The organism is Bacillus sp. T33-2 (genome assembly GCF_002860205.1).
Lineage (GTDB): Bacteria > Bacillota > Bacilli > Bacillales > Cytobacillaceae > T33-2.
The window spans coordinates 1-56,741 of sequence record NZ_PGVB01000018.1 but is presented as its reverse complement, the minus strand read 5'-3'; the positions used below and the strand labels follow the sequence as shown (position 1 = coordinate 56,741).

At 42.2% G+C, this 56,741-nt stretch carries 60 protein-coding genes, 10 tRNA genes and 4 pseudogenes (1 of these 74 running past the window's edge); 18 read left to right on the top strand and 56 right to left on the bottom strand.

Annotated features, from left to right (window positions below; translation table 11 throughout):
* From CVD19_RS14120 to CVD19_RS14110, 3 genes are all read right to left on the bottom strand, one after another.
* A protein-coding gene (locus CVD19_RS14120; RefSeq protein WP_101582483.1) for a UDP-N-acetylmuramoyl-tripeptide--D-alanyl-D-alanine ligase crosses the window boundary here: on the bottom strand, nucleotides 1-936 show its 5' portion. 441 nt of this gene lie to the left of the window's left edge; only the first 936 of its 1,377 coding nucleotides appear in the window; its start codon is at nucleotides 934-936; its stop codon lies off the left edge, out of view.
* Nucleotides 937-1,025: 89 nt separating this feature from the next.
* Nucleotides 1,026-2,108 carry a D-alanine--D-alanine ligase gene (locus CVD19_RS14115; protein ID WP_101582482.1) on the bottom strand — a complete coding sequence of 361 codons (1,083 nt, stop codon included), beginning with the start codon at nucleotides 2,106-2,108 and terminating at the stop codon, nucleotides 1,026-1,028.
* A 197-nt stretch (nucleotides 2,109-2,305) separates the two neighbouring features.
* On the bottom strand, nucleotides 2,306-3,082 hold the full coding sequence (locus tag CVD19_RS14110) for a hypothetical protein (protein ID WP_101582481.1): 777 nt from the start codon (nucleotides 3,080-3,082) through the stop codon (nucleotides 2,306-2,308).
* Between the two features lie 417 nt (nucleotides 3,083-3,499).
* Between CVD19_RS14110 and mgtE the strand changes: the two genes are divergently transcribed.
* Both mgtE and CVD19_RS14095 read left to right on the top strand, forming a co-directional pair.
* Nucleotides 3,500-4,858, top strand: a complete 1,359-nt coding sequence (gene mgtE / locus CVD19_RS14100; protein ID WP_101582479.1) for a magnesium transporter — start codon at nucleotides 3,500-3,502, stop codon at nucleotides 4,856-4,858.
* A gap of 197 nt (nucleotides 4,859-5,055) precedes the next feature.
* Complete coding sequence (locus CVD19_RS14095; RefSeq protein ID WP_101582478.1) at nucleotides 5,056-6,225, top strand: FtsW/RodA/SpoVE family cell cycle protein; 1,170 nt, start codon at nucleotides 5,056-5,058, stop codon at nucleotides 6,223-6,225.
* Nucleotides 6,226-6,271: 46 nt separating this feature from the next.
* On the opposite strand, the gene CVD19_RS14090 is transcribed toward CVD19_RS14095, so the two are convergent.
* Together CVD19_RS14090 and CVD19_RS14085 are read right to left on the bottom strand one after the other, a co-directional pair.
* Entirely contained in the window at nucleotides 6,272-7,180 is a 909-nt protein-coding gene (locus CVD19_RS14090; RefSeq protein ID WP_257985143.1) for a diacylglycerol/lipid kinase family protein, read from the bottom strand.
* A 98-nt stretch (nucleotides 7,181-7,278) separates the two neighbouring features.
* A complete protein-coding gene (locus CVD19_RS14085) occupies nucleotides 7,279-8,697 on the bottom strand; it encodes a sucrose-specific PTS transporter subunit IIBC (protein ID WP_101582476.1) in 1,419 nt (472 codons plus the stop codon).
* A gap of 163 nt (nucleotides 8,698-8,860) precedes the next feature.
* Between CVD19_RS14085 and CVD19_RS14080 the strand changes: the two genes are divergently transcribed.
* Entirely contained in the window at nucleotides 8,861-9,700 is an 840-nt protein-coding gene (locus CVD19_RS14080) for a GNAT family N-acetyltransferase (protein ID WP_101582475.1), read from the top strand.
* Between the two features lie 588 nt (nucleotides 9,701-10,288).
* Nucleotides 10,289-10,441, top strand: a complete 153-nt coding sequence (locus tag CVD19_RS14075; RefSeq protein WP_101582474.1) for a YpzG family protein — start codon at nucleotides 10,289-10,291, stop codon at nucleotides 10,439-10,441.
* A gap of 93 nt (nucleotides 10,442-10,534) precedes the next feature.
* Here the strand turns inward: CVD19_RS14075 and CVD19_RS14070 are convergent, their stop codons facing one another.
* Nucleotides 10,535-11,062: an HD domain-containing protein gene (locus CVD19_RS14070; protein ID WP_101582473.1), complete on the bottom strand. Its 528-nt coding sequence runs from the start codon at nucleotides 11,060-11,062 to the stop codon at nucleotides 10,535-10,537.
* Between the two features lie 810 nt (nucleotides 11,063-11,872).
* Between CVD19_RS14070 and CVD19_RS14065 the strand changes: the two genes are divergently transcribed.
* Nucleotides 11,873-12,106, top strand: a complete 234-nt coding sequence (locus CVD19_RS14065; protein ID WP_101582472.1) for a helix-turn-helix domain-containing protein — start codon at nucleotides 11,873-11,875, stop codon at nucleotides 12,104-12,106.
* Between the two features lie 235 nt (nucleotides 12,107-12,341).
* On the opposite strand, the gene CVD19_RS14060 is transcribed toward CVD19_RS14065, so the two are convergent.
* Nucleotides 12,342-12,902 carry a thioredoxin family protein gene (locus CVD19_RS14060; protein ID WP_101582471.1) on the bottom strand — a complete coding sequence of 187 codons (561 nt, stop codon included), beginning with the start codon at nucleotides 12,900-12,902 and terminating at the stop codon, nucleotides 12,342-12,344.
* Nucleotides 12,903-13,330: 428 nt separating this feature from the next.
* Here CVD19_RS14060 and CVD19_RS14055 point away from each other — a divergent pair, with 428 nt between their 5' ends.
* The 3 genes from CVD19_RS14055 (at nucleotide 13,331) to CVD19_RS14045 (ending at nucleotide 15,784) form a co-directional block, all read left to right on the top strand.
* Entirely contained in the window at nucleotides 13,331-14,002 is a 672-nt protein-coding gene (locus CVD19_RS14055; RefSeq protein ID WP_257985142.1) for a DUF421 domain-containing protein, read from the top strand.
* A gap of 176 nt (nucleotides 14,003-14,178) precedes the next feature.
* Nucleotides 14,179-14,577 (top strand): DUF2512 family protein, encoded by a 399-nt coding sequence (locus CVD19_RS14050; RefSeq protein WP_101582470.1) that lies wholly within the window; start codon nucleotides 14,179-14,181, stop codon nucleotides 14,575-14,577.
* Nucleotides 14,578-14,947: 370 nt separating this feature from the next.
* Nucleotides 14,948-15,784 (top strand): STAS domain-containing protein, encoded by an 837-nt coding sequence (locus tag CVD19_RS14045; protein ID WP_101582469.1) that lies wholly within the window; start codon nucleotides 14,948-14,950, stop codon nucleotides 15,782-15,784.
* A 191-nt stretch (nucleotides 15,785-15,975) separates the two neighbouring features.
* Here CVD19_RS14045 and CVD19_RS14040 read toward each other — a convergent pair whose 3' ends face one another.
* Both CVD19_RS14040 and CVD19_RS14035 read right to left on the bottom strand, forming a co-directional pair.
* A complete protein-coding gene (locus CVD19_RS14040; protein WP_101582468.1) occupies nucleotides 15,976-16,518 on the bottom strand; it encodes an NADPH-dependent FMN reductase in 543 nt (180 codons plus the stop codon).
* A 174-nt stretch (nucleotides 16,519-16,692) separates the two neighbouring features.
* Nucleotides 16,693-17,313, bottom strand: a complete 621-nt coding sequence (locus tag CVD19_RS14035; RefSeq protein WP_101582467.1) for a superoxide dismutase — start codon at nucleotides 17,311-17,313, stop codon at nucleotides 16,693-16,695.
* 176 nt (nucleotides 17,314-17,489) lie between these two features.
* Between CVD19_RS14035 and CVD19_RS14030 the strand changes: the two genes are divergently transcribed.
* Entirely contained in the window at nucleotides 17,490-18,122 is a 633-nt protein-coding gene (locus CVD19_RS14030; protein ID WP_101582466.1) for a helix-turn-helix transcriptional regulator, read from the top strand.
* A 59-nt stretch (nucleotides 18,123-18,181) separates the two neighbouring features.
* Here CVD19_RS14030 and CVD19_RS14025 read toward each other — a convergent pair whose 3' ends face one another.
* The 6 genes from CVD19_RS14025 to CVD19_RS14000 all read right to left on the bottom strand — a co-directional run bounded on the left by CVD19_RS14025 (nucleotide 18,182) and on the right by CVD19_RS14000 (nucleotide 23,026).
* Nucleotides 18,182-18,748: an NADPH-dependent FMN reductase gene (locus tag CVD19_RS14025; RefSeq protein ID WP_101582465.1), complete on the bottom strand. Its 567-nt coding sequence runs from the start codon at nucleotides 18,746-18,748 to the stop codon at nucleotides 18,182-18,184.
* A 12-nt stretch (nucleotides 18,749-18,760) separates the two neighbouring features.
* Nucleotides 18,761-19,819, bottom strand: coding sequence for an LLM class flavin-dependent oxidoreductase (locus tag CVD19_RS14020; protein ID WP_101582464.1), 1,059 nt, complete (start codon nucleotides 19,817-19,819; stop codon nucleotides 18,761-18,763).
* A gap of 46 nt (nucleotides 19,820-19,865) precedes the next feature.
* Nucleotides 19,866-20,423, bottom strand: a complete 558-nt coding sequence (locus tag CVD19_RS14015) for an FAD-binding protein (protein ID WP_180953624.1) — start codon at nucleotides 20,421-20,423, stop codon at nucleotides 19,866-19,868.
* 148 nt (nucleotides 20,424-20,571) lie between these two features.
* A complete protein-coding gene (locus CVD19_RS14010) occupies nucleotides 20,572-21,069 on the bottom strand; it encodes a DUF1189 family protein (protein WP_101582462.1) in 498 nt (165 codons plus the stop codon).
* Nucleotides 21,070-21,084: 15 nt separating this feature from the next.
* On the bottom strand, nucleotides 21,085-21,330 hold the full coding sequence (locus CVD19_RS14005; protein ID WP_101582461.1) for a DUF1450 domain-containing protein: 246 nt from the start codon (nucleotides 21,328-21,330) through the stop codon (nucleotides 21,085-21,087).
* 658 nt (nucleotides 21,331-21,988) lie between these two features.
* Nucleotides 21,989-23,026, bottom strand: a complete 1,038-nt coding sequence (locus CVD19_RS14000) for a hypothetical protein (RefSeq protein ID WP_142383533.1) — start codon at nucleotides 23,024-23,026, stop codon at nucleotides 21,989-21,991.
* A gap of 340 nt (nucleotides 23,027-23,366) precedes the next feature.
* On the opposite strand from CVD19_RS14000, the pseudogene CVD19_RS13995 reads away from it, so the two are divergent.
* Nucleotides 23,367-23,757 (top strand): annotated as a pseudogene (locus CVD19_RS13995) (YibE/F family protein); the annotation flags it as partial.
* A 447-nt stretch (nucleotides 23,758-24,204) separates the two neighbouring features.
* On the opposite strand, the gene CVD19_RS13990 reads toward CVD19_RS13995, so the two are convergent.
* From CVD19_RS13990 to CVD19_RS25495, 14 genes and pseudogenes are all read right to left on the bottom strand, one after another.
* Entirely contained in the window at nucleotides 24,205-24,510 is a 306-nt protein-coding gene (locus CVD19_RS13990; protein ID WP_257985141.1) for a hypothetical protein, read from the bottom strand.
* 29 nt (nucleotides 24,511-24,539) lie between these two features.
* Nucleotides 24,540-25,112, bottom strand: a complete 573-nt coding sequence (locus CVD19_RS13985) for an HMA2 domain-containing protein (RefSeq protein WP_101582459.1) — start codon at nucleotides 25,110-25,112, stop codon at nucleotides 24,540-24,542.
* Entirely contained in the window at nucleotides 25,067-25,597 is a 531-nt protein-coding gene (locus tag CVD19_RS13980; RefSeq protein ID WP_180953623.1) for an HAD-IC family P-type ATPase, read from the bottom strand. The genes CVD19_RS13985 and CVD19_RS13980 overlap by 46 nt, the downstream gene beginning before the upstream one ends.
* Nucleotides 25,575-26,003, bottom strand: coding sequence for an HAD family hydrolase (locus CVD19_RS13975; RefSeq protein WP_101582457.1), 429 nt, complete (start codon nucleotides 26,001-26,003; stop codon nucleotides 25,575-25,577). Before CVD19_RS13975 ends, CVD19_RS13980 begins: the two co-directional genes overlap by 23 nt.
* A complete protein-coding gene (locus CVD19_RS13970) occupies nucleotides 26,000-27,202 on the bottom strand; it encodes an HAD-IC family P-type ATPase (protein WP_101582456.1) in 1,203 nt (400 codons plus the stop codon). Before CVD19_RS13970 ends, CVD19_RS13975 begins: the two co-directional genes overlap by 4 nt.
* A 3-nt stretch (nucleotides 27,203-27,205) precedes the next feature.
* Entirely contained in the window at nucleotides 27,206-27,730 is a 525-nt protein-coding gene (locus CVD19_RS13965; RefSeq protein ID WP_101582455.1) for an HMA2 domain-containing protein, read from the bottom strand.
* A gap of 12 nt (nucleotides 27,731-27,742) precedes the next feature.
* Nucleotides 27,743-28,054, bottom strand: a complete 312-nt coding sequence (locus CVD19_RS13960; protein ID WP_101582454.1) for an HMA2 domain-containing protein — start codon at nucleotides 28,052-28,054, stop codon at nucleotides 27,743-27,745.
* Between the two features lie 198 nt (nucleotides 28,055-28,252).
* Nucleotides 28,253-28,624 carry a metal-dependent transcriptional regulator gene (locus CVD19_RS13955; protein WP_101582453.1) on the bottom strand — a complete coding sequence of 124 codons (372 nt, stop codon included), beginning with the start codon at nucleotides 28,622-28,624 and terminating at the stop codon, nucleotides 28,253-28,255.
* A gap of 66 nt (nucleotides 28,625-28,690) precedes the next feature.
* Nucleotides 28,691-29,572: a metal ABC transporter permease gene (locus CVD19_RS13950; RefSeq protein ID WP_101582452.1), complete on the bottom strand. Its 882-nt coding sequence runs from the start codon at nucleotides 29,570-29,572 to the stop codon at nucleotides 28,691-28,693.
* Nucleotides 29,565-30,497 (bottom strand): metal ABC transporter permease, encoded by a 933-nt coding sequence (locus tag CVD19_RS13945; RefSeq protein ID WP_101582451.1) that lies wholly within the window; start codon nucleotides 30,495-30,497, stop codon nucleotides 29,565-29,567. The genes CVD19_RS13950 and CVD19_RS13945 overlap by 8 nt, the downstream gene beginning before the upstream one ends.
* Nucleotides 30,498-30,511: 14 nt before the next feature.
* Nucleotides 30,512-31,264, bottom strand: coding sequence for a metal ABC transporter ATP-binding protein (locus CVD19_RS13940; protein WP_101582450.1), 753 nt, complete (start codon nucleotides 31,262-31,264; stop codon nucleotides 30,512-30,514).
* A gap of 16 nt (nucleotides 31,265-31,280) precedes the next feature.
* A complete protein-coding gene (locus CVD19_RS13935; RefSeq protein WP_374702892.1) occupies nucleotides 31,281-32,219 on the bottom strand; it encodes a metal ABC transporter solute-binding protein, Zn/Mn family in 939 nt (312 codons plus the stop codon).
* A gap of 631 nt (nucleotides 32,220-32,850) precedes the next feature.
* Nucleotides 32,851-33,138, bottom strand: a complete 288-nt coding sequence (locus CVD19_RS25885; RefSeq protein WP_142383532.1) for a hypothetical protein — start codon at nucleotides 33,136-33,138, stop codon at nucleotides 32,851-32,853.
* 79 nt (nucleotides 33,139-33,217) lie between these two features.
* A pseudogene (locus tag CVD19_RS25495) lies at nucleotides 33,218-33,304 on the bottom strand (peroxiredoxin); the annotation flags it as partial.
* 518 nt (nucleotides 33,305-33,822) lie between these two features.
* Here CVD19_RS25495 and CVD19_RS13925 point away from each other — a divergent pair.
* The 5 genes and pseudogenes from CVD19_RS13925 to CVD19_RS13905 form a co-directional block, all read left to right on the top strand.
* Complete coding sequence (locus CVD19_RS13925) at nucleotides 33,823-34,146, top strand: ArsR/SmtB family transcription factor (RefSeq protein WP_101582449.1); 324 nt, start codon at nucleotides 33,823-33,825, stop codon at nucleotides 34,144-34,146.
* 276 nt (nucleotides 34,147-34,422) lie between these two features.
* Nucleotides 34,423-35,289, top strand: coding sequence for a permease (locus CVD19_RS13915; protein ID WP_101582447.1), 867 nt, complete (start codon nucleotides 34,423-34,425; stop codon nucleotides 35,287-35,289).
* A 26-nt stretch (nucleotides 35,290-35,315) separates the two neighbouring features.
* Entirely contained in the window at nucleotides 35,316-35,456 is a 141-nt protein-coding gene (locus CVD19_RS24765; protein WP_180953622.1) for a hypothetical protein, read from the top strand.
* On the top strand, nucleotides 35,456-35,791 hold the full coding sequence (locus tag CVD19_RS13910) for a hypothetical protein (RefSeq protein WP_101582446.1): 336 nt from the start codon (nucleotides 35,456-35,458) through the stop codon (nucleotides 35,789-35,791). The genes CVD19_RS24765 and CVD19_RS13910 overlap by 1 nt, the downstream gene beginning before the upstream one ends.
* 122 nt (nucleotides 35,792-35,913) lie before the next feature.
* Nucleotides 35,914-36,089 (top strand): annotated as a pseudogene (locus CVD19_RS13905) (transposase); the annotation flags it as partial.
* A 48-nt stretch (nucleotides 36,090-36,137) separates the two neighbouring features.
* Here CVD19_RS13905 and CVD19_RS13900 read toward each other — a convergent pair.
* From CVD19_RS13900 to CVD19_RS13865, 8 genes are all read right to left on the bottom strand, one after another.
* A complete protein-coding gene (locus CVD19_RS13900) occupies nucleotides 36,138-36,464 on the bottom strand; it encodes a YnfA family protein (RefSeq protein WP_101582445.1) in 327 nt (108 codons plus the stop codon).
* Between the two features lie 167 nt (nucleotides 36,465-36,631).
* A complete protein-coding gene (locus CVD19_RS13895; protein WP_257985140.1) occupies nucleotides 36,632-36,889 on the bottom strand; it encodes a glutaredoxin in 258 nt (85 codons plus the stop codon).
* Nucleotides 36,890-37,507: 618 nt separating this feature from the next.
* Nucleotides 37,508-37,936, bottom strand: coding sequence for a protein-tyrosine phosphatase family protein (locus CVD19_RS13890; protein ID WP_101582444.1), 429 nt, complete (start codon nucleotides 37,934-37,936; stop codon nucleotides 37,508-37,510).
* 18 nt (nucleotides 37,937-37,954) lie between these two features.
* On the bottom strand, nucleotides 37,955-39,724 hold the full coding sequence (gene arsA, locus CVD19_RS13885; RefSeq protein ID WP_101582443.1) for an arsenical pump-driving ATPase: 1,770 nt from the start codon (nucleotides 39,722-39,724) through the stop codon (nucleotides 37,955-37,957).
* Nucleotides 39,725-39,740: 16 nt separating this feature from the next.
* Nucleotides 39,741-40,106, bottom strand: a complete 366-nt coding sequence (gene arsD / locus CVD19_RS13880) for an arsenite efflux transporter metallochaperone ArsD (RefSeq protein WP_101582442.1) — start codon at nucleotides 40,104-40,106, stop codon at nucleotides 39,741-39,743.
* Between the two features lie 86 nt (nucleotides 40,107-40,192).
* Entirely contained in the window at nucleotides 40,193-40,612 is a 420-nt protein-coding gene (gene arsC / locus CVD19_RS13875; RefSeq protein WP_101582441.1) for an arsenate reductase (thioredoxin), read from the bottom strand.
* 27 nt (nucleotides 40,613-40,639) lie between these two features.
* Entirely contained in the window at nucleotides 40,640-41,938 is a 1,299-nt protein-coding gene (locus CVD19_RS13870; protein WP_101582440.1) for an arsenic transporter, read from the bottom strand.
* A 14-nt stretch (nucleotides 41,939-41,952) separates the two neighbouring features.
* On the bottom strand, nucleotides 41,953-42,297 hold the full coding sequence (locus CVD19_RS13865; RefSeq protein ID WP_101582439.1) for an ArsR/SmtB family transcription factor: 345 nt from the start codon (nucleotides 42,295-42,297) through the stop codon (nucleotides 41,953-41,955).
* 136 nt (nucleotides 42,298-42,433) lie between these two features.
* On the opposite strand from CVD19_RS13865, the pseudogene CVD19_RS13860 reads away from it, so the two are divergent.
* Nucleotides 42,434-43,649, top strand: a pseudogene (locus CVD19_RS13860) (IS256 family transposase).
* On the opposite strand, the gene CVD19_RS24760 reads toward CVD19_RS13860, so the two are convergent.
* Nucleotides 43,564-43,752 (bottom strand): hypothetical protein, encoded by a 189-nt coding sequence (locus CVD19_RS24760; RefSeq protein ID WP_180953627.1) that lies wholly within the window; start codon nucleotides 43,750-43,752, stop codon nucleotides 43,564-43,566. The pseudogene CVD19_RS13860 and the gene CVD19_RS24760 sit on opposite strands and share 86 nt — an antisense overlap.
* Before the next feature lie 196 nt (nucleotides 43,753-43,948).
* Nucleotides 43,949-44,668, bottom strand: coding sequence for a GNAT family N-acetyltransferase (locus tag CVD19_RS13850; protein ID WP_101582437.1), 720 nt, complete (start codon nucleotides 44,666-44,668; stop codon nucleotides 43,949-43,951).
* A 717-nt stretch (nucleotides 44,669-45,385) separates the two neighbouring features.
* Between CVD19_RS13850 and CVD19_RS13845 the strand changes: the two genes are divergently transcribed.
* A complete protein-coding gene (locus CVD19_RS13845) occupies nucleotides 45,386-46,258 on the top strand; it encodes an AraC family transcriptional regulator (protein WP_101582436.1) in 873 nt (290 codons plus the stop codon).
* A gap of 534 nt (nucleotides 46,259-46,792) precedes the next feature.
* Here the strand turns inward: CVD19_RS13845 and glmS are convergent.
* From glmS to sigW, 6 genes are all read right to left on the bottom strand, one after another.
* Nucleotides 46,793-48,595, bottom strand: coding sequence for a glutamine--fructose-6-phosphate transaminase (isomerizing) (gene glmS, locus CVD19_RS13840; RefSeq protein ID WP_101582435.1), 1,803 nt, complete (start codon nucleotides 48,593-48,595; stop codon nucleotides 46,793-46,795).
* A 489-nt stretch (nucleotides 48,596-49,084) separates the two neighbouring features.
* Complete coding sequence (gene glmM / locus CVD19_RS13830) at nucleotides 49,085-50,434, bottom strand: phosphoglucosamine mutase (protein ID WP_101582433.1); 1,350 nt, start codon at nucleotides 50,432-50,434, stop codon at nucleotides 49,085-49,087.
* 36 nt (nucleotides 50,435-50,470) lie between these two features.
* On the bottom strand, nucleotides 50,471-51,700 hold the full coding sequence (locus tag CVD19_RS13825) for a CdaR family protein (protein WP_101582432.1): 1,230 nt from the start codon (nucleotides 51,698-51,700) through the stop codon (nucleotides 50,471-50,473).
* Nucleotides 51,693-52,520, bottom strand: coding sequence for a diadenylate cyclase CdaA (cdaA, locus tag CVD19_RS13820; protein ID WP_101582431.1), 828 nt, complete (start codon nucleotides 52,518-52,520; stop codon nucleotides 51,693-51,695). Before cdaA ends, CVD19_RS13825 begins: the two co-directional genes overlap by 8 nt.
* A 174-nt stretch (nucleotides 52,521-52,694) precedes the next feature.
* Complete coding sequence (locus CVD19_RS13815) at nucleotides 52,695-53,339, bottom strand: anti-sigma factor family protein (RefSeq protein ID WP_101582430.1); 645 nt, start codon at nucleotides 53,337-53,339, stop codon at nucleotides 52,695-52,697.
* A 15-nt stretch (nucleotides 53,340-53,354) separates the two neighbouring features.
* Nucleotides 53,355-53,918: an RNA polymerase sigma factor SigW gene (sigW, locus tag CVD19_RS13810; protein WP_101582429.1), complete on the bottom strand. Its 564-nt coding sequence runs from the start codon at nucleotides 53,916-53,918 to the stop codon at nucleotides 53,355-53,357.
* 172 nt (nucleotides 53,919-54,090) lie between these two features.
* On the opposite strand from sigW, the gene CVD19_RS13805 reads away from it, so the two are divergent.
* Nucleotides 54,091-54,246: an aspartyl-phosphate phosphatase Spo0E family protein gene (locus tag CVD19_RS13805; RefSeq protein ID WP_101582428.1), complete on the top strand. Its 156-nt coding sequence runs from the start codon at nucleotides 54,091-54,093 to the stop codon at nucleotides 54,244-54,246.
* A 102-nt stretch (nucleotides 54,247-54,348) separates the two neighbouring features.
* Here CVD19_RS13805 and rocF read toward each other — a convergent pair whose 3' ends face one another.
* The 11 genes from rocF to CVD19_RS13750 all read right to left on the bottom strand — a co-directional run bounded on the left by rocF (nucleotide 54,349) and on the right by CVD19_RS13750 (nucleotide 56,666).
* Nucleotides 54,349-55,245 (bottom strand): arginase, encoded by an 897-nt coding sequence (gene rocF / locus CVD19_RS13800; protein ID WP_101582427.1) that lies wholly within the window; start codon nucleotides 55,243-55,245, stop codon nucleotides 54,349-54,351.
* Nucleotides 55,246-55,437: 192 nt separating this feature from the next.
* Nucleotides 55,438-55,513 (bottom strand) — tRNA-Ala (locus CVD19_RS13795).
* A gap of 10 nt (nucleotides 55,514-55,523) precedes the next feature.
* Nucleotides 55,524-55,598, bottom strand: a tRNA-Gly gene (locus tag CVD19_RS13790).
* A gap of 52 nt (nucleotides 55,599-55,650) precedes the next feature.
* Nucleotides 55,651-55,723 (bottom strand) — tRNA-Lys (locus CVD19_RS13785).
* A gap of 74 nt (nucleotides 55,724-55,797) precedes the next feature.
* Nucleotides 55,798-55,872: transfer RNA gene (locus CVD19_RS13780), tRNA-Gln, on the bottom strand.
* Nucleotides 55,873-55,932: 60 nt separating this feature from the next.
* Nucleotides 55,933-56,017, bottom strand: a tRNA-Tyr gene (locus CVD19_RS13775).
* Between the two features lie 46 nt (nucleotides 56,018-56,063).
* Nucleotides 56,064-56,139: transfer RNA gene (locus CVD19_RS13770), tRNA-Thr, on the bottom strand.
* Nucleotides 56,140-56,304: 165 nt separating this feature from the next.
* Nucleotides 56,305-56,380: transfer RNA gene (locus CVD19_RS13765), tRNA-Val, on the bottom strand.
* A gap of 4 nt (nucleotides 56,381-56,384) precedes the next feature.
* Nucleotides 56,385-56,459: transfer RNA gene (locus CVD19_RS13760), tRNA-Glu, on the bottom strand.
* Between the two features lie 17 nt (nucleotides 56,460-56,476).
* A tRNA-Thr gene (locus tag CVD19_RS13755) sits at nucleotides 56,477-56,549 on the bottom strand.
* Nucleotides 56,550-56,591: 42 nt separating this feature from the next.
* Nucleotides 56,592-56,666: transfer RNA gene (locus CVD19_RS13750), tRNA-Asn, on the bottom strand.
* Between the last annotated feature and the right edge of the window lie 75 nt (nucleotides 56,667-56,741).

Genomic DNA, 56,741 nt, shown 5'->3' with positions numbered 1-56,741 from the left:
GGAGAAGCCTTTGTCCATATCTTCGAGCGGGATTCCGAAAAACTCGGCAGCCAGCATGGCAGACAAAGCATTTAAAATATTATGTGTACCCAGGACAGGCAGGTGAAAAGGCTTGCTTGTCCGGTTTACAGTAAAGGTGTTGCCTTTGGAGTTCTGGATAATTTCAACAGGATATAAATCATTTGCAGCTGTTTTTCCAAACGTTTTGATCTGGGCTTTGCGACCAGCGTTTTCAAGCCGCCCGCGCAGCAAAGGCTCGTCACCATGGTAAATGATCAATCCATCATCCCTAAGCCCCTCGATGATCTCCAGTTTTGCATCCGCGATTGCTTCCCTTGAACCAAGGTCCAGCAAGTGAGATTCACCAATATTCGTAATGATCACAGCATCCGGACGTGCCAGCTTCGTCAAAAAGTCAATCTCCCCACGCCCGCTCATTCCCATTTCAAGCACAGCTATTTCTGTATTTTCTTTCAGCTGCAGGATTGTGAACGGCAAGCCGATTTGGTTGTTATAGTTGCCCTCTGTTTTTTGCACACTGTATTTGAGGGAGAGGAGACTCGCGGCCATATCCTTTGTTGTAGTTTTGCCATTGCTGCCGGTTATGCCGATGACCTTTATGTTTAATTGGCTTATGTAGCTTCTTGCCAATTCCTGCAGTGCTGTCAAGGTCTCCTCCACGACCAGCACCGGCAAGTGCAGCGGTGGGTTGGGCACATCCTTCTGCCACAGTGCTGCCGCCGCCCCTTTACTGAGGGCCTCCTCGACAAACCGGTGGCCATCGGCTTTTTCCCCCTTGAAAGGAACAAACAAGTTCCCAGGGACAATCTTCCGGGAATCGATTGAAACACCTGTTATTTGCACATTCCCGAACTTGGAAATGTCGTTTTCGATGTCAATCATCGCGGCAATGTCTTTTATTGATCTTTGAATCATGAGTTAAATCCTCCAGTCGACACGATAAACCTTTTCCATTTTGAAAAATAAGGAACACGGCGGGTTAAGTTGCCGTGTTTCTCATGTAGTTAAAATGTGTACTTGATTTTTCGCTTCTCGTTGTGCCTTTCGATTGCCAGATTGACCAGACGTTCGATTAGCTGCGGGTATTCGACACCAGTATGCTTCCAAAGCAGCGGGAACATGCTGAATGGGGTAAATCCGGGCATCGTGTTTACTTCATTGATCAACAGCTTTCCTTCACTGGTCAAGAAAAAGTCGGCCCTGGCCAGCCCCGAGCAGTCGAGCGCTTTATATGCCTCCACAGCCTGGTCTTTTAATGTTTTGTATTCGGCTTCGGTGATATCGGCCGGGATAATAAGGGCGGTATCACCGTCCTCGTATTTTGCTTTATAGTCATAGAAGTCTTTTTTCGGAACGATTTCCCCGGCCACTGAACATTCTGGTTCATCATTTCCGAGAACCCCAATTTCAATTTCCCGCGCGGTCACTCCTTGTTCAACGATGATTTTGCGGTCAAATTGAAACGCTTCATTAAATGCCGCTTCAAGTTCATTCCGGTTGGTGGCTTTACTGATTCCGACACTTGAACCAAGGTTGGCCGGTTTTACGAAGCAAGGGTAGCCCAGCTCAGCTTCAACTTTGCTGTACGCCTGTTCCATGTCTTTCTCCCATTCACTGCGGATAAACCAGGTGTAGCGGACCTGGTCAAGTCCTGCCTGGGCAAAAATATTTTTCATTATCACTTTATCCATGCCTGCAGCTGAAGCAAGTACTCCATTGCCGACATAGGGAAGGTTCAACAGCTCAAGCATGCCCTGTACAGTGCCATCTTCACCGTTGGGACCGTGAAGCAACGGGAAAATAACATCGAGTGCCTGCCCCTTTTCAGCAGATTCAGCCTGGAAAAGGGCAGGGGCGAGGGCAGTCGCGGACTGTTCACCCTGCCGGGAAAACTCCAGCATTTTTACATTTTCTGCCGGTCCGGTCAGTTGCGGCCCTTTCACCCATTCTCCCGCTTCAGTTATGTAAATAGGGTGTATTTCAAATTTTTCAAAATCCAGAGCCTTTGTCACAGCGAGCGCTGTTTGCATGGAAACCTGATGCTCTGCAGATTTGCCGCCGTAGAGCAGCCCGATTTTCGTCTTCATATATAGAACCTCCATTTTCTCAATCAATTTATTTTACCACTATCTAAAAAAAGAAAGGGAGAGGTATGATGTTGATTTCCCCAGAAACTTTTTGGCAATTGCAACCCTTAACAATACCCTTTTTTATATGTATGACACATCGGACCCAGTTGAAACCTGGCTGGACCGTCTTATTAAACTGAAATTTTCTCCTGCGTCTATTCGGCCGAAAGGATCCACTCTTTCAGTTTCTTATCAAAAACCAATTTTCCGTCACACCGGTTCTTTTTCGCCTGTTGGAACTCATCGTACATATCGTCCATATTCGAGAAATCGCCGATCACCCAGATCGGGATTTCGATTCTGCTCCTGTTTTGGGTAATATTTTTAAAGGAAAAAACTGCGCCTTCTTTTAAAGCTGCTGATAAAGATTTAAGGATTTCTTTGCCCACAGTTGGATAAGCCCTTTTCTTCTTTATGCCAAGCACCGTTTTTTCAGGTTTAAGCACACCCAGTTTCCCTGAAACCACATGGCCGAGCATCCGGTAAAAATCATTTAAATTGCGGTAGTACGTTTTATTGAACCATCCGTCATCATGGGCAAGGTACGCAAAACGGTTTCCAAGCTGATTATAAAATGGCAGTTTCAAATGGTGTTTAATATGGCCTAAATAGAGGATTTCAGCGATTTCCTGCCCTGTGAGCACATTCAGCCCTTCTGTTTCCTCGAAATCGATCCAGCAAAAATCGCCATAGCTATTTACATCCTCATCAATCAGTTTTCCGATCCTGTCCTCTGGAACAAACGAATGAAGTGTGTGCCTGTTAAATTCTCCTTCATCAAAGTTATGCTTTAATAGTAATAAGTGATTCAATGAATCTGAAAGGGACTTTGCAAATTCAAAAAATTCGATCCCGCAGGAAATAACGTATTGATCCCTTTCATTGACATGGACATATATTAGGTCCCGGTTATCAGGTTGGTTCTTCTTCAAAATAATACCTCCCGGAAAAAATTCACTGATGAATGATGCACTGAACCCGCGAGCCCCGGCCAGTTGGCCGCAACGTTTCAGCAGCCTGTAACCGCTCTTGGCAGATGGTTTCAGCTCCGTTATAAAAAAGGCGTTTGTTCCTGTTTTTCGTCCAAAATGTACACTTCTTCTATTTTACCAAAATCGCATGAATTTATCGTTAATCTACTACCCTGCCTTCCAACCGACATTCCATATAATTGGCGAAAGACTGTCCTTAGTGTCCAATCTTGTCAGCCCGGCATACATCTGTATAGAAGCATAAAAAAATGAAGTTTCCAAAAATTTTCTTACTTTAACTCCAAACTTGCATTTCAATTGCACAATAATTTCTTTATAATATGTTTGGCAAAACCCGTCGAAAGGAGCGTGGCGATATTGATTAAAAACATGACGGAGGACCAGATCACACTTCATATTATTAAATCCTTGAAGGAAAACAAGAAAAAGGATTTTGAGACGATATTAGACGAGCTGCAGCCGTATGATATTGCAGGGATTTATGCTGATCTTCCACCAAAGCATAAGACACGCTTCCTGCTATTTTTAAATATTGATATTCTCGCAGATTTGATCCAGGAGCTCAATAAAGAGCAGCAGCTCGAAGTCCTGAACAAGCTTGGTCTTGAGAAAAAAGGCCGGGTGCTTGATTTAATGGATAATGATGACCTTGCCTCCTTATTAGACGACTTATCTCCGGAAAAGATTTCATCTTTGCTGTCAGGAATGAAAAAGGAAGAGTCTAAAATTGTCCAGGACATCATGAATTACCCGCCTGAAACAGCCGGGAGGCTCATGACAAACCGTTTTGTCTGGATCAGGAACTATTATACGGTCAAAGAAGCGGTTGAAAAGTTGAAGACTTTTGCCGATTTTGCCGAGACAATCAATTATCTGTATGTCGTCGACCAGGACAGGAAGCTTGTCGGGGTCGTTTCCTACCGGGACCTGCTGATTGCGGAGCCATATGAAATTATCAGGAATATCATGTATGAACGGGTCATTTCAGTGTCAGCTGACACTGACCAGGAAGAAGCAGCTAGATTGATTGAACGGTATGACTTCCTCGCCATTCCAGTTGTCACTGATGACAATATCCTGATCGGAATCGTTACCGTTGATGATATCATCGACGTTGTGATAAAAGAAGCGAACGAAGATATTGAAAAGCTGTCTGCGTCAGGGAAATCAATTGACTTTGAAACGAAGGCGTTTGTGGCCGCATACCGCCGGCTTCCATGGCTGATCCTTCTGCTGTTTATCGGGCTCATCTCCGGCAGGATCATCAGCAGCTATGAGGATACACTTGAGCGAGTTGTGGCGCTGGCTTTCTTCATGCCAATGATTGCGGGCATGACCGGAAATACCGGAACACAGTCGCTGGCCGTGGTTGTCAGAGGGCTTGCCTCAAAGGATATTGATAAAAGACTGGTATTCCGGCTCATTCTCCGGGAATTCGGTGTTGGACTGATCATCGGGCTTACATGCAGCATTCTAATCTCGATCATTGCTTACCTGTGGCAGGGCAATGCTGTTCTCGGCTTCATAGTCGGCGCCTCACTGCTGCTGACGCTTATTATTGGCACAATGGCAGGAACAGTCATCCCTCTGATCCTATACAAGTTGAATATCGATCCGGCTGTTGCATCCGGCCCGCTGATTACAACATTGAATGATATTTTTTCGCTCGTCACCTATTTCGGGTTCGCGTCGGCATTCCTTCATTATCTTTTATAATAAATTATTAACACAGCGCAGAAATGCGCTGTTTTTTTATGGAACTTTTTCGCTTATACAAGCGTCTATTATTTTAGTGGTCGCCGGTAAACGGACTAGCCAAAAACATAAAGAAAACCGTTAACCCATTGTAAGGATAATTTTTCTTTGCTAGCATAAAATTGTAAAACGATGTTGGTTAAAAGCAGGGAGTTTCTATGGACAAAAAGACTAAAACGCAGGACCGGTTCGACTGGACACTCACTTTGATCCTGATATTATTTTTCCTGATCAGTTGTACCGCCATTTACAGTGCCCAGCAAACAGGGCAATACGAAGAAACCAATTTTATGTTCAGGCAAATATTCTGGTATGTTGTCGGGGCTGGCATTATCAGCGTGATTATGCTGTTTGACAGCGAACAATACCGAAAGCTTTCATGGTATTTATATGGTTTCGGGGTAGTGACGTTAATTATTTTATTATTGGCCCCCAACAGTATCGCTCCACTCCGGAACAATGCTAAAAGCTGGTTTGAGCTTGGCCCGCTTGGCACGATCCAGCCATCGGAGTTCATGAAAATTTTTCTTATTCTTGCATTAAGCAGGACGATTGCTGTCCATCATGAGAAAAATGAAATCAAATCAATCCAAACTGACCTGTTTCTTTTTTTAAAGCTTTGTGCGATTACGGCTGTTCCGATTGTTCTTATAATGCAGCAGCCCGATCTTGGCACCACCCTCGTTATCGTTTCGATATTCACCGGACTGATCCTTGTATCCGGAATTTCGTGGAAAATCATTCTCCCTGTTTATTCAGGTGGAGCGGCACTCGGGGCCGGAATTCTTTATCTTGCCGTCTGGAAACCTGAAATTCTGCAAAATTACTTAAAGGTTCCAGCATACCACTTTGGCAGAATCTATGCCTGGATTGATCCTGAAAGCCACAATGATATGTACGGCTACCATCTGGTCAAATCGTTGCAGGCAATTGGTTCTGGCCTGGTTACTGGAAAAGGGTTTGGTGACAGTGAAGTGTATATTCCCGAAAGCCATACAGATTTTATTTTCAGTGTCATTGGCGAGGAATTTGGTTTCGTCGGCGGGAGCATTGTCATCAGTGTTTTTTTTCTATTAATCTACCATTTGACGAAAACCGCGCTGGATACGATCGACCCTTTTAACACGTATATTTGCGCAGGTGTCATAAGCATGATCACATTCCACGTTTTCCAAAACATCGGCATGACCATTCAGGTGCTGCCGATTACGGGCATACCCCTCCCATTCATAAGCTACGGAGGCAGCTCCTTAATGGGAAATATGCTTGCTATGGGCCTCGTTTACAGCATCAGGTTCCACCATAAAACCTATATGTTTTCTTCTTAAAAGCAAAGCGAGGGGCAACCCTCGCTGTTTGCCTTCTTCCCAGCCCTTAAGTTAAAATGGCCAGACGGGGCTTTAACATATCAAAATGATGTTTTAACACGGTTATGTGTGCAGGTGTTTTTGAGTAAACCTCACCGTCCGTATCTGCATCTAATTCACTGTCGGTTTCTATCACGAATTCTCTCCCGCGGAAATGGAGGATTTCCTGTGTCAATGGATTTTCTGTCGCAGTAATATCATGGGCCAGTATTTCCCTCAGCAGTGCAAAATTCGTATTTTTTATGATAAAGAGGTCTGCATACCCATCATCAATGTGAACATTCTGAAATGGAAGTTCCCTCGTGCCAATGAACCGCCCGTTCACCAATAACAGTGCCACTGCCTCGTCTGTAATGTTTTCATTATCAACGGTTACCTTAAACCTGAATGGCTTCATCTGTTTGATTGTCCTGATCGCGCTTAAAAAATAGCTCATCTTCCCGAACAACGCTTTTTCGGCCTCATTTATGTTATTGGAGGTTTCCGTAACCAGCCCGACTCCCCAAAAATTCATAAAATAGGAATTGTCTGCCCTCATCGCATCTACCGGAACCACTTCTCCTTCCAACAGCTCCATAGCCGCCCGGCGCAGGTTTTGCGGGGTTTCCAACGTCCTTGTAAAGTCATTGCAAGTCCCGCCTGGCAAAACAGCGAGCACTGGACGTTTCCCAAGCCCGGCCAGGCCGTTGATACACTCATGGACCGTGCCATCGCCGCCGAGAATAACCGCGAGATCCATATCAGGCCCATATTGTCTGCACAGTTCTTTCGCATGCCCGGGTTCATCCGTTTGGAGCAATAAAAGATTTCCAAGTTGCTGTCCCAATAAGGGAATGGTGTCGCGCAGCGTTGTTTCCAGATCCTTCTGGCCAGCGCTGCCATTGTAAATCAACATTGCTTTCTTAAACTGCTTCACCTTGTCCACTCTCCACATCAATAAGCTGTTGTACCGAAAAAGCTCCGCCTCAACTCCGGGGAGCTTCTGTCATTGGAATGTAAAAGTGATTCATAAGACTATGGCCTGCCCGTTGCTTGTCCAGCTTCTTCGGCCATTTTGTCTGAGTAACCAAACAGCCATGTAAGGATAAAAGCGACAGCGATGGCAATCAGGTTAACCAATATATACAATAAAATTTGCCCGTTCAAATACAGGAGTGCTCCGGGTATGACCGTGATGGCCATGCCAGTTGCTTTCAGACCTAGGATTGAAGCCATAAACCCGCCTGCCGCTCCGCCAATCAAACCAGCGATGAATGGTTTTAAATAACGCAGGTTCACCCCAAAAATAGCAGGTTCAGTAATGCCCAGGAAGGCCGAGAGTGAAGACGGCAGGGCCAGTGCCTTAAGCTTTGCCGATTTTGTTTTGAGGCCTACCGCCAAAGCCGCACCACCTTGTGCTGCTACTGAGCAAGTGATAATTGCGTTATATGGATTGTTGCCGAATCGTTCGAGCAGCTGAATTTCCAACAGATTGAATACATGGTGGACGCCTGTCACTACAATCAGCTGGTTTAATCCGCCAATCAGCAACCCGCTGATGCCGAACGGCCATTCCAACACGGCAACAGTACCCCGTAATATTAGCTCTTCTACACTGTGGAAAATCGGTCCGATCAAAAATAAGGCCAGTGCAATCATAACCAGGAGTGTCAGGAACGGAGTAACAATGAGATCCAAATATTCGGGTACTCGCTGGCGGATCCATCTTTCAAGCTTAGCGCCGATAATCCCTGTTATAAAGGCCGGCAATACAGATCCCTGGTAACCGACAACTGGTATAAAGCCCATGAAGGTTATTGGTTCAACATCTCCCCCTGCCACTCCCCAGGCGTTCGGCAGGGTCGGGCTCACAAGCATTAGCCCAAGAACAAGACCTATTGTAGGTGTTCCGCCAAAGACCCGGAACGTTGACCAGGCAACAAGCGCTGGCAAAAAGATAAAAGCTGTATCCGTCAGAATTTGTGTAAAAAGAATAAAATTATCCGAAATGTCTTCGGTGGTGAGCCCGAATAAACCGAGTACCTTTTCCTGCATGACGAGACCGCGCAATCCCATAAACAGTCCGGTTGCAACGAGTGCGGGGATGATAGGCACAAACACATCACCAAAAGTCCGGACCGCACGCTGGATGGCATTGCCGCTTTTGGCGGCCTCTTTTGATTGTTCCCCTTTCGTTGAACCTTCCACACCAAGGCTGACTGCTTCTTCATAAATTCTATTTACTGTGCCGGTGCCAAGGATTACCTGGTATTGACCTGAATTGAAGAAGGCTCCCTTGACCTTGTCGATGTTTTCCACTTTTGGCTGGTCAATTTTTTCCTTGTCGTTCACCATGATTCTTAGCCGGGTGGCACAATGCGCGACTGAAGCAATATTATCCCGCCCGCCAACGGCCTCAATAATTTCTTCAGCGATTCGCCGGTTTTCGCTCATTCAGATCACCTCTGCTTAAAAAATACCCTTATGCCCAAATATGGTAAACCTATTTTCCGGTAGACTGGAAAAAGGATATACAGCACCCGGTGCATTTGCTATAATTTAAGAAATTTTCTGTCGATTCATCCTGTTCGACTCAATAAGATAGGGGGCATTCTGAATGAAACTTGTACGATGTGGTGACCCGGCAAGCTTTCTTGCTAAGACTGAACAGTTTCTACTAAGAAAAGAAGCAGGGAATAATCTGCCGCTCGGAATTGTACACCAGCTTAATCAAGGTGCTTCAATGGGAGATGATGTTTTTTTGGCCTATGTGGAGACAGACGGGCAGCTTTTGCTTGCCATGGTAATGACTCCGCCGCACAATCTTATTTTTTCTGTTAATGAAGTTGATAAAAAAGTGGTTGCTTTCACCGCGAACACCCTATTTGGAATGAATGTCAACATTCCCGGTGTTGTTGGTGAAAAACAAATGGTTACATCTTTTATCGAGAGGTGGTCGACGTTGCATCCCTGCCAGCCGGAAACAGTGATGGATCAGCGGCTTTATAAACTTGAAACGGTAAACCCGGTTCCGATTTCTGAAGGAAACCTCATTTTAGCAGATAAAGGGCATATTGAATTAATTGCGGACTGGATACAGGCATTTACAAAATACACACCGGAGCCTGAATTGTTGGAGAAAGATGCGTTAAAGAAAGCAGACCTGTTCATTACGGAGAACTCAATATATTTATGGGTTGTGCACGGACGGCCGGTCAGCATGGCCCGTAAAGCCAGGCCAACAAAGAACGGGATCGTCATTAATTACGTCTATACCCCAGCAGAACACCGAAATAAGGGCTATGCCAGTTCCTGCGTTGCACTGCAATGCCAGCAATTATTGAAAGAATACCAATTCTGCACGCTTTATACTGATTTAAGCAATCCGGTTTCAAACCATATCTATCAGGAAATTGGGTTCAAGCCACTGATCGATTCTTTGGTGATCAGGTGTTAGAGTGCAGGGTTGATTGGGGAAAGAACGCTGTAGGAGGGAGCGGCTGAAAAAAGCGGCTCCCTGTTTAACTGAAGTTATCAATAAAAAAGATTACCAGAAAAACAATGAAGGCATAAAAACTAAGATGCAAAAGCACTGTCGTAAAAAAGTCTTTCAGTTTTTCAAAAGTTACCGGCTCACTTTTTCTCGCTCTTGCTCTCATAGACATCACCCCACAGAAAAACTATCCAGACACTCCAGATTTTTCTTTATTTTAATCATAGCATATAGGTTTTTGTTTGTGGTTGAAAAATACGAAAAACGAGTTTCAGGGCACCGATATATACTTGTGAAATCACGAGTTTTAAGAGCACAAGAAAGTCTATATGAAACCTCGCCATCAAAGATCAGCTAGGAAGCAGTACTGTTAAGGGCGTTCCACTTCCTTTTTTTCGTCCACATCAATGTGTCACTTCATACTATGGATGTCACGCCCCTATGACCATACGAAAGCTCCACTGAATAATTTTTTACGTTATCACTCATTCTAAGCTTGATATCCCGACGGATGTCAATTCGTTTCAAGTATCCTGCCAAAGAGGTGATAAAATGAGTTACAGGGAGCAATTAGATCCGCACTCTGAATTATTTCATCACACCTGGACGAGACGGAAGCATGCAAAGTCACAAGTCAACGGACAAACAGAAGTGACAAAAACAAACTTCATTCTAAGAAGTAATGCCAAGGCGCACCGTTGGTAGAAGGATGCTTTATCGAAACGTAAAAAAAGACGCTCACATTGCGTCTTTTTTTACTTGTGAGCAGAATGCTCTCCGTGTGGTTCCTTTGTAGTGCTATTTTACTGCTTTAGCCGGTTCTTCTCCGTCAATCCAGCGGTCCAGGCGGGCAAGACTTTCGAGCGCCCTTTCTTTATCAATCTTTCGGTAGTGGTGCATGCCCCCCTCCTCCTCATCCTTTTCATCTGCCCATTTGACAACCTGCTGCAAGGGGGTGCGGACAATATCATTTGACGGCAAAAACGAGTCTGTGTGGAACAGGATTGCAAGGGCTATCGTCTTTGCATTGATGGGGTTTTCCCCAAGGCGGATCAACAGCTTGTGGGCCCTCTCAGCCCCCTTAATTGGGTGGATGTCATTTTTCCTGTACAAATCATAATCCCATTTTCCGTTTCTGTACCAGGTGAAATGCCCAATGTCATGCAAAAGCCCTGCTTTAGCCGCAGCGTCTTCATCCACACCATGTTCCCTTGCCAGATGGAAGGCATGGTAAGCAACCGCCACTGCATGGGCGAATCCTGAACGCTTTAAATATTTTTGGGCTATATGATGCTGAAAAATATCTGTTAGAGTCACATCTCTCATTATGCCTCTCCCTCCACATCAGCATGGCATTAACATCTGTATTGTTGCCAGCAGGATTTGTTTCATTTATCAATTAATCAAACGTTTGATTAATTTGTAGACAATAACTGTTTAACTTAAACCTTTTGTGCGTGAATAACTAAACAAAAAGCCCTACACAAAAAAACGGGCAAAAACCGCCCGGTTCTTTTTATTCACAGAATATTGGAAATTGTGCACTCTTTCCTATGTACTCCTTTATAGATACTCAACGTATATTTTACCGCCACATTTCTCGCATAAAAACATTGCCGATGTCATTGCGCCCCCGTCGGACATACTCCTAGGCTACCGAATCAGCCCACTGCTGCCTGTTTGCGACACCTGGAACCCGGCTAGGTGACCAAAAGAAGCTCGCCTTAACCAGTTTGCGTCACCTAGAATTTGGCTAGATGACTGAATCAGCCTTCCTCCTCAAAATAGCGTTACTTAGGAACGGATTTTACCCTGATGGTTTGTCAACGAATTGACCCAATGGGTTAATAAAAATTCCACAGCAACGGGTACTGTGGAATGACGAAAATTTTATACTTTCAAAAAAACTCGCTAATTTGCGAGCTTTTAAGGTGGAGCCGGACCCATTCGTTTACGACATGCCCGGCTTGGTTTTCCTATAGTTAAAGCACAAAGAAATGTCTCATGTGGGGCAAGGGCCTGCCGGCCATTCAGTTTTTTGATTATGAAAAGCTCGCTTAAGTACGATTATCATTTTGACAATACTAACTTTATAGGATAATTTAATAATAGCTTTTTCCAAGGGGCGTGGTATGAATGAATAAGGAAATTATCAAATTTTTAAGGAAAAGCCACAATTTAAACCAACGTGACTTTGCCAAATTGGTGAATTGCAGCTATGCCCTAATTGCTTTAGTTGAGGTCGGCAAACGAAGAGTCACCAGCGATCTTGAAACGAAAGTAAAAAACACATTTGACCTCGATCAGAAGCAAATAGATTCAATAGCAGCCATCGTAAAAACCATTAGTGATGCACCGCCATTTATATGAGCTGGTGCTTTTCTTTTGTCTTTTTTCCGCTGCCCCCACCAGGTAACCGGAATTGGCTTGCTAGTGTGAATCGGGATGCGAATAGAGTGGATCGGCGACCGAAACTCTCTTCGAGGGCAAATCGGGTCGCCAATAGACCGTATTGGCGACCGGAACTGCTTTGAAAACGGAAACCGGGGGGCCAATACTGTTTGTCATTACCTGAAAGTTTGCCCCTCATCTGGCGTTATTTATTTCATTTTTTGTCGTTGAGTTTCTGTTTAAAACTCTCGATTACTGTTCGCCAAATCAACGGATCAGTTGTGATTGTTTCTCTAAACTGCCGATAGATATTTTGCTGTTTTTCTTCAAAATCCGGCGCATCTGCAGCAGGAAGCTGTGACCGTAAGGAAGTGATCATTTCTTGCACTTCCGGAGAGCGGGGACCCCAAACCATGGTCTCCTGGCCATCCCTGTCGATGAAAATAAAGATCGGAATAGCACGTGCGGTTCCATTGGTTAAATATTGATCCATCAGTTCCAAGTTCTCATCACGGATGAGATACCGCAATTCCATATTGCTTGACTCCGCGATCCTCTGAAATACCGGGACACACAATGCAGCATCCCCGCACCAATCGGCTGTAAGGACCACACCCCGTAATTGCTGACCAGCTAAATCCTTAAACGTCGCGAGATCATCTTGATTGAATTCAAGCCCTTCGTAAACGCGATCCAGCTCCTGCCGATTAACTTTCATGCCTTTACGATATTCCTCAAAAGACATTCCTTTTTCATACCAGGATTGCAATGCCATTAAAAAAACTCCCTTCATCATACATTGTCGATTTCGTATCTTTAATTAAACATCTGAAAAAGGTGATTTTCAAATAATTGAATCCGGGGTTTCCCCCAACATGTGAATAAAAACGAGTTTTATCCATGGTTTAATTTAATCATAGGCTGGACCAATCATTTTTAATCAAACGTTGATTAAATTATTTAATCCAAAGCAGCTCTGAACAAGAGTTTTCATTCTTCCCCAAAGTTATTAACCATACTTCGTACGAGTATTATACTATGGTACAAAAACAACATTCACGCTTTCATTTAAAGATATCTGTTTTGCTGAATAGTGCGGATTGAATTCGAAGAAAAAAGTCTGGTGGCAAAAACTATACTGATTAAAACAATCTTTCAGGGGGAATTGAGAGACAAACAGAAGGTTGCGAAGGAGGTCCCAAATTGTTTTATGCTACGATATCATTAAAACTTATCATCGGATTAGCCGCTTTGATTATCGTGATGCGTCTCCTCGGAAAAAAGGAAATGGCAGAAATCACTCCCTTCGATTTTATATATACAATCCTGCTCGGAGGAATACTGGAAGAGGCACTCTATGAAGAAAAGGTGTCCATCCTTCACATTTTGTTTGCTATCGCCCTTTGGGGGGCGTTAATTTATGCAGTCGAAATTCTTGTACAGAAGTTTAATGTATTAAAAAAACCGTTGAAAGGCGAGCCTTCCGAACTTGTGATAGCAGGGCAACTTAATTTAAAAGAGCTGAGTAAAAACCATATAGAAATGGAACAGCTGCGCTCTATGTTGCGCAAGAAAGGAATCTTTTCTCTTAAAGATGTTGAATACGCTGTATTGGAAACAGATGGTTCGATCAGTGTCCTGCAAACCGCTGAATCCTCCGGTATGAAGCCCGAAATACTTAACATTACTCCCCCGCCGCAACCCTCTATCATGATGATTGACGAAGGAGAAATAGTAGATAAAGGTTTAAAGAGATTAGGCAGAACTAAGGAATGGTTAATGGAGGAACTTTCGAAAAAAAATATGCACCTGCAAGACATTTTTTATGGGGAATGGACGGAACAAAGCGGCTTATATATAAAGACTTATGAATGATAAACTCCCGGCCTGGCAATTGCTTTAAGGCCACAATTAAAGCGCGGGGGATTAATCGAGATTCGGGGCGCACACCGAAAGGACCAACATTTGAAAATTAACTTAACGGAAAATTAAGGATTTACTGCGTTTTTGTGGGGTATATATCAATAAATCTTTAAAAGGAGGGAACATAAATGGATCATTTAAAGGCACTGCTCATCAAATTTGTCATGATTGCAGCAGTATTGCTCATTGTGCTTACAGGAATTTTTGACTTCGAAATGGGTGACAGTCTGTTAATAAGCTTAGTGCTGACAGTTGCTGCGTATGTACTGGGTGATTTATTTATTTTCCGCAATTCCGGTGACGAATCTGATTACGGAAAACGTAATTTAATTGCTACAGCTTCAGATGCTGTGTTGGCATTCTTGATAATATACCTAATGGGCAAGGCTCTCTTTGTAGGTGATGATAATCTGGTGACAGCAGCCCTGTTGTCGACCGTTCTAATCGGAGTGGGCGAATGGTTTTTCCACAAATATCTTGATAATCATGTCTTCGATGAACATGAAGGGGCAGGATCTGCTTATTAATAAGTAACTCGGGGCTCCCATTGCGAGTGCTTCAAAATCAAATCAGGCTGTACCCAGTCCTTAACTTTCACCCCCATTTATTTCTGATTAACACTAGATAAAGATGAAGATAAAAACCGGCCCATCGGGAACCGGCTTGTTTAATGTAAATTCAAAAATGGCTAGTCTACAGTTTAATTTCCAATCAAACGTTTGATTAGTAAGCTAGCCAAAAGGTGTCCCAATTCATTGAAAACCATTCCGTCGGCCGCTATCTACCCAAGTCTTCGGTGAATTGCTATCTACATGGAAAGTAAATTGTATTCATATTCAAACTTTCGGTTGAAGGATATAATTAAGCCAACTAGAAGGTAATTGGGGGTAATGGGACATGAATTCGTTTGCGAAGGTTGCTAAATATCTAAATGACCATGCCGAGTCTTTGGCTGTTAAGATCGTCGATGATATTGTTCAAAGGCTTGGGATTGAATTAGCTATAGACGATCTACAGTATTACTACAGTGTTTATACTCAGTTCATCGTTTTATCAGCTGAAGGGATCAACTTAAGTGGCCATGAAGTTCCACAAGGCTTCATGGAAATGAGCAGAAAAAACGGGGAGCGGCAGGCCAGCCTGACAGGCAAAATTTCAAGCATCATAGGACGCTATCCCCAAATCCGATTAGGGCTGATAGAACAAATCACCAAAGTCTCAATAGAGCACGGTCTTTCCACCGAAGAGTCAATGTCAGTTAATAAACGGGTGAACTTTATGCTCGACACCACTGTAACTGAGACCATACTTGCCTTTGAACGTCAAACAGACATGGTTCTTGATGACAGAGAAAGAGAGCTGAATGAGAAACAACGGGCGATTAATGAGTTATCAGCCCCCATTGTCCCAATACAAGATGGGATTGCCATTCTTCCATTGATTGGCACAGTCGATCCTGAAAGGGTCGACTACATTTTCAACAAGGTAATACCGGATATCCCCCGAATAAAGGTTAATTATCTCATAATAGATTTTTCTGGCATCCTCACAATTGATACCTACGTCGCAAGCCAGCTATTCAGAGTTTATGATGTTCTCAGGCTGCTGGGGATAAATGTATTATTTACTGGCATCCGCCCTGACCTGGCCACAAAATCAATCGTTGCTGGAATTGATTTCTCGTCCATTAAGACATATTCAACCGTTTCACAAGCGATTAAAGAGATAGATTGAACACACCATCTTAAATTAACGGTAAGCAATTATAACCCATTGAGCCATTTCAATGGGTTTTTATTATGGTAGACAAAATACAAAAAAAGCCGCCTTTATCAATGGCAGCTAAATTCTTAGCTAAAAATGTTTAATACCTCTATATTGATCACTTGGCCCTCAAGATCAATGGTTTTATTATCGTTACCTTTTTAACTTCCCACCGAAATGCCTTTCTGCAGATAAATCATTTCCTCAGCCAATTTTTTTATGCGGCTGTTCACATCGGCAGTGACGATTTCATTATGTACATCAAAATCGGAATTGTGGACGAACACATTTCCTAGCGGTGCTATGCCTTTCAAATAAGTGAGGATTGGCTTTAGCTGGTATTCCATGACGAGGTAGTGCTTGTCGGTGCCCCCTGTTGTTACCATGCCGGTCACTTTGGATTTAAAAGCGTCCATTGGAAGGTGGTCGAACAGATTTTTTAACGCCCCAGGAATAGATGCCTGGTAAATCGGTGTACCGATCACAAGGAAGTCGGCAGACAGAACTGTGTTCACTACTTTTACAGTATCTGCGTTGTAATAGCTTAGCGGTGTGCCTTTTACGAATTCTACTTCATATTCCTTCAAATCAACCAGTTCTGTGCTGATGGATGGTTCGATGGCTTTAGCAGCCTGCAGCACTTCATGGACGGCCTTCGATGTTTTTTCACCGATCAAAGAGCCTGAGACACCAACAAGTTTCATTTGCTTATCCCCCTATTTAAACACACTTATGATCTAAAGCGACTGGACCCTGGAATACGATCAACATGTTCCGAAGAAATGCTGCCGCACCTCACAATCCTTGGTCAACTAGTGTTCCTCATTCGTACCACTAATGGAATAAGGTGCCAAAAAGGCACCTCATTCAATAATGATTTATTTTTGGGCACTCTCGAACTTTTCTGCTACAGCATCCCAGTTAATGATGTTAAAGAAGCTTGCAATATAGTCAGGTCTTCTGTTTTGGTAATTCAGGTAGTACGCATGCTCCCAAACGTCCAGGCCAAGTACGGCATTCTTGCCTTCCATAACCGGGTTGTCCTGGTTTGGTGTGCTTGTCACTTCAAGCTTGCCGTTTTCCCCGACAACGAGCCAAGCCCAGCCGGAGCCGAAACGTGTTGTAGCAGCTGCAGCGAATTCTTTTTTGAAATTGTCAAAGCTGCCGAAAGCTTCGTTTATTGCTGCTTCCAGTTTTCCAGCAGGTGCATTGTTTTCTTTCGCAGGCGCGATAACTTCCCAGAACAGGGTGTGGTTCAAATGGCCGCCGCCATTGTTCCTTACAGCAGTCCTGACCGCCTCTGGAACTACATCAAGGTTCGCAAGCAGGTCTTTAAGTGATTTTTCCAGAAGTTCAGGCTTGCCTTCAAGAGCGGCATTCAGGTTGTTCACATAGGTTTGATGGTGCTTGCCATAGTGGATCTCCATTGTTGCCTTGTCAATATGAGGCTCCAAAGCGTCAAAATCATAGTTTAAAGCTGGCAGTGAATAAGTGGTCATTATGTAATCCCCCTAAGATTTATATTTTTATACCTAATGGTATAATAAGTACAATTAAATAATATAAGATGCCATCCTAAAAATCAACTGATTTTTTTGCGATGTCAATAATTTATACTTTATGGTATAATTAATATACGAAATTAAAATTTCCTCTCCTGAATTGGAGGTATTATATGAATACTGTTCGAACGAGCACCAAAGACAAAATTCTTGATCTGCTCAAAAAGGAAGAACGCTTGACGGTCAACGATTTAACGGATCGGCTTAAAATTACCCATATGGCAATACGGAAGCACCTCACAAGCCTTGAGAAGGATGGGCTCATTGACTCAAAGGCAATCAAGCAGCCGCTGGGAAGGCCACTCCAAACATACATGCTGTCCAAAAAGGCACAAGGCCAATTCCCTAAAAATTACGAAGGCATCACGGTTGAATTTCTTCATGACATAAAAGAAATCCATGGAGAAGAATCGGTTGAACGTTTATTCAAAAAAAGGGAAGACCGGCTCACACGGGAATACAACACCCGGCTCGGAGATAAAACCACTGCCCATGAGAAGCTTAATGAACTCGTTGACATTCAGAACGAAAAAGGGTACATGGCCGAGCTGGCCCAGATTGATGAAAATACTTTCGAATTGACCGAATTTAACTGCCCAATCTTCTCTGTCGCAACGGATTTCAAGGTTGCCTGCCGCTGTGAAACCGAGCTGTTTAAAAACATCCTCGGCACGGAACAAATCAGCAGGACGTGCTGCCAGACAGATGGGGACAACCACTGCAAATTTCTGGTGAAAATAAATTGAGGAGCATGCCAGCGGGGCATACTCCTCTTTTTTCACGCTGATGTTCATGTGCTGCAATATTAAAAATCGTATTTCGCCTCTTTCTCCTTCAGGAGCTTTGTATAGGTTTCTGTCAGTAAAACCGTATCTTCGACCAGCCGTTCAATTCTGAAAAGAACATCGTCGCTGACAATTTCCTTATTGTGAAAATCCTTCTCCTCAATGAATACATAACCCTGTACGATTTGCGCCTTCATATAAGAAAGTATCGGCTTAAGCTGCTGTTCCAGTACCAGATAGTGCTTGGCAGAACCAGCTGTTACAAGCATGCTTGCCACTTTATCACGCAAAGCACCCACAGGCAGTAAATCGAAAATGTTTTTTAATGTAGCCGGAATGGATGCCTGAAAAACAGGTGTTCCAATCACAATCGCATCAGCTTCCATGATTGTTTTTGTCACGTATCCGGTATCACCTTCATAATCGAGGTAACTGCGCCCATCACTGAACTGGAGATTATATTCTGCAAGATCAATGAGGGTAAATTCAACCTCAGGATATTTTTGCGAAAACTCTCTGGATACATAGTTCATTGCCGTCCTTGTCTTAGATCCAACGATAGAGCCGGAGATTCCAACGATTTTCAAGATGATTGCCTCCTATTTTTCAGCAGTGTATTTTCTTATTGCCGGTAAAATTTCTGTACCGATAATTTCTATATTATTCATTAATTTATCAAATGGCATGCCGCCAAAATCCATTTGCGCGAGATAACGCTGATGACCGAACAGTTCATGCTGGTACAGGATTTTTTCAATGATTTCCTGGGGGCTGCCCACATTAATGACGCTGCGTTTGTCCGCGCCTTGAGCGAAAGCCTGTTTCGGAAAGCCTTGTCCGTTTGTCAGCTTCATCCCTTCATTGATATACGGATACATTATTCTCATCGCTTCTTGTGTCGTTTCTGCCGCAAAGAAAAATCCTGTCGTTCCAACCGGCAGGGCGGACGGGTCAAAACCGCTGCTCTTGGCGGCCTCCCGATAAGCATCTATGGTATATTTAAAGACATTTGCCGGGCCCCCGAGTGCTGCCAGCATCATCGGTACACCCGCATAACCAGCCTTCATCGCGCTTGCACGAGTACCGCCAACCGCACGCCAAATTGGAAGTGATCCATCTTTAGGGCGTGGCAGAATTCTTGCATCCCTTAGTGGCTCACGAAATTCTCCGTTCCAGTTGACGATTTCTTCTTCGTTGATCTTATTCAACAAGTAGAATTTTTCTTCAAATAACGCTTCATAGTCGCGAAGATTGTAGCCCAACAGTTCATATAGCCCGACACGGGATGCACGGCCGGCAATGATCTCGGCGCGGCCATCGGAGATCAAGTCGATTGTCGCGAAATCCTCATATACACGTACCGGATCGGAAGTGCTAATGATTGTTGAGGAACTTCCAATTTTAATATTTTTTGTCGCCTGGGCAATGGCTGACAAAACGACGGTATGGGCCTGTGTGGCAAAATAGTCCTGATGGCTTTCCCCGACACTGAAAAAGTCAATGCCCGCCTCGTCAGCAAGCTTGGCAAGTTCGATGATTTCATTGATCCGCTGCTGGGCGGAAATGCGCTTTCCGGTGTGGGGATCCGGGATGTGGTCACCTAATGTATATAGTCCAAATTCAAGGCCCTTGCCGGGATCGATGCGATACTTTTCCATATAGTTCTTAAACTCCTTTTTTCGCTTGGCTACGATATTATTTCCATCAAGATGGGTATTTGAGAGGCTGTTTTTGCTGACGAAGGTATGTAAACCGCTCTATTTGCTCCTGGATCCGCTCATGCTGATCTTCTTCCAACTGGAATATTGCTTCTAACACAATATACTTTTCTTTTGCAAAAACGCTGGTCCTGTGTCCGAATTGCAAATCCCTTGCTTGTAGATTGAGTATCTCACCGGACATCGTCATGATTTTAACTGTTTCTAGTATATAAGAAATTTCACCACCGTAAGCTCCCTGGAATGCCGCACGCAAATTCCAGGCCTGATAATTTGCAATCCCTGGAAACATTGATGATGCTGGCTCCGCTTTCGGCGATAATTTTATTCCCTTTAACCAGACTTTATTTAAGTTATCCAAATTCATGACTATTCCCCTGATGCCGCCATCCTGAATTATCACATTTGTTCCAAACCCAAGAATGGTCAGCGGGATACTTCTCCCAAAAGCGTACTTTGTTATTTTCCGGGCTTCCTCCGCGTCTACCGGCTTTATATAAATATCTGCCTTTCCGCTTGTTTGGATGAAAGTACGATTGGCCATCGGTTCCCCAACACGAATAAACATATCAGGGTTCATCATTTTCAAATCATCTGTATTTGACCGTAATCCACGTACCTGAAATTCCCTGTGTTTAACGAACATTGCCTATTACGCTAATGATTAAGGTGCCAAAAGGCACCCCATTCAATTATTTAGAGTTTAAAAATGTCCCGCTTCTTTCCCTGCTTTTCGGGTAAACGCAGACCATTCTAACGATGCTGACAGCGAGTATTATGAAGACAATCAATGTAACAACGGGACTGGACCCAATAATAAATTGGGCAAGAACCCCGGCAATAACTGGTTTTGTTAAAGCAAATATATTCATTTTCCACAGGAGCTGAAATTTTAACTTTCTCTGCAAAAGTCTGCTAAGCACAAGACTGCATCCTTCCAGAAAGGTGATTCCCGCCAATCCATAAAAAAACATGAACAACGGAGACAATATAAGCACCTGGGTGATATAGAGACTGTTATTACCCTGATTCCCCTCAAAAAGCAGGCGGATTTCCACAGGAAGCAACATGACGATCATTAATATGAAAAAGTAAATAATCGTACTTTTCATATCTAGTTTATTCAAACGCACTACTGCTTCCTTTTTCGGAAATAACAGGCAGTCCTTCAATACGGCACTAGGTTTCATTTTATCATCCTTCATTTATGCATAAACAGCCAGTTCTGCTTCAATGTGCTTTTTAATAAGCTCCAGGCATTCTTCGGCAGTTTTGGCAAATATCCGCTTGCCGTTTACAATCGCATACGGCCTTTTCGCACACATTCCGCAGAAGGAAAGGCAGCTGTTTTCTATGACCGCAACTTCCGGGTATTCTGCTTCCAAAATTTCTTCCAGCGGGATTTCCGTAATCAGGCTGCCATCACAAATTTCAACAACAACAATTCCCATTGCGCTTCCCCTCCTTGTCATGAGCATTGATACTTTCTAAACTAAAAGGTATAAAAATTGGGCGTAGGTACCTAGAGAATTGAAACTGACAGTTTCAGCTTCTTCCCCGCATACTTTATCATAGTTCAATGATATCATCATCTTCGACGAAAAAATCACTAACATATTTTACTCCGCTGTGAAACTCCCTTCAAAGTAAAACACCTCAGCAGTACCCTTGAACGTTCGGGAAATCCCCGATTCACAGTCAATTTGCAGCGTTACCATCTTCCCGTTCAAGCCGCCTTTGACACGGGCTTTCCATCGATAAGCAAGACATCTGAAGCTTTTTGCTGCTGGACACTTATAGTCCCTTCAATTTCTCTCATGCGCCGTCCTTTATTATAAAAAATGTTATTATAGTAACCAGGTCATTTTTATACTATTTGGTATAAAAATATGAATCCATTACACCATATTTCGAGCAAAAATGCAATGATAATCAACTAATGGGGCAGGCATGTAGTTGGATTATTTTGAAGGTATTATTAATAGGTGAGTGGGGAGATTTCTAAAAAGAAGTACCCGAAAGGAACGGTTTAAATGAGCAAAGCCTGGCGAGTAGTTGGCCAGGCACTTCATGTCAAAAATGCGTAAAGCCACACACTAATTTTACTAATTATTGAGGATTCATGGTCGCATAGTCATTCAGGAACATCTGTAAAGAATTATAATCGTACGCTATAAATACATTTGTATTTTCATCAAACACATAATACATAGGTGCCTGCATATCGACATCTTGAGGATAGGGTGATTTATCTACAACTTCGATGGTGCTGATCAATCCCGCATTTTCTTCCTTCTTCAGGCGTTCGACTGATCCATCCTCCGGTTTCAAAACCGCTAAGACAGATAATTTGCCCGGTACTTTTGAATACCATTGGGGGCTGATCAGTTTTATATCAAATGTATCACTTAACCATTTCAATAATTCATCTTTATCACCCGTTTGATATAACAGCTTCTCATGATCAAAAATCAAATAAGCGGGTACGCCGGAGATAGGGGGGAGCTCAGGATGTGAGGTGTTAAAGTTATCAGCATCCATCTCCATTGACTGCCCTTTATGAAAAGATCGGCTAAATTCATATGGGATCGTAAATCCTGCGCTTTCAGAAAATTTCTCTATTACAACATAACTAAAAGAACCTTTTACATCCGATAAATACCCCTGATAAGAAAACTTATTTTCCACTTGGGCGTCGAAGTAATAAGTCACTTGTCCTTCTTCCCATTCCGCCTTGATTACAGTAGTATACCGATCAGCAGTATTGGGATAGGTGAAGGTTCCGTTTTCCCACATATGGTACATATAGCTTTGCTCTTCCCAAAAGACCTTTTTTTCGTATGGATCATACCAGCCGTATGTAATGTTTTCAGGTGTTTTATCAAAACGGATTTCAAGAGTTGAGCCTGGGTCAACTAAAGCCCGTTTTTGTTCTGCTAAAAGTTCGGCAGGATCTGATTTTACATTCTTCTCTGGCTGGCCGTTCCACTTATAAGCTCCCAAAACAGGTTTTATTGCAGTTCCGCCCGCCGTTACAACTGGAACGGGCGGCTTCTCTTCTTTATAAAGCTTATATCGGTCCAAAGCAAAAATCACCACCACAATTAAGACAATGACGACACCGTGCAACACCCATTTTTTCCTCACCATAATAACTCCCCTTAATTATCTATCTGGTAATTTACTAATCTAATTCATAGGTCGGTGTATTATACTCCGTACGACATTTGAATCAGAAAATTTCTAATCTCCCATGCCGTTTACCAAATAACACCATATAACATTATAATTGTGATTATTCCTGGCTGAAGCCTTACTGTCGTTTCCAATTCACTTTTTCCCTTATTTGAACGGGCTTTCCCTGCTTTTAATCAAACGTTTGATTAAATAAAAAAAGAACCGGGATGCGTACGAGCGTACGTCTGCAATTTTCCATTTTGCAAAGTGAGTTTCGACAAGCAAGACGGGGAAGTGGTCGAAACATATAAGGGTAGATTTTGTTAAAATTGGAGCATCAATGATCTTGATGAGTACAATAGGGGCCATTACTGATGTCACCATTTCTATTACATCGCCCATGCGCGAAATTTTTTATCATAATCCATTAATTAGCAGAAAAGATTTATTCTCATCCGGATTAAGTATTGGGGGGGATATCTTAGGAACCAATACGAATACGTTATTCTTTGTCTTCTTTGGAGGCGATATGGCATTACTTATATGGTTTATAGATTTATCTTATTCTGTTGGAGAAGTTGTCATTCAAAAGTATTCAGTGCTGAAATGATTACTATACTTAGTGCCGGAATTGGTATAGCTGTAATTATCCCAATTCCTGGATTAATGCTTATTTTTTAGATAAAACAAGAGGAAAATAAAGAGTTGCTTAAATAGACTTAAGGAGAAGAAAAGCCAAAAAATATAAATTTTCTCGTTTAATTTTTAAAGCTTATGTAGGTGTTAATTATAATTACTCTACTGATCGACTTGTTGCTTTGGTAACTTATTAAGTATCTTTGTGCCATAAAGTTGAGAAATTATTATACTTCGAAAAATATCAAAACCTTGTCTTATTCAAGGTTTTGATATTCAATATTTTTATGTCGCTCGTCACAATTAAAACTGACGCGTTCGTCCACCAAGTCCCTACTATATTGGCGTAAGGTTTGCAAAAGGATCGCTGGAAACCATTCATCGATCCTTTGTAAAGTCATCTATTTGGGAATCATCATCTCTATCATTGCAATCGTCATCGGTGTCATCTATCATCAAGATAGCATTCCTTTCATAAGTCTATGTTTAAATTTTATAGAAACTTATGACTATTAGCATGAGTATTTTTCAATGCAAGCCATAAAAAGAGCAACCATTAATGGCTGCTCCTTCAAAATACTGTGGTTATCTTGATGCGGCTGCATTCTTCTCCGCGATAAATCTTCCAGTCTTTCTTTCTGGCTGACAAGTTCTTCAATGGTGAGCTCGTTACGGGGTGCTTGGAAGCTTAAGGTTGGCACATTGTTTTGTACCAGGTTCTTTAGCTGGCCGTAATTTTGCTCGTACACACGATATCCAACCGCTCCAAATACTGTACCTGATACAAATCCCATTAGAAAATCTTTGTTTAAAGGCATGCGGATTCACCCTTGAATTTTATTTATATTTAAAGAAGTCTTTGACTTCTTCGCATATCGTGGAAAATTTCCAAGGCATTCACTGCCCAGGTAACCATTGCGACTTGTAATATGTTATTAGTTCCTAAAGAGAACATACTGACCATTCCTGTTAATACATCAGGATGCCTGAATTTGTTTTCTCCATGTGAAAGAACGGTATAAGCAGTTGAGATTACCGCTCCATATTCAAAAACATTGGGAGTCGGGCTGACACCTTTTCGTAAATAAGCGATCAGAATCAAAAATCCTGTGCAAAGGGAACGGAGAAAATCTTTTCTGATATCCGGCCTTACCTGAACCATGAATCGATCAAGCGGGTCAAACTGTGTCTGGCGGAAAAAAAGTGAAATATACCTAAGTATCACCTTAATTCCAACTACTTTAGATTCATACTCAACGACCATAGACTTAATGATTGGTTCAATTCTTACCAGTTTCACCCCTTTCAGAGCTGAAAACATCTGCTCAATATGCAAGTAGTCTGTTTTATCAGCTAGCGCAGGAATGATCAATCTTAATCTGCCGGGAATGCTGTGTACGATTCGATAACTTGCTTCCACTCGCTTTCCCCCCCTAAAAAAATGATTTTTCCGCTGTTCAACACAACGGCAATCGTTGCCGCGTTACGGATTGCCGCTCCGATAACCGGGCTTATGGGACCTACCGTTCCCATTAAGATAGCAGCACTGTTCACCAGTATCGTTACGATCATGTTTTGATAGATTAATTTCATCGTTTTTTTAGACATTTTAATCACTTCCGCCAATGCCAGTGGATCATCCGCGGTGATGATTACGTCTGCCGTTTCCACTGCAATATCCGTCCGCTTTGTTCCCATTGTTATTCCTACATCGGCATAGGCGAGTGCTGGAGCATCATTTATGCCGTCTCCGACCATCATGGTGTGTTCTGATTTATTTCTATATCTCATGACAAAGTTTGCTTTATCTTCTGGAAGGGCTTCTGCGATAAAAGCATCCATTCCAAGGTCGTCAGAGATTTTTTTCGCCGGATGGTACTGGTCACCCGTCAACATAACATTCATCGACACCATGTCTCCTCAGCTGGTTGATGGCTTTTTTCATTCCTTCTCTTACCTTGTCTTCCAAGATGATCATCCCGGCCAGCTTCTTGTCATATGCAACAAAAACGATATTGGCATCACGATCTGCAGTTTCACCATTCATGTTATTTAAAGGTTCGAATGATATGTCCCATTCTGTCAGGAATCGTTTACTTCCGACTAGTACCATTTTGCCGTTGACGGACGCTTTTATCCCTTTGCCAACCGCCATCTCAAGTTCTTCATACTGAGGTACGGGTATGTTCAACTCACTTGCTTTATTGCAAATGGCTTCTGCAATTGGATGGGAGGAATGCTCTTCGACGGAAGCTGCTACCTTTAACACATCCTCTAGATTCAAACCATTAAAAGGGATGATCCGTGTCACTTCAGGCTGCCCTCGGTGATTGTCCCGGTCTTATCCAGGATGACTGTATCAATTTGTGCCAGCTTCTCAATCGTTTGCCCGCCCTTCATTAAAATCCCTTTTTTCGCGGCCAAACCGATGTAGGATGAAATGGCTGTAGCTGTCGAAAGTTTCAGACCGCAAACATAATCAATCACAAGCATATTGAGCACCTTATTCCAGTCTCTTGTTACGAGATATACCAGGCCTGCGAGTGCAAAAGAGATGGGTACCAGCTTTTCTGTCAACCGATTAGTTGAAGATTGGATCGGTGCCTGTTTCGTCTGAGCTTCTTCAATTAGGTGAATCATCCGGTATATTGCCGTATCATCTCCTGCTTTTTCTACCAGAATTTTTATGCTTCCTTCGGATAGGACACTGCCTGCGAATACACTGTCACCCATTGTGAGTTCTTTTGGAATATATTCTCCCGTAATAGATGATTCATCAACTAGTGCTGTTCCATGTATGATCCTTCCATCGACGGCGACTTTTTCACCCTGGAAGACAGCTACCTGGTCACCAGCTTTTATTTCATCGACAGGAACCTTAACCTCCCTTCGAGATGAGTCCACCTTCCAAACTGAATCAGCCTTTACACTTAACATATCCCTGACGTAGTTCCTTGTTTTATAAGCCGTAAAATCTGTTAGCCACTCACTGATAGTAGACATTAAATATATGATTAGCGCGGATTTTGGGTTTCCTTTTATGATGGAGGCAAGCAATGCTGCAGATGTCAGTGTGTCCGCATTCGGTTTGCCATTATTCAGGATAGACACAATCCCGCTTTTGAAAATCTGATAGGATGATAGCAATACTGCGATGGATGATGGTCTTGATAGATTCATGAGTCCTGAAGCCTGAAGAGGTGTTGCTTTCATCAGATCGAACATAAATGCACTAAAACAGGCAATGATTTGGATGAGAGGAATCTTTGTTGGGGTTCTTGGTTCGTGTTTTACATGATCTGCTTCAGTACTTTGGAAAAGCTCACTCCATGTAATATGCGGATCATGGTACAGAAGCAATGATCCAGTTTCCTTTGTGTATGTAGCAGAATAGACTGAGGGGATGGACCGGAAAAACGCTTCATACTCGTTTGCGTTTCCGTATTTCACGCCCAGCTTCAATCTTGTCCTTCCAGGAATGGAATGGATTAAAGCAAGTTTATATTCCATAACTTATCCTTTCTCTTTTGTGATGAGAGTATAAAACCAATAAAGTAAGCTGCTTGAAAAAGCCGGGTTAGCTGAAAATCCAGCCATGCCATAAATGATTAAGAATAATGAAAGCAATGAATCGACATCTGCTTTGCCTGAAGTCCTTTTTTTGATCAAACCGTCCACAGATGAAACGGTATTTTTCATTGATTTCATCAGCTTAGCCTCCGTATGCGGGAACGCGTTGACGGATGTGTTGACCGCAAGCTTTACCAGCTCATCAAATTGTTCCGGAGTCAGGCTTGGGACAACAAATTCGATCAATAAACTCCCAGTAATCGGAGAGGCACTTACATGCTTCACAATTTCTAATTGGCTGAGCATCTTTACGAGATGCTTTGAGACTGTATCATCCTTCCAGCGGCTGCACTTAAGCCTGACTCTTCCAGGCATTGCGTGGACAAATTCTACTTTTTGGTCATTTAATTGAGAAAATAGTTTAGGCGCAACTAAAGATGCCCCTAAACCAACAAGTGATGAAATCATACTAAGTCTCCTCTATCGATTAACTTTTAACGAAAGTCGTTCAATCTGTTCAACCCAAAGCTCTATTTGGGCGACGCTATCGACCGGGCTGCAATCATAATTAATTAATAGACTGCCAGTTTCAGGACTGTATTGGATGGAAACAATTCGGCTCTCATTTTCAAAATGGCTGATGATTTGCTTAACCTGGAAAGCGTTGTTCTTCCAAAGAGTTGACCTCAGGCGAATCCTGCCCGGGATAAAATGGGCTATTTCAATGCAATTCTTTTTTAGAATCTTATTGATCCGATTGACGAATCTCAGCTCTTGCAATTTATTCAACATAAAAAAGAAGCTCCCATTGTCATTCATAATTTGGTATATGATAAAAATTGTAAAGTTATGCCAGTTAAAATTTACAAAAAATTCTAATAGCATGCATACATAATGTAAACCACGCACTAGTAAAGATGCTTATTTTTTCCTAATAAAATAAGTGATTAAGGATTTGCTGCCCTAATCACTTCATTCCCACAATATTCCTTATTGTCCCTTCTCTTTCTTTATGAAATTTTTTATTTTCGAGACTGCATTGCCACTGATGTAGTATTCGATATTCGTTATTTCTCGATCGATTTGCTCTGCTTCAAGATCAATTAAACGGAAGAACTCTTCTAATATTTTATGGTTCAGAGCTAATTCCTTCCCTTTTGCTTTTCCTTTTTCCGTCATTCGGATTTTCCCATATCGCTGGTAATGAAGATACTTCTCTTTATTCAACTTTTGGACCATTTTAGTTACAGACGATAAGGAAACATTCAATGATCTTGCGATTTCAGTGACACTTGTAAACTCTCTATCCTGAAGGATATTATAGATCTCTTCCAGATACTTTTCCGCACTTGGTGATGCCATTTAAACATCCCCTTACATAGTAAATATCAGCTCATATAGTTGCTCCTTTTCCGCTATGAAGTCCCATCATGAAATTTCAGAGATTAATTTTTTCCTTCTCCATTTCTTGAAAATGATCCCATGGGTTGGAGAAACCAGGAATACAATGAAGAAGATTGCACCTGCTACTGAGATCATTGAGCCAGCAATGGATGCATCGAGAAGATAGGCAACATAATATCCCGCAATCGAACTGATGGCACCAACAACCATACTGATGGCAATCATCTTTCCAAGGCTCTCTGTCAACAAGTAGGCAGTAGCAGCGGGCACAATGATCATACCGACAACAAGGATGGCTCCAACACTTTCAAAGGAAGCAACCGTTGAAATGGAAACTAGTCCCATCAGTAAATAGTGAAAAAGAGCAACCGGTATGCCCAGTGCAGCTGCCAGGGCAGGGTCAAAGGAACAAAGCTTGAACTGTTTGTAAAATAATCCAAGCACCACAACATTCAAAAAAAAGCTTGCACCAATCCCCCATATCGCTTTAGGTCCGATATTAGTCCCCCGGAAATCGAGGACATCCCAAGGAGCATAAGTTATTTCTCCATATAATACACAGTCAAGGTCAAGGTCCACTTGCCTTGTGAAAATGCTGACCAGTACGACCCCAATGGCGAATAAAGCCGTGAAGACCACACCGATGGAGGCATCCGATTGAACTCCAGAGTTCTGGAACATCTGGATAAGAAAGACAGTAACCAGCCCAATGGCTGCCGCTCCTAGCATCATAATGAAGGAATCTCTTGTTCCACTGAACAAGAATGCGATGACTATGCCCGGCAAGACGGAGTGACTGATTGCGTCACCAATCATCGACATTTTCCTAAGGACAAGGAAGCAGCCTAAGATACTGCATGACCAGGCAACAAGAATTCCAATGAGGATGATCCATACATCATTCATAGACGGATTCCTCCTTGATATTTTTCTTAGAGTATTGTTTCTCGTATTCCCTTTTAGCTGACATCTGCATCAGGCTCTTTGCGATAATCCCTCGTTTTGGGGCAAAGATCACAGAGAAAACAAATAGGACGGTGGCAGACAGTACGGCAAGCGGTCCGGTCGGAAGGTTATTGGCCATCGTACTGATGACGGTTCCGGCAAAGCCGCTCAGCGCGCCAAAAAGTCCTGCCAACATCACCATGATGTGCAGTTTCTCTGTCCAATACCTCGCAGCTACAGCCGGAGTAATCAGCAGCGCAGCCATCAATACCACGCCAACAGCCTGTATCCCTACCACAACTGCTGTCACAATCAGCAGCATGATAAATTGGTCCAGCAACATGACGGGCAAGCCAATCCCTTTCGCAAATCCCGGATCGAATGACAGAATCTTAAATTCTTTGAAAAACAAAAACGACAAAACAACAAGAATCCCGCTTATGATTGCCATTGTGTAAACATCCGATTGAATCATCGATGCCGCCTGGCCAAACAAGAATTTATCGAGCCCGCTTTGATTCCCGCTGTCTCCATGCTGAATCTGTGTCAATAACACGATCCCGAATCCAAAAAAGACCGTCAGGATAATTCCGAGCGCGGAATCTTGTTTAATTCGTGAATTCCTTGTTATATACCCGATCAGGAAAGTAGCGAGCACTCCTGCAGCAGCAGCACCAATCAAAAAGTAGAGAATTGATTTCGTACCAGTAATCATAAAGGCAATGCACACTCCTGGCAGTGCTGCATGAGCCAGAGCATCTCCCATCAGCGATTGCTTGCGCAAATAGGCAAAACTGCCGATGACTCCGCTGCTTAGGCCCAGCAGCATTGACCCTAGTAAGATCCATTGCGTATTTGGGTCCTGGAAAATTCCGAGCCAGTTCATTTTCCTCACACTCCTTAGCTGATAATCATGGGCGAGGAGTCTTTTTCAAGCATTGTCAATTTCCCGCCATACGTTTTCTGCAGCAGCTCTTTTGTGAATAATTCTTCCGTCGGACCGATTCCAATCAATTCTTTATTAAGGAGCATGATCCAATCAAAGTACTCTTTTACCGTGTTCAAATCATGGTGTACAACCAAAACCGTCTTTCCTTGCTGCTTCAAATTGTTGAGCAAGGTGATGATTGCTTTTTCTGTCGCTGCATCTACTCCAACGAATGGTTCATCCATAAAATAAAGCTCTGCATCCTGTGCAAGTGCGCGTGCCAGGAAGACACGCTGCTGCTGGCCCCCGGATAGCTGACTGATTTGCCTGTGTGCGAACTGGCCCATTCCGACTTTTTCGAGGGATTCCATTGCGATGGCATAATCATTTTTACCGGGGCTTTTAAACCATCCCAAGTGGCCATAACGCCCCATTGTCACTACATCGAGTGCATCGGTTGGAAAGTCCCAGTCAACTGATTCTCTTTGAGGAACATAGCCTACTTTTTTCCGATTATGTTTATATGAATCTCCGAAAACCTTTACAGTACCGCTAATCAATGGAATCAATTCAAGGATTGCTTTAATCAACGTGGACTTCCCAGCACCATTCGGACCGATGATCCCAATCAGCTTTCCTTCAGGAACACTAAAGGAAATATCCGTCAGAACTGGCTTCTTTTGATACGCAACCGTTAAATTACTTACATGTACTGGTGAAACCACTTACCATCATCTCCTTCTATTTTAGTGCCTTCACAATCGTATCAACGTTGTGCCTTACCATCCCAACATAAGTGCCTTCTTCTGTTCCTGCTTCGCCCATTGCATCCGAGTATAGTTCGCCGCCAACTTTTACATCATGTCCTTTTTCCTTCGCACCTTCTATTACAGCTTCAATCGCTTTTTGAGGTACACTTGATTCAACGAAAACAGCCTTGATCTTGTTGTCGACAAGATAGTCTCGCAGATTGCTTACATCCTTAGAACCATATTCAGAAGCCGTGCTGATTCCCTGAAGGCCCATCACTTTCATGCCATATGCTTCGCCAAAATAACCGAATGCGTCATGAGCTGTTACGAGCACCCGGGATTTCTGAGGAATGCTTGCTACTTGTTCGATTACATATTGGTCCAGCTCCTCCAGCTTTGCAATGTATTCTTCGGCATTCTTTTTATAGTCCTCCTCATGGTCTGGATCGAACTTGGAAAGTTCATTCGCAATGGTTTCTGTGACTGAAATCCAATGCTTTACGTTGAACCATACGTGCGGATCGTGCGCGTAAACACCATCGCTGGCTCCCATCAGCTCTGATTCAGGAATATCCTTAGTTACCGCAACGGTCGGTTTCTGCTTTTCCATCTTTTCAAAAATGTCTACCATTTTCCCTTCCAGATGAAGCCCGTTATAAAAGATCATATCTGCCTCATCAAGCTTCTTTATATCACCCTGAGAAGCTTTATACAGATGCGGGTCGACCCCAGATTTCATTAATCCCGTTGAATTTACATGCTCTCCTCCAACATTCTTAACAACGTCAGCAATCATTCCGATCGTTGATGTTACATTGATTTTGCCATTCTCACTCTTTGCTGCCTGTTCGCCTGAACAGCCAGCTAGCAGAACTCCTATTGAGATGAACAGGATGAATAAACCTTTAATCGACTTTAACATGGACATACCCTCTCTTCCTTAACAAATATTATTTACCTTCCGCACTTTTTTTGCATAAAGGAAACTTTTTGAGCAAAAAAATCGCCTTGCACCAAATCGTAGTGCTGGCATAGTCACAATGCTAGTGATCTAACAAGAAAAGATTTCAGGGTTCCAATAAGCACTTGCTCTCTTCTTATTCAGAAATAGATATCCCAACAATTTGGCTGTATTCCTCCTTGCTAAAAATTCCTAACTTCCTGCAAATCATTGCATATACGATAATTTTCTTCTGAATACGTGGATTCATCTTTTTTCACCCCCCATTTTCTATATATATTCGTCACATTTAAAAAGTTTCCTTCATCCAAAATAAATTCCTTAATGAAAATTTTTTGTCTATGCGACATGTTATTGTCCTATTCAAACAACTTGGGTTGGTGGCGATAAAAAAAGCCTAATCCTCATTTGGATAAGGCTACTCTCGTTATTGTGATACTACGGTAGTAAAAGGAGGCTTCGTTGCCTTTAATTAGAATTGGAGCAGTAGATACGTTAAACTAACTATACGACCCTCAGTTCCACTTAGTAAGGTAAAAAATCACCTTTGGATTAAAAGGCGTTATTTTTACTTTAGCCTCTTCAAAAACTTCACGCTTCACGTTTCCCACGCTGTTTCACCCTCTTCTCTATGACCTCCAAATCTGACTACTCCAAGTTCGTCTGCTTCTTTTGTTGGTCCTACTTGACATATAACTAAATCTTTATATAAAAAATAAGCACCTGAAGTGCCTATATTCGACGGATTCAACAAAGATAAAATCACTCCTTTGGACTCTGATTTTATTCTTAAACTAAGCTGCACCGTTAGTACAATAAATTTACGAGAAGAAGCGTTAATCCTTCTTGAATCAACACACCCTATAGTTGAATTAAAAAGTGACACATTAAAGAATCTCTACCGATAAAACCGAAAAAGTATAATAATAACTCATTTTTATTAAAATACGATTATTGGGTAGCCCTTAAATTCTACCAATGTACTTTGGATCTCTAATAATTCCAGATTGACCTGGTACCCAGTTAGCAGGGACTCCTTCCCCAGTCTTTCTACAAATGGCCTAATAAACGAAACGAACAGAGGTCCAGTTCACCCTTGGGATAGAAAAAGTAAAAGAAATGCCCAAAAGGGGTTCGGAATCAAACCATTCCGAATATATTCTGACCTTAAGGACATTACTAGAGTTTTAAGTAACGAACCCTTATTTAAGAAAAATTTCGTTTTGCAGAACGTTCGAAATGAATTAAATATACTATTTCAACAAAAAAAGAGCATATACAAGGAAAGACTCTCTGTTGAATACTTACCTATTCAAAAAAAAAACGATTCAACCCATTCCATAAAGCGCGCATATGCAGCATATCGAATGGTCAGGGATTAGTGAATGTGATTCAAGCTAATCTGTATAGATAATTATTTAATGATGAACAACGTTATTTAATACTTCAAGGGTAGTGGCATCGAAATCAACTTAATCAATTTTCTTTGATTAAACATATTGACACATGAAAATAATGGATATATCATAAATACATCAAAACTTTTTGATTTAGAAACGTAGGTGAAGTAATGAAGCTACAGATTCCTTTAGAAGGTATATCAAAGGAAGAAATATTTGAAAAATACGAACTTAAGTTCAAGGCGATTGCAGACAAAAAGAGATTGCAAATAATGAACATCCTCACAGAAAAAGGCGAAATGTGTGTTTGTGATTTGGCTCCTTTAATGGATATGGCACAATCCAAGTTATCCTATCACTTAAAGATTTTATTGGACGCAAACATCATTACAAAAAGAACTGAAGGAACCTGGAGCTATTACCAGTTAAACCAAAAAGAGATCAACCATCTCTTGTCGGAAGAACTCTGCTGTCTGTTCAGACCAACCTGCTAATTTTTTTAGGGTATTCATCAATTTTTTTTGATTAATATATCAATATAATTTGATTAAGGGGGAGAACTTATGTATGAATATGAATTAGTGATTCAAGCCAGATTGGAGGAAATCGAAAGGGCGGCACGGGATGCTTGGAAATACCAGTCTATCCCAAAGGATAGTTTTTGGCTTTCACTAATCCAACGTTTTTCTTCTTCCAAGAATCGCATGTGCATACCAGCGAAGGAGTGCAATTGCAATTTTCCATGTGTTTCGTAAAAAGGAGGAGTCATTGTGTGGATTGATACGCTAAAAAGTTTTTTGTATATCGCTCTCGAATTAACCGTTTTGTTCATTGTTATTTCATTTACCATCAGCCTTCTGCAAGGGTACATCCCATATGAAAAAATCGAAAAGAAATTGGCGGGTAAAAATCGGTTCATCGGAGCAATTTTTGCCGTAGTATTTGCGTTCATCACGCCTTTCTGTTCTTGTTCAACAATACCAGTCGTAGTCAATATGCTGAAAAAGAAAATGCCTTTCGGGATAGTTATGATATTCCTGTTCGCTTCCCCTGTTCTTGATCCAACAATTTTGACATTAATGGGAGTAGTACTGGGATGGAAAGTAACCATTATCTACACGGTCTTGACGACAGTGTTCTCCATTTTCATTGGTTTTACCCTGGAGGCAATAGGGGCTGAGAAGTACGTTAAAAATGTAGTGATGTCAGGTTATGAGGAAAAAGCACAGAAGTTTAATTGGAAGTTGGCTGTGAAAGAAACGGTGGACCTAATGAAGAGTGTTTATCCATATTTGATTATCGGTGCTGCCGTTGGAGCAGTCATTCACGGATTAGTTCCAACTGAATTCATCTCTTCTTTCTTTGGACGGGATCACTGGTGGCTCATCCCAATCGCTGCTGTCATCGGTGTCCCACTGTACATTCGACTTTCGAGCATGATTCCGATATCGCAAATACTGATCATGAAAGGAATGGCACTAGGCCCCGTAATGGCTATGCTTATCAGTTCTGCTGGTGCAAGTCTTCCAGAGGTGATTTTGTTGAAATCCATATTTAAGAAAGAATTGGTTGTTATGTTTGTCTTATCTGTTGTGACAATGTCTACTGTTTTAGGCTTCATTTTTTACTTGGTGTAATTTTTATAATATGGAGGGTGATCACAATGTTTAATCTTTTCAAGAAAACCGAAAAAGGTTCAAGCTGTTGTAATGTGAAAATCGAGGAAGTAAAGGAAGAAAAGAAAGCTTCCAGTAAAGAAACTCAGCATTGCTGCTCAGCGGACGATGACCAGGAGTGTAGTTAATGACGGTCAACCACGGAGGAACATTGAAGAAAGAATATTTTCTGGCGTATTTAAAGTTACTTATGAGTTTCCGAAATTGTAGTGTCAAAGAAGCTGAATCACTAACATTTGAGCTATTTTTCAAAAATGATAAAGATGCTTATGGTGCCGAGACATACTATAACTTTTTAAAAGCTGTTAGAAATCTGAACGAAGAAAAGAAAGCGTTGCTGCAATGCTGGGTAAATACGAATAAGCCTGCCACAAGAAGACTCGCCATAAGGCGAGTCAGGCTGTCGAGAAACTCTCCACAGCCTATTATTTTATTTAATAATTTTAATATTTCACCGCGTTAATCTACTATAATATAGTTAACAAATTACAGGAAATGTTCATGATTCCGTTCCTTATCTTTCCCGATTAGACCGTCAGGTGGAAATATTTGGTTTTAAAGTAGAAGCAGTTGCACTCGATTTGCATTCGGTCTGAACGTCAATTAGAACGTGAAATCAGGACAAACGTAGCCTACCGATGGTTCCTGGGCTTGAAACTGAATGACCCGGTGCCTGATCATACAACTATTAGTTGGAATCGCCGAACCCTTTTTAAGATACGAATATTTTTCAAGAGATTTTTGATGAAATCGTCTTCAAGTATACTTTCTCTACAAGCTGACTCGCCATAAGGCGAGTTTTTTGCATTTCATTGGCGAGGCGCGAACAACATCACTGAAACACCAATTAAACATATACATGCACCAATCCAATCATATAAATCGGGTGTTTTCCTATCAATGCCCCATCCCCATAATACAGAGAGAACAATAAATACACCACCGTACGCAGCATATACTCTGCCGAAAGATGGGAATGTTTGAAATGTAGCGATAATACCATATAAAGCTAAGGCGACGCCCCCGAACACACCCAAATAAAATGACTTACCTTCTCTTAACCATAACCAAATGAGGTAACCTCCGCCAATCTCGGCAAGTCCTGCAAATATAAATATTACAATTGCATTCAACATTTATTCCACTCCCTGAATCATTAAGCCTATAAGAAAAATTACACCGGAGAACCTACTCCTTCTTCAATAATATAGCATCGATTCAATCAAACCATCATTTTTGCACAACTTTCCCGCGTCATAAGAAAACCAAGGGTGAAATCCTCACCCTTGGTTTTTGTTCCTTATTACCCTGACCTAAGCCAGCTGCTTTTAACGCATCGATGTCTATTCCTGCTGACTAATTTCCTGTTGATCGCAACCGCATGAACGGATTTCACGCCATATTCTTTTGCTTTTGCTTCGCATTCAAGCGTGTCGCAGTTTTTGTTCAAGTCGTAAACAACCACTTCACAATTTTCACAAGCTAGAGCCTTCACTTGTTCAACGGCACCTTCACAGACACTACAACCAGCTGTAAATACTTGAATCAATCTTTTTGCCATTTTAATTCACTCCCTTAGATAATTTTCTCATGATCGGACATTGATCTTTTGGAACTCCAGCAACCAGGGCATTTCTCCACCAGTCTCTCTAACAAGAACTTCATCTCATTTAAATCACGAATTTTCTTTTCAATCTCTTGAATCTTACTTGATGCAAAAACGTTCATACGCTGGCCTTCCCCCCTCATTTAGAATTATGCACCCTGTACCTTAGTACAGGGTCAATAGTAAATGTCATAAAAATTTTTCCATTTTTATTAAAATGAAAAAAACCCTGCTCCGCAAGGAGAAGGGTTTGTAATAGGACTATTAACAACAATCACTTTCATTGCCCAAAAGCACAAGTCCGTTTGCTTCCTCATTAAAATCGAGAATGAGGTCTTGTGTGTTAGGTTCAATGTTCGGCTCAATTGCGACTTGTATTTCGTTAATCGTTACGACTTTATCTTTTTCTTCTGGCTCATCCAGAGCCAGCCCTACCTGTGGCTGTCCTCAGCCAAAGCCTGCAAAGTAAACTCGGATATTTTTCGCATTATTCTCTTCCAACAATTGCTTTAATATATCACGAGCCTGATCTGTGATCTTCATGTCAACATCTCCTTTCGTGGACAACTATTATTATGCATTCGGGTGTATGCTCTGTAAAGCCTCTTTCATTTCAGGCTTCACGTTAATTTTAGGACGAATGGTTTTTGCGATTTCCTCAGCTTCCTCAATGCTCTTTGCTTTTCCTAACTGAAGCAACATGCCAATCGCAACAGTCCCTGTACGGTTGCTTCCGCCACCGCAATGGAAGTATATTTTTTTCCCTTCATTGTACGCATTTACAACCTGGTCAATCGATTCTTTTATGGATTCTTCCTGGTGTTGTGCATCATCAACGATTGGGCTATGGACTCTGATACGAATAGTATCTTCTTCTGGTGCTTCCGCACGCAAATCAAAGATGACATCCACTTTTTCATTTTCCAGAACATCTTTTGCATTATCTGCTCCGCCAATGTAAATTCTGTCTTTAACTAATTCTTGATAGTTCTTAGTGGTCATTGTAGGATGCCTCCAAATTCATTGATGAGTATAATTTTTTAACTTTTCATATCCAGTTACACTTTCACTTTGCAATGGAACGATTGCACACTTATGTGCCAAACGTGTCACTTTCTCTATCCACTGTTCCTCGGCGATTGCCCTTCCGTTTAGTACTGGATCAGAAGTGTTTGTTGCATGTAAGCTCTGGTTAATGACCCACCACTGTGGAGCGATATTGGCCCGTTTTAAATCATCCTGCAGACGGCTGGCCTCTAAGACCGGTGTTGCTTCAGCAAGTGTGACTATAACAACAGCTGTTTCTCTAGCGTTACGGAGGTGAGGCAGCAAGTTTTCGACACTTTTAGGCACCTCACCTGTTGAGCGTTCAAGTTCCTTGTGGTAAGATCGTGCAGCATCCAAAAGTAAAAGCGTATGTCCAGTAGGGGCTGTATCGATGACAACAACCTCATCTTTTGCTTTTTCTACGACTTCTGCAAAAGCACGGAAGACGGCAATCTCCTCTGTACACGGAGAGTTCAGGTCTTCTTCGATATAGGCAAGTCCTTCATCATCAAGATCTTCACTCACCTTAGATAACACTTCTGATTTGTAAGCCTCGACTTCTGATTTTGGGTCGATTCTGCTAATGGTCAATTTTTCATTCGCATTTTTCTCATTTAAAACCAATTCTAAATGAGCAGCTGGGTCTGTTGTGGTGAGATGAACATTCAAACCTCTCTCAACAAGTCCAACAGCTATTGCAGATGCCAGTGTAGTTTTCCCAACCCCGCCTTTGCCCATCGTCAGAATGACGCGAGTATCATTGATAATGAAATCGTCATTAACTGCTTCTAGACCTGGTAGGGTAATTCTCCTTTTATCAACAACAGTTTGGGACGCAGGCAAAATATATTGCTTAAACAAGTACCGTAGGTTTTCAACCCCAGTTAACGAATATGACACGTATGGCAATGAATAGACGATTACTTGTTTCAACTGATGAGGCAATTGTCTCAGTGCATCGCGTTGACGGTTATATAAAGCGAAAGATAGCTCATCATCAGGAACGTAAGATTTCATTAGTCCATTAATGATAAGAATCTGATTCCGAATTCCAATTTCGCTTAATTCCTGTGATGCCCGGTTAGCCTCCAGCAAGGTTGACTCATCTGGCCTTGCCACCAGTATCATCATCGTTTGCTTTGGATCGGATAATGCATCAACGGTATTTAAGTATAGTTGTTTCTTTTCGGATAGGCCGGACAGCGGACCAAGGCAGGACGCACCACGCGTACTTACCTCCAGAAATCCACTCCATGCAGTTGGGAGCTGGAGAAGCCTGAGTGTATGACCAGTAGGTGCTGTGTCAAAGATAATATGGTCATAAGACTTAACGATGGAATGATCGGAAAGCAGGGTTGTAAATTCATCAAACGCTGCGATCTCCACTGTGCAAGCACCAGACATTTGTTCCTCCATGGTGGCGACAACGGCATCAGGCAATAGCCCCCTATACGGACCTATCACTTTTTCCCGATGGGCTTTAGCTGCCTCTTCTGGGTCAATGTTACATGCGAACAGATTGGTTACTTGCGGCACTGGCTTTGGTGTATTGCTTAAATCGACTTCTAAAACATCCTGCAAGTTCGACGCAGGGTCTGTGCTGACAAGTAATACCTGTTTTCCTTCCTCTGCCAATGAGACAGCAGTGGCACAAGCGGTTGACGTTTTTCCAACTCCACCTTTGCCTGTGAAGAATAAAAACTTGGTTTTCACAATTGATTTAGGCTCAAAAGGCTGAAACATTGTTTTTCACCTCTTTCTATTTCATTGGTTTAAGGTCAATCTTTAGATTAGCCTTTTGTTTGACCGCAAGCTCTTCAGCATCAATGCCAAACCACTTTGCAAATTCTTCATTTGATGGGTAGACGCCAATTTTTGTGATGATACCATCAACCAATGTAACAGGGAGGGAATCTGGGCCTTTTTCGTGAAGAACCCGATTCACTTCAGAGTTTGAAACGAACACCGCAGGTTCTGTTCCCAGGTTATAGCGTTTAATGTCAAATCCTTTCTTCTCTAATAAAAAGATTGCTGATGCAACCCGAGACAGTTCAGGATTTACACTTGGCCCGCATACTCCAGTTGGACAACACATTGCAGGATCAAATATTTCAACTTTACTCATCAACATTCTCCCCTCGTACGAATAAGTAATCGCTTATATGTTATGCGAAAGTATAGCCAAGAGGTGTCTCTTGGCTATTTATCTTATTACTTTCCAGTTTCAGCGAACGTTTTGATACGGTCTGCAATTTCATCGCGGACACGTTGGAAGAACGCCCATTTTTCTTCGTCTGTTCCTTCTGCTTTCGCTGGATCATCAAAGCCCCAATGCTCACGTTTTACATGTGGAGGGGTCATCGGACATTTGTCTGCTGCATCGCCACAAAGTGTAACGACCAAATTTGCATTATTCAGGATTTCAGGGTCAATGATGTCAGAAGTTTGATTCGAAATATCAACTCCAGCTTCATTCATCGCCTTAACTGCATTTGGGTTTAGTCCATGTGCTTCTATGCCCGCACTCTTGACTTCCCATTCGTTACCTAGATATTTCTTAGCCCAGCCTTCAGCCATTTGGCTACGGCATGAGTTACCTGTACATAAGAAGTAAATTGTTTTTTTGGACATGTGTGATTGCTCCTTTTGTTGTAAGTATTATGAAATAATGGTCAACCATATATAAAGTCCTACCAGCGTGATGAACAGGGTAGGAATGGTTAAAACAATTCCTGTTTTAAAGTAGGTACCCCACGATATCTTGACCCCTTTTAGGGACAACACGTGTAGCCATAACAGTGTTGCAAGGGATCCTATCGGAGTGATCTTTGGACCTAGGTCTGACCCGATGACATTTGCATAAACTAATGCTTCCCTAATGATTCCGGTTGTATTTGTATCCGCTATTGCAAGTGCATCAATCATTACCGTAGGCATGTTATTCATAATGGACGAAAGAATGGCTGCGATGAAGCCCATTCCGATTGTTGCAGCAAATAATCCTTGATCAGCCGTCCATTGAATCAGATCAGCCAGGACGCTAGTCAATCCAGCATTTCTTAAACCGTAAACAACGACATACATGCCAATGGAGAAAAATACGATTGCCCATGGAGCACCTTTGATCACGTTTCTGGTGTTCACAGCTGGACTTCTCCTACCCATAAACAAGAAGAAAATAGCCACAATTCCTGCAACAATGGAGACAGGGATCTCAAGCAGTTCACTTATGAAGTATCCAGCGAGTAAAACCGCAAGGACGACCCAGGATAATCGGAACATTCTTTCATCCTTTATGGCATCAGCAGGTTTCTTCAATTGTGCTAAATCATAATTCCTAGCAATGCTCTTATTGAAATACAGATACAGCACCAAAATGCTAGCAAGTAATGAGAACAGGTTTGGGACAATCATCCTTGAAGCAAATTCATTGAACCCAATATTGAAGAAGTCAGCAGACACGATATTCACCAGATTACTTACCACAAGGGGAAGTGATGTTGTATCAGCGATAAATCCGCTTGCTATGATGAACGGAAAAATCATCTTTTCTTCAAACTTCAAGTTCCTTACCATTGCAAGAACGATAGGTGTCAGTATAAGGGCTGCACCATCATTTGCGAACAATGCTGCTACCAGAGCTCCTAAAATACAGATATACACAAACATTTTGATGCCGTTTCCCTTAGCAGCTCTTGCCATATGTAGTGCCGCCCATTCAAAGAACCCGATTTCATCTAGAATAAGAGATATAATGATAATGGCAATGAACGAGAATGTGGCGTTCCACACTATTTGAGTAACATCGATAACATCGGCAAAGTCCACGACTCCAAGAATCAGGGCAAGAATGGCACCGCCGCATGCAGACCAACCGATGGACAGATTTCTTGGCTGCCATATGACCAAGACGAGAGTAAGTAAAAAAATCAATGAAGCAAGAAGTGTTGAAACCAAGTTGTAACCCCCAATTATTCACATGTAATTCTCAGACCTTGCTTTTCAAGCTCCTTCAGTTTGTATTCCTGGTCTGGAAGGTGCTCCAATATGTTCTGTACCATAGGATAGTGTTCACTTTGTTTGTTTAGCGAGTAAATAATCCACTGACCTCTCCTTGTTTCACCAACAAGCCCCGCATCCTTCAGCTTACGTAAATGTTGGCTGATGGCTGGCTGACTCGCATTGAACATCGCTACAAATTCACACACACAACAGTCATGACTATCCAATAGCTTGATCATCGTCAATCGGGTTTTGTCGCCTAAGAGCTTCAAGATGCCAGCTGCCTGTTCTATTGGTACTGCTGACTTAAGCACTGCGTACACCTCCTATCTCATTCACGTATCAATATATAATAATTCACTTATATGTGCAACAGATGAATATTAAGTAAGATTTGCATGAACAAAGCAGGGGTTCGAAACATGGATGGAATAAGGGAGATGATCATTTATGCAAAACGAAACAAACTGGTTGGCTAAAGAATTAGCGAAAGATTGTCGGACGGTGGAAGACATTCAGGAAAAGTTGAAGGATCTGTTCAAAGGTACCATTCAACATGTGTTTGAAGCTGAAATTGACAATCATTTGGGCTACAAGATGCATGATAACGAAGGTGACCATTCCGGAAATAGCCGAAATGGCTATAGCCAAAAAACAGTTAAAACCAAGTTTGGAAATGGAGAGCTAAAGGTGCCGAGAGACAGAAAAGGCGAATTTGAACCACAAATTATCAAGAAATATGAAACTGCATCGAATGGGTTGGAAGACCAAATTATTGGCCTATATGCAAAAGGCATGTCGACCATAGACATTGAAGACCACATGCAGGACCTCTATGGAATAGAAGTATCGCCTGCCATGGTCAGTAAGGTAACCGATAAAATCATGCCCCTCATTGTGGAATGGCAATCACGTCCATTGGATCGGGTCTATCCGATAGTCTTTTTGGATGCCATCCACTTCAAAGTACGGAAAGAAAATCGGATTTTAAGCAAGGCTGCCTACAGTGTTTAGGGATCAATATGTCCGGTCACAAAGAGATTTTGGGCATTTGGATTGGAGAAAATGAGAGTGCGAGATTCTGGCTGGGAGTCTGTAATGACTTGAAAAACAGAGGAGTGCAGGATATTCTGATTGCTTGTAAGGACGGACGTTCTGGCTTCTCTGAGGCTATTAGTACGGTCTTTCCACAGACTGATATCCAGTTATGTATCATTCACCAAATCCGTAGTTCTATGAAGTATGTTTCGTATAAGGAACAAAAAGGCATTATGGCAGACTTGAAGAAAATCTACCAGGCCCTCACTCTGGAAGAGGCTGAACTAGAGTTCTCCAAATTCAAGGAGAAATGGGGCAAAAAGCACCCAATCATCATCAAATCATGGGAAACAAACTGGCTGGAATTAACCGCCTACTTTAGTTACCCTGCCGAAATCAGAAGACTCATTTATACCACAAATACGATTGAAGGCTATCATCGCCAGCTTAGGAAAGTCACCAAGACAAAGACAGCCTATCCAACAGATGTTCACTCAGGAAGATAATTTATTTGGCTACTATGGAAATCTCCAAGAAGTGGACTATGCCTGTAAGGGCATGGAAAGAATGTATATCACAACTGGCCATTTATTATGGGGAACGATTGGAAGCTGAGCTTTCCTCATGACCGAAGTGTGGTGCCGGCTTGACATGGCCTCTGCGGGCATGATTTCCGGTGATTGGGCGATACCTTCCAAAAGAAAGACATCGCCCGGCTCAGAGCCTATCATGCCCGCCACTCCATATAAAGCCTTTACATATAATGAAGTGAAACCCCATTTACACAAAAAGATTTATACTCCCCAATATTTAAATTAAATTTTGAGTTTTTTTGAGAGATATTAAATTGGACTTTTCATTTTATGCCTCCTTTTTTTAGGATAAATCTGGGGAATGTAGATTTATCACAGATTTTTAAAACCTTATTTATGAAGAAAATACCAATGTAATGAGGGCATCTTTTTGCTCGCTACAACCATTAGTTTTCATAATTCTTCTCATAGGTATATTTTCAATTTTTGTTGCACCTAAATAAGATTTTGCTTTAAACTCATTTTGCAATCTATAAAGTCCTATTAGATGCAAGTTCTTTCCATACCCTTTACCAATAAATTTAGGATGTATTCCTATCCAAAAAATACGACCTTCCTTATTTGTTTCAGGCTCAATATGAGGAAAGACCACACCTATTGGTTCATTATTTAACGTATAAACCGTGTACATTTTTTCCGCTTGTGTTGGTAGTTCACTCTTCATACTCATGAGAAACTTTTCCGCTTTATTTGCTTCATTCCCCATCACTTCAGATAAAAATAATAATGATTTCGTGTCAGTTATTGACCATACTTCGTATGACGGAATAAAAATTTCTCTTTGTTCTGAAAAATCCTTAATAAAAATAACTCTTTCGCCAACAATCCTCATTTTTTGTTTTGTGCTAATTAATTTATCTAAAAGAGTTTTAGGACATTCAAGCGATATTCTTTCAATCCCATAATTTTTCATTTTAGATATAAGTTCCATTATAAGAACATCCATTTTACTAGATTGAATCAATTTATCATTGTGAACTTCCAAAAGAATATCCCAATCATTTTTAATAATATGAACTCCAACATTTTTTAGCTGATTTATAATTTCTTCCATTAATCTCAGCCCCTGTACCCTTCCTTAAACTTCAACCGAACTCTCAAAGATTTAAATATACTGACTTACCAACATTTTAACATAAATATCCATTCTTTTTTAAAAATCATTATCCTTTCTATTTTATTCTATTCAAAAAAACCTTATAAAAAAAGACCCAATCCTCATTTGGATTGAGTCTAACTTGATAATATTTTTTTACATAACCGCCGCTAATTCAGTTCCCAACTTTTTTGTTCAGTTCCCGAAACTTTTTTGTAATTCAACAATCTGTGTTCGAACAACTTAGTCGTGAACTAAATTTCCATAAATAACCGATGCATACGTTTCCGTTTTTTACATTAAACAACTCGTTCGTGAACTAATCCATAGAGCAGAGGTGCTTTTCACGACAACTCAGTCGTGAACACATTACAAAAAAGTTATTTATCTTACAAAAACGAGTGCCTGAATTTAAGATCAGCTGCCGACCCAGGCGGCTTTTTTTATTTAACTAAAAGGGCACTTAGTTGAACAAAAAGGTTGGATTATTACGCTGGCTACTGAAGGATTGTACATTATTATCATGAATTGTTATATGTATTAACGAATTTGAAAATTGTTAATATCAATTTAACCTTCCAATGAACTAACAAAAACACTCTACATAACTGTACACAAATTGTCGGAAGGATGATGTTGGTTCCTGCTATTCTTTTGTATAAGGGAGGTAACATAATGGATTTGCTTAGGAACATGAATGAAGCATTACAGTATATTGAAGAAAACCTTACTGATGATATTGACTTTAAAGAAGTGGCAAGATTAGCTTTGTGTTCAGAATATCATTTCAAAAGAATGTTTTCATTTCTTGCGGGTACTACGCTCTCCGAATATATCCGAAGAAGACGCCTTACTCTTGCTGCATTTGAACTAATTAATACTAAACTAAGGGTTATTGATATTGCTATTAAATACGGTTACAGTTCACCTGATTCCTTTACCAGAGCCTTTCAAAGTTTGCATGGTGTATCGCCATCAGTAGCAAGAAGTAATGGTCAGTCATTAAAAGCCTATCCACGAGTGACCTTTCAATTATCAATTAAAGGAGGAAGTGAAATGAATTACAGAATTGAAGAAAAAGAGGCATTTCACATAGTCGGTATCAAGAAACGGGTACCCATTGTGTTTCAAGGTGAGAACCCAGAGATCACTGCTATGTGGAAAAAATTAAATACCGACACGATAAGTAAACTTATTGAACTATCTAATATTCAACCAAAAGGGATCATACAAGCATCCACTAACTTTTCGGAAGGTCGTATGGAGGAAAAAGGAAGTCTTGATCATTATATAGGTGTAGCTACAACAAATGAATGTCCCGAAAACTTTTCTAAGCTAAAAGTTCCTGCGTTTACCTGGGCTGTATTCGAGTCAGCAGGACCTTTTCCTAATATACTCCAGGATACATGGGGGCGTATTTATTCAGAATGGTTTCCTTCTTCGAACTATCAACAAACAGAAGGACCAGAAATTTTGTCGATCAAAACCAAAGATTTAAGTTCCCCGATAGTAAAAAGCGAAATTTGGATTCCGGTATTAAAAAGATAAATAAGTTATATAGCTGCTTATTTTGAGGCAGATATTTTTATTTTTATTGTGAGTTCAATTATTGTATTTAAACTAAGCTGCTGCTTTAGTTGAAGAACTCTCAGCCGAGTCAGCCATGGCGATAGAAAACATTTCATTTTGAAATTAAAAAGAGATAGCCGCCTAACCAATGGCGGCTTTTCAAAATTTCGTTTCACGATTGACTTGTCTATGTTATAACTGAGTTGTCCAGGTCACGACTAAGTTGTCTGAGTCACGATTAAGTTATCTCGTGACACCCGCTTCGAATCATTGGTATATCAGGCTTTCTCGCAATTTAATCAAACGTTTGATCAAATTATGAACACATAAAAAAGAACCGAGAAAACGTACCAACGGTACGTCTCCCGATTCTCTGGATTGTTTCTGATCTATATTTGCCTCACGCTTTTTCCCCGTTCAGATACCAACTTAATTACAGCAGGTACGAACTTGAATTACATGGGGAATGTGTTAAATGCGAAGAGACAAATCTCTTCTTCCTCTAATTCCTCATTACTCAACAGTAACCGACTTAGCCAGGTTCCTAGGCTTATCAACGTCACAGTCACGGTGCAGGGCTGCATAGTATGAGATCAATTGCAGCGGTATTACAGAGATAAGGGGTGTTAACAGTCCGTGCACTTCAGGGATCACAAAGCGGTCTTCGTCTGTTTGAAGGCCATCCATGGAGATAATGCACGGGTTTGCACCGCGGGCGGCGACTTCTTTAACGTTTCCGCGGATGCTCAGGTTTACACTTTCTTGTGTTGCAAGGGCGATGACAGGAGTCCCTTCTTCAATTAAAGCAATGGTACCGTGCTTTAATTCTCCTCCTGCAAAGCCTTCAGCCTGGATATAAGAAATTTCTTTCAGCTTTAATGCACCTTCAAGGCCAACATAGAAATCGATCCCGCGGCCGATGAAGAAGGCGTTTCTTGTTACGGTCAAGTATTCACGGGCAATGGATTCGAACTCTTCTTTCGAGTCACAAAGCATATCAATCGCATTCGCAGCAATGCCAAGCTCTTTTACCAGGTCGAAATCCACATCAATAACACGGCTCTTTGCTGTCACATCTGCCAGGATTGCCAGCACTGCCAATTGGGCTGTGTAGGCTTTCGTCGACGCTACTGCGATTTCAGGTCCGGCATGGAGCAGGAGAGTAAAGTCTGCCTCACGGGATAATGTTGAGCCCGGGACGTTTGTAATCGTCAGCGCCTTGTGGCCCATATCTTTCACTTTCACAAGCACCTGGCGGCTGTCTGCTGTTTCCCCGCTCTGGGAAATGAACACAAATAAAGGCTTTTCAGACAGCAGCGGCATGTTGTAGCCGAATTCACTTGAAATATGGACTTCCACTGGAATTTTCGCCATTCTTTCAATGAACTGCTTTCCAACGAGTCCTGCGTGGTAAGACGTTCCCGCAGCAATGATATAAATGCGGTCAGATTCATTCATCGCTTCAACGATATCCTGCTCAATCACCAATTGTCCGTTTTGATCCTGATAATTTTGGACGATTTTACGGATGACCATTGGCTGCTCATCAATCTCTTTAAGCATATAGTGAGGGTACGTTCCCTTTTCGATATCACTTGCGTCCAGTTCGGCAATATAAGGCTCACGGCTGATGACTTCCCCGCTAAGGTTTTGGATGGTCACTTCGTCTTTTGTGACGATGACCATTTCCTCATCCATCAGCTCGACATACTTGTCTGTCACCTGCAGCATGGCCATTGCATCGCTGGCCACTACATTAAACCCAAAGCCAAGGCCAACAAGCAGAGGGCTTTTATTTTTCGCAACAAAAACCGTTTCGCTGTTTTGTTCATCCAAAAGGGCCAGCGCGTATGAACCATGAAGAAGTGTCAGCGTTTTGCGGAAGGCTTCTTCAACACTCAAGCCATCGTTTACAAACAGTTCAATTAACTGAACAATGACTTCAGTGTCCGTATCACTTTTTAAAGGAACATTTTGCAGATACTCACGCTTAAGGATGTCGTAGTTTTCAATCACCCCGTTATGGACAAGGGTCAGCCGGCCGGAGTTGCTTTGATGAGGATGGGCGTTTACTTTGCTTGGTGCTCCGTGTGTTGCCCAGCGTGTATGACCGATTCCGGTATTGGCCGTCACGCCAAGGTCTACTGCATTTCTAAGGTCGGCAATGCGGCCTTTTTCTTTAAATACATGGACACCATTTTCATTCAAGACAGCAATTCCAGCAGAATCATAACCACGATATTCAAGCTTTTCCAGGCCTTTTAATAAAATTTCTTTTGAATCTTCAAATCCAATATATCCAACAATACCGCACATAACTTCTAGTTCCTCCCTGGCGATAGGGGGCAAGAAGCCTCGGGGGCATACTTGCCCCCTTATCTCTGATTATAAATAGGTTTGAGGTCAGACTTGTAGCCAACCTCCGAATAATTTTAAGCATTCCCTTCTCTTTGTGCATTGAGTTGCCCCAATGTTTTAAAGCAAGGATTTGCGGCTGTGCTCTTTCAGCCGGGAGGCATCCGCCGAACATTCGATAAACCTCCTCCTCGTCAACTAATCCCTGCCGTTCGGGACTAGTCCAGGCGCTTTAGATATTCAGTTTTCCCGCTCCCACCTTTCCGATAGATTCAATGTTTTTGAATGATCAAAAACAGGATAATCATACAGGAACTTTCTAGTTCCGTCAATAGAAAACTAAGGAAGATCCTTTCCGGGACTTTACCCGGAGCCAACATGCGAAACTCCCTTAATAAAATAAATATGCATGAGGGATTGAAAGCGTTCCCTCATGCATATCCCATTTCGTTATTCTTTCAATCCCATTTCGGATTCTACAACTGTGGTGATCCGCTCGACATACTGCTTACAAAGATCTTCCGATGGAGCCTCAGCCATCACTCGAACTAACGGTTCTGTACCCGATGGACGGACAAGGATTCGGCCGTTTCCGTTCATTTCTTCTTCAACCTGCTGGATGACTTGTTTCACTTTATCATTGTCTGTAACATGATGTTTATCCGTCACTCTCACATTGACAAGTACCTGCGGATACTTCTTCATTTCACCCGCCAGCTCGGAAAGCGGCTTTTGTGTGATTTTCATGATATTCGCGAGCTGCAGCCCTGTCAGAAGGCCGTCACCAGTTGTGTTGTAATCGAGAAAAATAATGTGGCCGGATTGTTCCCCGCCAAGATTGTAGCCGTTCTTTTTCATTTCTTCGACTACGTAGCGGTCGCCGACGGCCGTTTGGACACTGTTTATTCCATGTGCTTCAAGCCCCTTATAGAAACCAAGGTTGCTCATCACTGTTGAAACAACAGTACCCTGCTTCAACCTGTTCTGTTCATTCAGGTATTTGGCGCAAATATACATGATCTGGTCGCCATCGACAATCTGTCCGTTTTCATCAACGGCAATCATCCTGTCGCCATCCCCGTCAAAAGCAAACCCCACATGGGCTCCCTTTTCCTTCACAAAAGCTGCAAGAGTTTCCGGATGGGTTGACCCGACTCCGTCATTGATATTCAACCCATTCGGGGATGCTCCCATTGTGGACAGGTCAGCATCAAGGTCAGCAAATAAATGGGCTGCCAGCGAAGAAGTTGCACCATGCGCACAATCAAGCGCAATATGGATTCCGGAAAAATCTTCATCCACTGATTGCTTCAAATACTGCAGGTATTTTTGGCCGCCTTCGAAGTAATCATTTACTTGTCCAAGATCTGCCCCGACTGGGCGCGGCAATTCGTCATTTTCCAAGTCCATCAGGTTTTCAATTTCGAGCTCCTGTTCATCAGAAAGCTTGAAACCATCCGGGCCAAAAAATTTAATCCCGTTATCAGCTACCGGATTATGTGATGCGGAAATCATGACTCCCGCCTGTGCACCAAGCGCTTTTGTAAGGTACGCCACTCCCGGTGTGGAGATAACTCCAATCCTCATGACTTCAGCTCCAATGGAAAGCAAACCCGATACGAGGGCCCCCTCTAGCATATGGCCTGAAATCCTTGTGTCCCGACCGATTAAAACCTTTGGACGGCTTTGGTTTTTAGTTAACACATACCCTCCAAAACGTCCAAGTTTAAAAGCCAATTCTGGCGTCAATTCACTGTTAGCAACTCCACGGACTCCATCCGTACCGAAATATTTACCCATTCTATAATCGCTCCCTCTAGAATTATTGCAGGAAAATTACACTTCTTTTTCAGTTACCGTAATGCTCGCTGTTTCTCTTGCCAATCGCCATTTGATGTTTTGAGGTGCTGTAACCTTTATATTGACCTGATGGTCCCCTCCCTGTAAGCCTGACACATCAGCAATAAGCTTAAAATCTTCAGCCGTAAGAGCAGCTACAGCATCACTTGGCCCGGAAACAATCACATTGGTCAGTCCGTTGTCAGGAGGCAAAAAACCCGCCTCTAAAGGTTCGGTTTCGCCCTCGATGCCAATCGGAACATTAGAAATTGTTTTTTCAACCTGATTGTTGACATTAACCGTTACTTTTGCTGTTTCAGGTGTTACCTTTACCACCCCGTTTGAGATGATGACTGGCAATGTGAGTTCTGTATCTTCAGACAGGTTGCTGACGTCGACCTCGACCCGCACGCTATCCACCGACTTTAAAATATCTGGAGCTGCAATGATGGTCGCTTGTTCTGTATCAAGTTTCATCGATTCGATGGTAATACCTGCAGGCGGTGTACCTTTGCGGACAATGTTAATCGGCACATCCTTGCTCGAGCTTTTTACTGGTATCGTAACCTCTACAGTATCCGGATCGACGACCACTTCAAGCTTATTAAGCTGTCTGTCAAACACCAGAATGTCAGCTTCCCGGCTGATCGTTTCATTTACAGGATCGTCTTCATCAACGGTTGCTTTGACATAGCTAATTTTATCGATGATATCCTTTGCGCCTGTTATCTTTACACGGGCCGGATCAATACTTGCCTCCCCGGCAATATAGCCTTCTTGTATCTTTCTCCTGTCGAATTCAGCTTCAACCTTGAATTCTTTTGTTACTTTTTCCTGAACTGATACATTTACATATTCAGGCTCTATGGTCACTGCCAATCGTTTGGATATATCCCTTACTTTTATTTCGGCTCGTTGCTTGCCAATTTCGACGTCTGTCAAATCCACATATACCTCAAAGTTTCTTAAAGCCTTGGCTTGCTGGACAATATTTTTTGGCCCCTGGATGGTCATATTCACTGTGCGAGGTACACCGCTAACGACCAGATTTTCTGTGTCGTAATAACTTTTAACCTGAACATCAGTAATTGTCTCAGTATTTTCGTCCGAAGGAACATTTACGGCAGTCTCACTTTCATCATCATTCGGAACGGATGAAAATAGCAGGACGGCAAGCACGAGGGCAACGGCTTTCATAAACCATGGATAGTCCATCAGTTTATCCATTTTTCTTCCCCCTCCAATTCCACACTGCTGAGAAGTCCTGTCTCATTTTCGCCTGGGAACCAAGTTCATTGGCCAATAGCTCGCGCAGAGTAGGCTGGCTTAAGTCCCGGTAAAGCTCGCCGTTTTTCGTGAGAGAAACATTGCCGGTCTCTTCAGAAACGACAACTGTAATACTATCAGTCACTTCGCTGACGCCCAAGGCTGCCCTGTGCCTTGTTCCCAGTTCTTTCGAAATAAACGGGCTTTCAGAAAGTGGTAAATAACAGGCGGCTGCAGCAACAGTATTTCTTTGTAAAATGACCGCACCATCATGAAGCGGTGTATTCGGGATGAAAATGTTGATCAGCAATTCTGCCGACACCTTGGAATTCAACTGTATTCCTGTTTCAATATAATCACTTAACCCGGTTTCTCTTTCTATCGAAATTAACGCGCCGATCCGGCGTTTTGCCATATAGTCCGTCGCTTTGGTGATCGCCTCAATCATCTTATCCTCGTCATCTTCCTCCTGGTAGCCAGTCCGGGCAAAAAGCCTGCCCCGCCCCAGCTGCTCCAAGGCCCGCCGCAATTCCGGCTGGAAAATGATGATGATGGCCAGGAAACCCCACGTCAACGCTTGCTGCATTATCCAGCTGAGTGTATTGAACCCGAAGAAATCACTGGCAAATTTCACAATCAGGATCACAAAGATCCCTTTCAATAATTGCACTGCCTTCGTTCCCCGAATGATTGCAATCAGCTTGTAGATAACGTACCAAACAAGGAGAACGTCAACGATATTGGCTAGATATTCTAAAATGTTGAAATCTGCAGAATCCATTGTACTTCCTCCACGATTTTTATCAAAAAGAAGGAGTTGTTTGTGTACTTCCATCCCCACGTCTTTTGTAACTTTATTATTATATCATAAGAAAGGTATATTTTATGAAACTGCACCTGGTACTTTTTTGAACTGCCACCTTCAGGCCGGATAGCAATAAAAGAACAGCCACCCTTACTGGAGCGACTGTTCTTTTGCTTCTTTATTATCGTCTAGAATGCCCACAGTGCTTTTAACAGTTTTTTTAATGTGGTACCACATCCAGTCAAACACTTCATTCACTTCAGTTATTTCTCCTGTCACATTTCCTGCTGAAGCCAGGTACTTCTCGCCATTAATGACTGTGACATTTCCCTGGACCTGACCCTCTATCTTTATTTCCCCATTGCGTACGACAAGATCCCCTTTTACAACTTCCCCTTCCGGAACGATGACGGTATTGTTTTCAACAATGAGGTTAGGGTGTTTGGATACTGAAAATTGCTGTTCTGTATTCCAGGTAGAGACGATGCTTCCCATCATTAATACAAGAAACAAAGAAGCAGCAGTCAGTAACGGGTGGTTCCTAAACCAGCGCTGGAATTCTGCTTTCTTTTTCTCTTTTGGAAGCTTTGCCATTATATTTGCCGTAAAATTTGACGGCGCATGGACGTGGGACGTACTTTGGACGAGTGCAATTGCCCTTGTTAATTCCCTAAAAAGGATCTGGCAGTCGGAACATGATTGCAAATGCTCCCTTAATTCCCGTTCATGGTCGGTCGATATTTCTTCATCTAAATATTCATGCATATATTCTAAAAACTTATCTGGACAATTCACGTTATCACCTCTTAATTAAACATGGCGTAATTGCTGTCTGAGAGCTTCCCGTCCCCTGTGGATTCTCGTTTTAACCGTCCCGAGCGGAAGGTCCAGTATTTCACTGATTTCATTCAGTGAAAGCTCTTCAATATACTTTAATACGATGACAGACCGGTATTTATCGGGTAGTTTTGAAATTTCTTTTTGGACCATATCCTGCAGTTCTAAACTTTCCAGTTCATCCTCCGGTAATTCCGTGTCTGATGCGACCTGTGAATACATGTTCAGCCCTTCTGTCCCGGGAACTTCTGCATCTAAATAATAATCCGGTTTCTTTTTGCGAAGCCTATCTATACACAGGTTTGTGGCAATCCTGTATAACCATGTCGAGAACTTCAAATTTTGGTTGAAACTGTTAATATTGATATATGCCCTAATGAATGCTTCCTGTGCCATATCCTCGGCTTCGTGCCGATTCCCCAGCATTCTGAAGCACAGTTGAAATACCCTGTCCTTATATAATTCCACGATCTCTGCATATGCATTTTGATCGCCTTTTATCACCTGTTTAATTCTTTTCTTAACAATGGTCTCCATTTTTTACCTCGCCTCACATTGCGGCTAACCGATATACGTACCGGCTGCAGAAAAGGTTTCAATTTATATAAAAATCTTGACGATATTTAGTTTAGCAAATATTTACTCAATTGGTTTAAAAACTTTTAATCCGGTTATAAAAGAACATATAAAGGATACTGGGGTGGTTAACATGTGTAGGAATTCACTGCTTAGGGATATTGAAAACTGCCGTAAACAAATGGTTGAGCTGGCATCACTTACGTCACTGTCCAATGAACAAGTGCTCAAGGCCAGCACGAAGCTTGATCATTTATTAAATAGATACCACGGTTTATCTTCAAAATAAAAAAAGGTTTATCTTCCAAATAAAAAAACGATTTTTCTTTAAATATGTTTGGTTAAACGATAAAGCAGCAGCTTATTGATAAGCTGCTGCTTTTTTATTGTACTACAGAAGTTTTTCCCCGAATAGGGATCCCATTAACGCAACTGCGGCAATTGCAGTTTTATTTCTTTCATCCAGGATTGGGTTTACTTCAACGAATTCAGCTGATGTGATAATATCGGCCTCCTCCAGCATTTCCATAGCTAGATGGCTTTCACGGTAACTGATACCCCCGGGGACAGGTGTACCTACACCCGGTGCATCGGTTGGATCCAATCCGTCAAGATCCAATGACAGATGTACGCCATCAGTCCGTTCTTTTAAGTATGCAATGGTTTGTTCTATCACTGTGGCCATGCCGAGCCTGTCTATTTCATGCATCGTAAACACTTTTATGCCTAATTTTTTTATCAGGATTTTTTCACCCTCATCGAGTGACCTCGCACCAATAATGACAACATTTTCGGGTTTGGCTTTTGGACTGTATCCCGCAATGTTTGTTAACAGTTCATGGCCAATTCCCAGGCTGGCAGCCAGTGGCATGCCGTGGATATTTCCGGATGGTGATGTCTCTGATGTATTTAGGTCGCCATGTGCGTCATACCAGATCACACCTAAATTTTTATAATGCTTTGATACACCTGCCAAAGTGCCGATGGCAATACTGTGATCGCCTCCGAGTATGAGAGGAAATGAGCCCGAGCTGACTATTTTATCTACTTCCTTTGCCAAGAGGGCACTTTTCTCTGCTACTAAATCCAGATTTCGTAAATTGGATTCGGGATCCACCCGAACTTCCGGTCTGCCTACCTGGATATCTCCCAAATCTTCTATTTCATCGAATAGCACTTTTAATCTCTCATTTACTCCGGCGTACCGGATTGCGCTTGGACCCATGTCCACACCACGGCGCATTTGCCCTAAATCCATCGGCATTCCAATTATTGAAAGTTTTCTCATTCTTTCACCCATCTCCACTATTCTTTTACTTTATTTTAACCGCTTACATTCAACTGACTCAACTGGACAACTTTGTGCATATTTATACGTTATCAAACCCGTTCCATTTCTATTCGGTATCATAAAAATAACCTAATAAAATAAAAAAAGTCTTAAACCTAAGGCAGGTTTAAGACTCAATATGTAGTATGATGGTGGAGCCTAGCGGGATCGAACCGCTGACCTCCTGCGTGCAAAGCAGGCGCTCTCCCAGCTGAGCTAAGGCCCCGAAAAATGAATGGAGCGGAAGACGGGATTCGAACCCGCGACCCCCACCTTGGCAAGGTGATGTTCTACCACTGAACTACTTCCGCATATTAATCAGTTAAAAAAATAAGTGAAACGGTCTTGATAATAATATAAACATGAGCCATGAAGGACTCGAACCTTCGACCCTCTGATTAAAAGTCAGATGCTCTACCGACTGAGCTAATGGCTCGTAATTTGCTTAAAATAACCTCTCGGTATTTTGCACAAAATCCGCTGAAGTAAAAATTCAACAATATTATGATTTGGCTGGGCTAGCTGGATTCGAACCAACGCATGACGGAGTCAAAGTCCGTTGCCTTACCGCTTGGCTATAGCCCAGTAGTATAAAACAAAAAGGGACACAGTTAGCTTGTCCATTTTTCTTAATAAATATTCAAATGGTGGAGGGGGACGGATTCGAACCGCCGAACCCTGAGGGAGCGGATTTACAGTCCGCCGCGTTTAGCCACTTCGCTACCCCTCCGGTTAAATGATGAAATTAATCTTAACGTCCTCGATCATAACAAGAATGGTGCCGGCAAGAGGACTTGAACCCCCAACCTACTGATTACAAGTCAGTTGCTCTACCAATTGAGCTACACCGGCACAGATTAAAATAATTACTTAGTTTGGTATTACTAAACAAAGTTTTTCTTTTCGCAGGTGTCCTCATCTCAGTAAACTTATTCAAGCAGCAGTTCGATGAGTACAACTCGCAGCATATTCGTGATGCAACGCTCGTCTCTACCAATTGAGCTACACCGGCACATATGGTGGAGGATGACGGGCTCGAACCGCCGACCCTCTGCTTGTAAGGCAGATGCTCTCCCAGCTGAGCTAATCCTCCAATATGGTGACCCCTACGGGATTCGAACCCGTGTTACCGCCGTGAAAGGGCGGTGTCTTAACCGCTTGACCAAGGGGCCGTTATAGTTTAATAGAGAGCTCCCAAGCGGGCTCGAACCGCTGACCTCTTCCTTACCATGGAAGTGCTCTACCTGCTGAGCTATGGAAGCATGCTGCTGCCAGCTCAAAAGGACGTATCCTTTTTGAGGTTTTGGCTCCGCAGGCAGGATTCGAACCTGCGACCGTTCGGTTAACAGCCGAATGCTCTACCACTGAGCTACTGCGGAATAATATTAAACTGCCCGGCGGCGTCCTACTCTCACAGGGGGAGAACCCCCAACTACCATCGGCGCTGAGAAGCT

Bases quoted from the DNA above. Each gene is read 5' to 3' on its own strand.
- CVD19_RS14115 (WP_101582482.1), bottom strand. From the start codon at position 2,108: ATGAAGACGAAAATCGGGCTGCTCTACGGCGGCAAATCTGCAGAGCAT.
- CVD19_RS14095 (WP_101582478.1), top strand. From the start codon at position 5,056: ATGGACAAAAAGACTAAAACGCAGGACCGGTTCGACTGGACACTCACT.
- CVD19_RS14085 (WP_101582476.1), bottom strand. From the start codon at position 8,697: ATGAGCGAAAACCGGCGAATCGCTGAAGAAATTATTGAGGCCGTTGGC.
- CVD19_RS14080 (WP_101582475.1), top strand. From the start codon at position 8,861: ATGAAACTTGTACGATGTGGTGACCCGGCAAGCTTTCTTGCTAAGACT.
- CVD19_RS14075 (WP_101582474.1), top strand. From the start codon at position 10,289: ATGAGTTACAGGGAGCAATTAGATCCGCACTCTGAATTATTTCATCAC.
- CVD19_RS14070 (WP_101582473.1), bottom strand. From the start codon at position 11,062: ATGAGAGATGTGACTCTAACAGATATTTTTCAGCATCATATAGCCCAA.
- CVD19_RS14065 (WP_101582472.1), top strand. From the start codon at position 11,873: ATGAATAAGGAAATTATCAAATTTTTAAGGAAAAGCCACAATTTAAAC.
- CVD19_RS14060 (WP_101582471.1), bottom strand. From the start codon at position 12,902: ATGGCATTGCAATCCTGGTATGAAAAAGGAATGTCTTTTGAGGAATAT.
- CVD19_RS14050 (WP_101582470.1), top strand. From the start codon at position 14,179: ATGGATCATTTAAAGGCACTGCTCATCAAATTTGTCATGATTGCAGCA.
- CVD19_RS14045 (WP_101582469.1), top strand. From the start codon at position 14,948: ATGAATTCGTTTGCGAAGGTTGCTAAATATCTAAATGACCATGCCGAG.
- CVD19_RS14040 (WP_101582468.1), bottom strand. From the start codon at position 16,518: ATGAAACTTGTTGGTGTCTCAGGCTCTTTGATCGGTGAAAAAACATCG.
- CVD19_RS14035 (WP_101582467.1), bottom strand. From the start codon at position 17,313: ATGACCACTTATTCACTGCCAGCTTTAAACTATGATTTTGACGCTTTG.
- CVD19_RS14030 (WP_101582466.1), top strand. From the start codon at position 17,490: ATGAATACTGTTCGAACGAGCACCAAAGACAAAATTCTTGATCTGCTC.
- CVD19_RS14020 (WP_101582464.1), bottom strand. From the start codon at position 19,819: ATGGAAAAGTATCGCATCGATCCCGGCAAGGGCCTTGAATTTGGACTA.
- CVD19_RS14015 (WP_180953624.1), bottom strand. From the start codon at position 20,423: ATGGCCAATCGTACTTTCATCCAAACAAGCGGAAAGGCAGATATTTAT.
- CVD19_RS14010 (WP_101582462.1), bottom strand. From the start codon at position 21,069: ATGAAACCTAGTGCCGTATTGAAGGACTGCCTGTTATTTCCGAAAAAG.
- CVD19_RS14005 (WP_101582461.1), bottom strand. From the start codon at position 21,330: ATGGGAATTGTTGTTGTTGAAATTTGTGATGGCAGCCTGATTACGGAA.
- CVD19_RS13990 (WP_257985141.1), bottom strand. From the start codon at position 24,510: ATGCCTTTAAACAAAGATTTTCTAATGGGATTTGTATCAGGTACAGTA.
- CVD19_RS13980 (WP_180953623.1), bottom strand. From the start codon at position 25,597: ATGAATGTTATGTTGACGGGTGACCAGTACCATCCGGCGAAAAAAATC.
- CVD19_RS13970 (WP_101582456.1), bottom strand. From the start codon at position 27,202: ATGGAATATAAACTTGCTTTAATCCATTCCATTCCTGGAAGGACAAGA.
- CVD19_RS13965 (WP_101582455.1), bottom strand. From the start codon at position 27,730: ATGATTTCATCACTTGTTGGTTTAGGGGCATCTTTAGTTGCGCCTAAA.
- CVD19_RS13960 (WP_101582454.1), bottom strand. From the start codon at position 28,054: ATGTTGAATAAATTGCAAGAGCTGAGATTCGTCAATCGGATCAATAAG.
- CVD19_RS13955 (WP_101582453.1), bottom strand. From the start codon at position 28,624: ATGGCATCACCAAGTGCGGAAAAGTATCTGGAAGAGATCTATAATATC.
- CVD19_RS13950 (WP_101582452.1), bottom strand. From the start codon at position 29,572: ATGAATGATGTATGGATCATCCTCATTGGAATTCTTGTTGCCTGGTCA.
- CVD19_RS13945 (WP_101582451.1), bottom strand. From the start codon at position 30,497: ATGAACTGGCTCGGAATTTTCCAGGACCCAAATACGCAATGGATCTTA.
- CVD19_RS13935 (WP_374702892.1), bottom strand. From the start codon at position 32,219: ATGTCCATGTTAAAGTCGATTAAAGGTTTATTCATCCTGTTCATCTCA.
- CVD19_RS13925 (WP_101582449.1), top strand. From the start codon at position 33,823: ATGAAGCTACAGATTCCTTTAGAAGGTATATCAAAGGAAGAAATATTT.
- CVD19_RS24765 (WP_180953622.1), top strand. From the start codon at position 35,316: ATGTTTAATCTTTTCAAGAAAACCGAAAAAGGTTCAAGCTGTTGTAAT.
- CVD19_RS13910 (WP_101582446.1), top strand. From the start codon at position 35,456: ATGACGGTCAACCACGGAGGAACATTGAAGAAAGAATATTTTCTGGCG.
- CVD19_RS13900 (WP_101582445.1), bottom strand. From the start codon at position 36,464: ATGTTGAATGCAATTGTAATATTTATATTTGCAGGACTTGCCGAGATT.
- CVD19_RS13895 (WP_257985140.1), bottom strand. From the start codon at position 36,889: ATGGCAAAAAGATTGATTCAAGTATTTACAGCTGGTTGTAGTGTCTGT.
- CVD19_RS13890 (WP_101582444.1), bottom strand. From the start codon at position 37,936: ATGACCACTAAGAACTATCAAGAATTAGTTAAAGACAGAATTTACATT.
- arsA (WP_101582443.1), bottom strand. From the start codon at position 39,724: ATGTTTCAGCCTTTTGAGCCTAAATCAATTGTGAAAACCAAGTTTTTA.
- arsD (WP_101582442.1), bottom strand. From the start codon at position 40,106: ATGAGTAAAGTTGAAATATTTGATCCTGCAATGTGTTGTCCAACTGGA.
- arsC (WP_101582441.1), bottom strand. From the start codon at position 40,612: ATGTCCAAAAAAACAATTTACTTCTTATGTACAGGTAACTCATGCCGT.
- CVD19_RS24760 (WP_180953627.1), bottom strand. From the start codon at position 43,752: ATGATAGGCTCTGAGCCGGGCGATGTCTTTCTTTTGGAAGGTATCGCC.
- CVD19_RS13850 (WP_101582437.1), bottom strand. From the start codon at position 44,668: ATGGAAGAAATTATAAATCAGCTAAAAAATGTTGGAGTTCATATTATT.
- CVD19_RS13845 (WP_101582436.1), top strand. From the start codon at position 45,386: ATGGATTTGCTTAGGAACATGAATGAAGCATTACAGTATATTGAAGAA.
- glmS (WP_101582435.1), bottom strand. From the start codon at position 48,595: ATGTGCGGTATTGTTGGATATATTGGATTTGAAGATTCAAAAGAAATT.
- glmM (WP_101582433.1), bottom strand. From the start codon at position 50,434: ATGGGTAAATATTTCGGTACGGATGGAGTCCGTGGAGTTGCTAACAGT.
- CVD19_RS13825 (WP_101582432.1), bottom strand. From the start codon at position 51,700: ATGGATAAACTGATGGACTATCCATGGTTTATGAAAGCCGTTGCCCTC.
- cdaA (WP_101582431.1), bottom strand. From the start codon at position 52,520: ATGGATTCTGCAGATTTCAACATTTTAGAATATCTAGCCAATATCGTT.
- sigW (WP_101582429.1), bottom strand. From the start codon at position 53,918: ATGGAGACCATTGTTAAGAAAAGAATTAAACAGGTGATAAAAGGCGAT.
- CVD19_RS13805 (WP_101582428.1), top strand. From the start codon at position 54,091: ATGTGTAGGAATTCACTGCTTAGGGATATTGAAAACTGCCGTAAACAA.
- rocF (WP_101582427.1), bottom strand. From the start codon at position 55,245: ATGAGAAAACTTTCAATAATTGGAATGCCGATGGATTTAGGGCAAATG.